This window comes from Methyloceanibacter sp. (genome assembly GCF_050726195.1).
GTDB lineage: Bacteria > Pseudomonadota > Alphaproteobacteria > Rhizobiales > Methyloligellaceae > Methyloceanibacter.
This window is the reverse complement of the sequence record NZ_JBOHJC010000008.1, coordinates 1-56,077: the sequence shown is the minus strand read 5'-3', so window position 1 is coordinate 56,077 and position 56,077 is coordinate 1. Positions and strand designations below refer to the sequence as shown.

General features: G+C 65.3%; 50 protein-coding genes and 2 pseudogenes (1 of these 52 cut by a window edge). 19 read left to right on the top strand and 33 right to left on the bottom strand.

Annotation, left to right across the window (positions count from 1 at the left end; all coding sequences use genetic code 11):
- From ACRECX_RS07370 to ACRECX_RS07340, 7 genes are all read right to left on the bottom strand, one after another.
- Positions 1-2,582, bottom strand: partial view of an HAD-IC family P-type ATPase gene (locus ACRECX_RS07370; RefSeq protein ID WP_431558180.1) — the 5' portion only. It extends 97 nt beyond the left edge of the window; the window shows 2,582 of its 2,679 coding nt (coding positions 1-2,582); its start codon is at positions 2,580-2,582; its stop codon lies beyond the left edge, outside the window.
- A 152-nt stretch (positions 2,583-2,734) separates the two neighbouring features.
- On the bottom strand, positions 2,735-3,304 hold the full coding sequence (locus ACRECX_RS07365) for a nitroreductase family protein (protein WP_431558179.1): 570 nt from the start codon (positions 3,302-3,304) through the stop codon (positions 2,735-2,737).
- Positions 3,305-3,357: 53 nt separating this feature from the next.
- A complete protein-coding gene (locus tag ACRECX_RS07360; protein WP_431558178.1) occupies positions 3,358-4,572 on the bottom strand; it encodes an ABC-type transport auxiliary lipoprotein family protein in 1,215 nt (404 codons plus the stop codon).
- Between the two features lie 20 nt (positions 4,573-4,592).
- On the bottom strand, positions 4,593-5,369 hold the full coding sequence (locus tag ACRECX_RS07355; protein ID WP_431558177.1) for an ABC transporter ATP-binding protein: 777 nt from the start codon (positions 5,367-5,369) through the stop codon (positions 4,593-4,595).
- 6 nt (positions 5,370-5,375) lie between these two features.
- Complete coding sequence (locus ACRECX_RS07350; RefSeq protein WP_431558176.1) at positions 5,376-6,509, bottom strand: ABC transporter permease; 1,134 nt, start codon at positions 6,507-6,509, stop codon at positions 5,376-5,378.
- Between the two features lie 91 nt (positions 6,510-6,600).
- Positions 6,601-7,089: a hypothetical protein gene (locus ACRECX_RS07345; protein ID WP_431558175.1), complete on the bottom strand. Its 489-nt coding sequence runs from the start codon at positions 7,087-7,089 to the stop codon at positions 6,601-6,603.
- A 96-nt stretch (positions 7,090-7,185) separates the two neighbouring features.
- Positions 7,186-7,554, bottom strand: coding sequence for a hypothetical protein (locus tag ACRECX_RS07340; RefSeq protein ID WP_431558174.1), 369 nt, complete (start codon positions 7,552-7,554; stop codon positions 7,186-7,188).
- 174 nt (positions 7,555-7,728) lie between these two features.
- On the opposite strand from ACRECX_RS07340, the gene ACRECX_RS07335 reads away from it, so the two are divergent.
- The 5 genes and pseudogenes from ACRECX_RS07335 (at position 7,729) to ACRECX_RS07315 (ending at position 10,117) form a co-directional block, all read left to right on the top strand.
- Complete coding sequence (locus ACRECX_RS07335) at positions 7,729-8,025, top strand: SelT/SelW/SelH family protein (protein WP_431558268.1); 297 nt, start codon at positions 7,729-7,731, stop codon at positions 8,023-8,025.
- A gap of 101 nt (positions 8,026-8,126) precedes the next feature.
- Positions 8,127-8,705 carry a hypothetical protein gene (locus tag ACRECX_RS07330; protein WP_431558173.1) on the top strand — a complete coding sequence of 193 codons (579 nt, stop codon included), beginning with the start codon at positions 8,127-8,129 and terminating at the stop codon, positions 8,703-8,705.
- A 122-nt stretch (positions 8,706-8,827) separates the two neighbouring features.
- On the top strand, positions 8,828-9,163 hold the full coding sequence (locus tag ACRECX_RS07325) for a polyhydroxyalkanoic acid system family protein (protein WP_431558172.1): 336 nt from the start codon (positions 8,828-8,830) through the stop codon (positions 9,161-9,163).
- 85 nt (positions 9,164-9,248) lie between these two features.
- Positions 9,249-9,560 (top strand): annotated as a pseudogene (locus ACRECX_RS07320) (NAD(P)H-binding protein); the annotation flags it as partial.
- Between the two features lie 23 nt (positions 9,561-9,583).
- The gene (locus ACRECX_RS07315) at positions 9,584-10,117 is read left to right on the top strand and encodes an NmrA family NAD(P)-binding protein (RefSeq protein WP_431558171.1); all 534 of its coding nucleotides are present in this window, start codon (positions 9,584-9,586) and stop codon (positions 10,115-10,117) included.
- Positions 10,118-10,132: 15 nt separating this feature from the next.
- On the opposite strand, the gene greA is transcribed toward ACRECX_RS07315, so the two are convergent.
- On the bottom strand, positions 10,133-10,597 hold the full coding sequence (greA, locus tag ACRECX_RS07310; RefSeq protein WP_431558170.1) for a transcription elongation factor GreA: 465 nt from the start codon (positions 10,595-10,597) through the stop codon (positions 10,133-10,135).
- A gap of 169 nt (positions 10,598-10,766) precedes the next feature.
- Between greA and ACRECX_RS07305 the strand changes: the two are divergent.
- Positions 10,767-11,983 (top strand): annotated as a pseudogene (locus tag ACRECX_RS07305) (ammonium transporter).
- 15 nt (positions 11,984-11,998) lie between these two features.
- Positions 11,999-12,337: a P-II family nitrogen regulator gene (locus ACRECX_RS07300; RefSeq protein WP_431558169.1), complete on the top strand. Its 339-nt coding sequence runs from the start codon at positions 11,999-12,001 to the stop codon at positions 12,335-12,337.
- Between the two features lie 84 nt (positions 12,338-12,421).
- Here the strand turns inward: ACRECX_RS07300 and malQ are convergent, their stop codons facing one another.
- From malQ to ACRECX_RS07275, 5 genes are all read right to left on the bottom strand, one after another.
- Positions 12,422-14,272 (bottom strand): 4-alpha-glucanotransferase, encoded by a 1,851-nt coding sequence (malQ, locus tag ACRECX_RS07295; protein ID WP_431558168.1) that lies wholly within the window; start codon positions 14,270-14,272, stop codon positions 12,422-12,424.
- 3 nt (positions 14,273-14,275) lie between these two features.
- Positions 14,276-16,081, bottom strand: a complete 1,806-nt coding sequence (treZ, locus tag ACRECX_RS07290) for a malto-oligosyltrehalose trehalohydrolase (protein ID WP_431558167.1) — start codon at positions 16,079-16,081, stop codon at positions 14,276-14,278.
- Positions 16,081-18,150 (bottom strand): glycogen debranching protein GlgX, encoded by a 2,070-nt coding sequence (glgX, locus tag ACRECX_RS07285; RefSeq protein WP_431558166.1) that lies wholly within the window; start codon positions 18,148-18,150, stop codon positions 16,081-16,083. Before glgX ends, treZ begins: the two co-directional genes overlap by 1 nt.
- Positions 18,147-21,461: a maltose alpha-D-glucosyltransferase gene (gene treS / locus ACRECX_RS07280; RefSeq protein ID WP_431558165.1), complete on the bottom strand. Its 3,315-nt coding sequence runs from the start codon at positions 21,459-21,461 to the stop codon at positions 18,147-18,149. Before treS ends, glgX begins: the two co-directional genes overlap by 4 nt.
- A gap of 131 nt (positions 21,462-21,592) precedes the next feature.
- Entirely contained in the window at positions 21,593-23,014 is a 1,422-nt protein-coding gene (locus ACRECX_RS07275; protein ID WP_431558164.1) for an alpha,alpha-trehalose-phosphate synthase (UDP-forming), read from the bottom strand.
- A gap of 295 nt (positions 23,015-23,309) precedes the next feature.
- On the opposite strand from ACRECX_RS07275, the gene otsB reads away from it, so the two are divergent.
- Positions 23,310-24,032 carry a trehalose-phosphatase gene (otsB, locus tag ACRECX_RS07270; protein ID WP_431558163.1) on the top strand — a complete coding sequence of 241 codons (723 nt, stop codon included), beginning with the start codon at positions 23,310-23,312 and terminating at the stop codon, positions 24,030-24,032.
- A gap of 188 nt (positions 24,033-24,220) precedes the next feature.
- On the opposite strand, the gene ACRECX_RS07265 is transcribed toward otsB, so the two are convergent.
- From ACRECX_RS07265 to ACRECX_RS07250, 4 genes are all read right to left on the bottom strand, one after another.
- The gene (locus ACRECX_RS07265) at positions 24,221-25,315 is read right to left on the bottom strand and encodes a calcium-binding protein (protein WP_431558162.1); all 1,095 of its coding nucleotides are present in this window, start codon (positions 25,313-25,315) and stop codon (positions 24,221-24,223) included.
- Positions 25,316-25,457: 142 nt separating this feature from the next.
- Positions 25,458-26,591: a helix-turn-helix transcriptional regulator gene (locus ACRECX_RS07260; protein ID WP_431558161.1), complete on the bottom strand. Its 1,134-nt coding sequence runs from the start codon at positions 26,589-26,591 to the stop codon at positions 25,458-25,460.
- Positions 26,592-26,672: 81 nt separating this feature from the next.
- Positions 26,673-27,323, bottom strand: coding sequence for a UdgX family uracil-DNA binding protein (locus ACRECX_RS07255; protein ID WP_431558160.1), 651 nt, complete (start codon positions 27,321-27,323; stop codon positions 26,673-26,675).
- Positions 27,298-28,158: an SDR family oxidoreductase gene (locus tag ACRECX_RS07250; protein ID WP_431558159.1), complete on the bottom strand. Its 861-nt coding sequence runs from the start codon at positions 28,156-28,158 to the stop codon at positions 27,298-27,300. Before ACRECX_RS07250 ends, ACRECX_RS07255 begins: the two co-directional genes overlap by 26 nt.
- Before the next feature lie 193 nt (positions 28,159-28,351).
- Here ACRECX_RS07250 and ACRECX_RS07245 point away from each other — a divergent pair, with 193 nt between their 5' ends.
- Positions 28,352-29,704, top strand: a complete 1,353-nt coding sequence (locus ACRECX_RS07245) for a hypothetical protein (RefSeq protein ID WP_431558158.1) — start codon at positions 28,352-28,354, stop codon at positions 29,702-29,704.
- 205 nt (positions 29,705-29,909) lie between these two features.
- Positions 29,910-30,482 (top strand): hypothetical protein, encoded by a 573-nt coding sequence (locus tag ACRECX_RS07240; protein ID WP_431558157.1) that lies wholly within the window; start codon positions 29,910-29,912, stop codon positions 30,480-30,482.
- 22 nt (positions 30,483-30,504) lie between these two features.
- On the opposite strand, the gene ACRECX_RS07235 is transcribed toward ACRECX_RS07240, so the two are convergent.
- Genes ACRECX_RS07235 through ACRECX_RS07225 form a run of 3 tightly spaced genes read right to left on the bottom strand, consistent with a single transcriptional unit; the run spans position 30,505 to position 32,147 of the window.
- Positions 30,505-31,416 (bottom strand): metallophosphoesterase family protein, encoded by a 912-nt coding sequence (locus ACRECX_RS07235; RefSeq protein WP_431558156.1) that lies wholly within the window; start codon positions 31,414-31,416, stop codon positions 30,505-30,507.
- Positions 31,417-31,467: 51 nt separating this feature from the next.
- Positions 31,468-31,854, bottom strand: coding sequence for a PIN domain-containing protein (locus tag ACRECX_RS07230; RefSeq protein ID WP_431558155.1), 387 nt, complete (start codon positions 31,852-31,854; stop codon positions 31,468-31,470).
- Positions 31,851-32,147 carry a type II toxin-antitoxin system Phd/YefM family antitoxin gene (locus ACRECX_RS07225; RefSeq protein WP_431558154.1) on the bottom strand — a complete coding sequence of 99 codons (297 nt, stop codon included), beginning with the start codon at positions 32,145-32,147 and terminating at the stop codon, positions 31,851-31,853. Before ACRECX_RS07225 ends, ACRECX_RS07230 begins: the two co-directional genes overlap by 4 nt.
- A 397-nt stretch (positions 32,148-32,544) precedes the next feature.
- Here ACRECX_RS07225 and ACRECX_RS07220 point away from each other — a divergent pair, with 397 nt between their 5' ends.
- The 3 genes from ACRECX_RS07220 (at position 32,545) to ACRECX_RS07210 (ending at position 36,315) form a co-directional block, all read left to right on the top strand.
- Positions 32,545-34,677 carry a YadA family autotransporter adhesin gene (locus ACRECX_RS07220; RefSeq protein WP_431558153.1) on the top strand — a complete coding sequence of 711 codons (2,133 nt, stop codon included), beginning with the start codon at positions 32,545-32,547 and terminating at the stop codon, positions 34,675-34,677.
- Positions 34,678-35,309: 632 nt separating this feature from the next.
- Entirely contained in the window at positions 35,310-35,819 is a 510-nt protein-coding gene (locus ACRECX_RS07215; protein WP_431558152.1) for a hypothetical protein, read from the top strand.
- A gap of 61 nt (positions 35,820-35,880) precedes the next feature.
- A complete protein-coding gene (locus tag ACRECX_RS07210) occupies positions 35,881-36,315 on the top strand; it encodes an NUDIX domain-containing protein (RefSeq protein ID WP_431558151.1) in 435 nt (144 codons plus the stop codon).
- A gap of 6 nt (positions 36,316-36,321) precedes the next feature.
- Here ACRECX_RS07210 and wrbA read toward each other — a convergent pair whose 3' ends face one another.
- Entirely contained in the window at positions 36,322-36,939 is a 618-nt protein-coding gene (wrbA, locus tag ACRECX_RS07205; RefSeq protein WP_431558267.1) for an NAD(P)H:quinone oxidoreductase, read from the bottom strand.
- A gap of 357 nt (positions 36,940-37,296) precedes the next feature.
- On the opposite strand from wrbA, the gene ACRECX_RS07200 reads away from it, so the two are divergent.
- Positions 37,297-37,797, top strand: a complete 501-nt coding sequence (locus tag ACRECX_RS07200; protein ID WP_431558150.1) for a GNAT family N-acetyltransferase — start codon at positions 37,297-37,299, stop codon at positions 37,795-37,797.
- 2 nt (positions 37,798-37,799) lie between these two features.
- On the opposite strand, the gene ACRECX_RS07195 is transcribed toward ACRECX_RS07200, so the two are convergent.
- From ACRECX_RS07195 to ACRECX_RS07180, 4 genes are read right to left on the bottom strand one after another with little or no spacing between them, the layout of a single operon-like run.
- Positions 37,800-39,881 carry a hypothetical protein gene (locus ACRECX_RS07195; protein WP_431558149.1) on the bottom strand — a complete coding sequence of 694 codons (2,082 nt, stop codon included), beginning with the start codon at positions 39,879-39,881 and terminating at the stop codon, positions 37,800-37,802.
- 2 nt (positions 39,882-39,883) lie between these two features.
- On the bottom strand, positions 39,884-42,742 hold the full coding sequence (locus tag ACRECX_RS07190; protein WP_431558148.1) for a DUF4159 domain-containing protein: 2,859 nt from the start codon (positions 42,740-42,742) through the stop codon (positions 39,884-39,886).
- The gene (locus ACRECX_RS07185; protein WP_431558147.1) at positions 42,742-43,689 is read right to left on the bottom strand and encodes a DUF58 domain-containing protein; all 948 of its coding nucleotides are present in this window, start codon (positions 43,687-43,689) and stop codon (positions 42,742-42,744) included. Before ACRECX_RS07185 ends, ACRECX_RS07190 begins: the two co-directional genes overlap by 1 nt.
- Positions 43,690-43,696: 7 nt before the next feature.
- Positions 43,697-44,695 carry an AAA family ATPase gene (locus ACRECX_RS07180; RefSeq protein ID WP_431558146.1) on the bottom strand — a complete coding sequence of 333 codons (999 nt, stop codon included), beginning with the start codon at positions 44,693-44,695 and terminating at the stop codon, positions 43,697-43,699.
- A gap of 193 nt (positions 44,696-44,888) precedes the next feature.
- On the opposite strand from ACRECX_RS07180, the gene ACRECX_RS07175 reads away from it, so the two are divergent.
- The 3 genes from ACRECX_RS07175 to ACRECX_RS07165 all read left to right on the top strand — a co-directional run bounded on the left by ACRECX_RS07175 (position 44,889) and on the right by ACRECX_RS07165 (position 47,028).
- Positions 44,889-45,410, top strand: coding sequence for a DUF1285 domain-containing protein (locus tag ACRECX_RS07175; protein ID WP_431558145.1), 522 nt, complete (start codon positions 44,889-44,891; stop codon positions 45,408-45,410).
- A gap of 70 nt (positions 45,411-45,480) precedes the next feature.
- The gene (locus tag ACRECX_RS07170; protein WP_431558144.1) at positions 45,481-45,741 is read left to right on the top strand and encodes a DUF6111 family protein; all 261 of its coding nucleotides are present in this window, start codon (positions 45,481-45,483) and stop codon (positions 45,739-45,741) included.
- Positions 45,742-45,753: 12 nt separating this feature from the next.
- Positions 45,754-47,028, top strand: coding sequence for a CCA tRNA nucleotidyltransferase (locus ACRECX_RS07165; protein WP_431558143.1), 1,275 nt, complete (start codon positions 45,754-45,756; stop codon positions 47,026-47,028).
- Here the strand turns inward: ACRECX_RS07165 and ACRECX_RS07160 are convergent.
- From ACRECX_RS07160 to ACRECX_RS07140, 5 genes are all read right to left on the bottom strand, one after another.
- Positions 46,997-47,443 (bottom strand): hypothetical protein, encoded by a 447-nt coding sequence (locus tag ACRECX_RS07160; protein ID WP_431558142.1) that lies wholly within the window; start codon positions 47,441-47,443, stop codon positions 46,997-46,999. The two genes, ACRECX_RS07165 and ACRECX_RS07160, sit on opposite strands and share 32 nt — an antisense overlap.
- 107 nt (positions 47,444-47,550) lie before the next feature.
- Positions 47,551-48,369: a DUF72 domain-containing protein gene (locus tag ACRECX_RS07155; RefSeq protein ID WP_431558141.1), complete on the bottom strand. Its 819-nt coding sequence runs from the start codon at positions 48,367-48,369 to the stop codon at positions 47,551-47,553.
- Between the two features lie 19 nt (positions 48,370-48,388).
- Complete coding sequence (locus tag ACRECX_RS07150; protein WP_431558140.1) at positions 48,389-48,682, bottom strand: GYD domain-containing protein; 294 nt, start codon at positions 48,680-48,682, stop codon at positions 48,389-48,391.
- A gap of 179 nt (positions 48,683-48,861) precedes the next feature.
- Positions 48,862-50,502, bottom strand: coding sequence for a chaperonin GroEL (gene groL / locus ACRECX_RS07145; RefSeq protein WP_431558139.1), 1,641 nt, complete (start codon positions 50,500-50,502; stop codon positions 48,862-48,864).
- Positions 50,503-50,531: 29 nt separating this feature from the next.
- Positions 50,532-50,846: a co-chaperone GroES gene (locus ACRECX_RS07140; protein WP_431558138.1), complete on the bottom strand. Its 315-nt coding sequence runs from the start codon at positions 50,844-50,846 to the stop codon at positions 50,532-50,534.
- 227 nt (positions 50,847-51,073) lie between these two features.
- Between ACRECX_RS07140 and ACRECX_RS07135 the strand changes: the two genes are divergently transcribed.
- Complete coding sequence (locus ACRECX_RS07135; RefSeq protein ID WP_431558137.1) at positions 51,074-51,340, top strand: usg protein; 267 nt, start codon at positions 51,074-51,076, stop codon at positions 51,338-51,340.
- Positions 51,341-51,395: 55 nt separating this feature from the next.
- On the opposite strand, the gene ACRECX_RS07130 is transcribed toward ACRECX_RS07135, so the two are convergent.
- Complete coding sequence (locus ACRECX_RS07130; RefSeq protein WP_431558136.1) at positions 51,396-53,411, bottom strand: molybdopterin-containing oxidoreductase family protein; 2,016 nt, start codon at positions 53,409-53,411, stop codon at positions 51,396-51,398.
- A 128-nt stretch (positions 53,412-53,539) separates the two neighbouring features.
- On the opposite strand from ACRECX_RS07130, the gene ACRECX_RS07125 reads away from it, so the two are divergent.
- Positions 53,540-54,031, top strand: coding sequence for a DM13 domain-containing protein (locus ACRECX_RS07125; protein ID WP_431558135.1), 492 nt, complete (start codon positions 53,540-53,542; stop codon positions 54,029-54,031).
- Here ACRECX_RS07125 and ACRECX_RS07120 read toward each other — a convergent pair.
- Positions 54,009-54,986, bottom strand: a complete 978-nt coding sequence (locus tag ACRECX_RS07120; protein WP_431558134.1) for a fatty acid desaturase — start codon at positions 54,984-54,986, stop codon at positions 54,009-54,011. The two genes, ACRECX_RS07125 and ACRECX_RS07120, sit on opposite strands and share 23 nt — an antisense overlap.
- 310 nt (positions 54,987-55,296) lie before the next feature.
- Positions 55,297-55,725, bottom strand: coding sequence for a BA14K family protein (locus ACRECX_RS07115; protein WP_431558133.1), 429 nt, complete (start codon positions 55,723-55,725; stop codon positions 55,297-55,299).
- Positions 55,726-56,077 lie beyond the last annotated feature (352 nt).

The window sequence follows — 56,077 nt, the reverse complement described above, 5'->3', positions numbered from 1 at the left end:
ACGCCGTCGTGCGGCGCAACGGGCGCCGTATCGAAAACGTCCTGCATGACCGGCAGGTAGGTGAAGGCGAGTTGCGCCACAATAACGATGGCGACGCCGATCAGCACGGCCGGCGTTCCGAGCACGCCGCGCCAGGAGATCGACGTGCCATGCACATAGCGCACGCTGAACAGATAGAACACTTCCATGACGACGATGGTGTTGACGACCATGGTCCGCGCCGTTTCCAGCGATAGGCCACGGTTGAGGGCATAGTAGAACACGCCGAACGCACCGATCACGAACAGCAGCGACACGAGGGCGATTCTCCACAACAGGAGCCCTGATAGCAGCGATTCCGACGCCTTGCGCGGCGGCCGCTGCATGGTACCGGGCTCGGTCGGCTCGAAAGCGAGCGTGAGCCCGAGGGCCACGGCGGTCACCATGTTGATCCAAAGGATCTGGATGGGGGTCATCGGCAGCATCAGCCCGAAGGCGATGGCGCCGATGATGGCCGCCGCTTCGCCGCCATTGGTCGGCAACGTCCAGGCGATGACTTTGCGCAGATTGTCGTAGACGGTGCGCCCTTCGCGCACCGCGGCGACGATCGAGGCGAAATTGTCGTCGGCGAGCACGATCTCGGCTGCCTCCTTGGCGGCCTCCGTGCCCTTGCCGCCCATGGCCACGCCGACATCGGCGCGTTTCAACGCCGGCGCATCGTTGACCCCGTCGCCGGTCATCGCCGTCACCTCGCCGTCGGCCTGCAAGGCCGTCACGAGGCGGAGCTTGTGCGCAGGGCTGGTCCGGGCGAACACCGACACGTCGCGCACCACATCCTTGAGGCTTTGGTCGTCGAGCCCGTCCAGTTCCCGGCCGGTGATGGTCTTGGGTTCGGGCGCGAGCTTCAGCTCGCGGGCGATGGCCTCGGCGGTCGCGGCGTGGTCGCCGGTGATCATCTTCACGCTTATGCCGGCGTTACGGCATTCGCGGATCGCCGCCACAGCCTCTTCGCGCGGCGGATCGATGAGACCGAGCAGGCCGAGCATGGTGGCGCCGCGCTCGACGTCCGAGAAATTGAGATCGCGGTGGCCCGTTGGAAGCTTCTTGACGGCGACGGCGAGCACGCGCTGGCCCTGCCGGGCGATGGCATCTGTCCGGCGCCGCCAGAACGCTTCGTCGAGCGGTGCGTCCCCGGCGCTCGCGCGCTGCTTCCCGCACATGGTGAGGAGGCGCTCCGGCGCCCCTTTGATGAACGCGAAGGTCGTGCCGTCTTCGTGGCTATGGTGCAGGGTCGCCATGAATTGATGCTCGGTGTCGAAGGGGATCTCGTCGGTGCGGGGCAGCTGCTTGCGCAGGAGATCGGCGTCATAGCCGGCCTTGACGCCAAGGCTGACCAGGGCGCCTTCCATGGGATCGCCTTGCACCTCCCACTTGCCCCCGGTTTGGCGGACATCAGCGTCGTTGCAGAGAATGGCCGCCTTGGCCGCCTCCATCAGGATCGGAAAGGCATTGGCATCGATCGACTTTTCCTCCAATTCGAAATCCCCCTCCGGCCGGTAACCAACACCGGAAACCTCGAACTCCCCCTCCGCCGTCAACACTGTGCGGACGGTCATCTCGTTCCTGGTCAAGGTGCCGGTCTTGTCGGAGCAGATCACCGAGACCGAGCCCAAGGTCTCGACCGCGGGAAGGCGGCGGATGATGGCGTTGCGGGCCGCCATGCGCTGCACGCCGATAGCAAGCGCGATGGTCATCACCGCCGGCAGGCCCTCGGGGATCGCGGCGACGGCGAGCCCGATCATGATCATGAAGGCTTCCGCCCAGTGATAGCCGCGGACCAAGACGGCGAAGGCGAAGACTGCGGCGCTGACGGCGAGGATCAGCACGGTCAAGGTGCGGGCGAACCGGCTCATCTGCCGGAGCAGCGGCGTGGTCAGCGTCTGGACAGTGCCGACCAACGTGCTGATGCGCCCGAGTTCGCTCGCCGGCCCGGTCGCCACGGCGACGCCGGTGCCGGTGCCGCTCGCCACGAACGTGCCTGAGAAGGCCATCGAACTCCGCTCGGCGAGCGGCGCTTCGGCGGCCGCTGGCCTAGGCGTCTTGTCGACGGGAACCGATTCGCCGGTCAATGCCGCTTCGTCGATGCGCAGGTTACGCGCCTTGATCAGGCGCAAGTCGGCGGGAACGCGATCGCCCGGATCGACCAGCACGAGGTCGCCGGGGACGATGTCCTCGGCCGCGATCACGAAACGACGCCCGTCGCGAATGACCGAGGCGTGCGGGTCGATCATGCTGCGGATGGCTTCCAGGGCGCGCTCGGCGCGGCCTTCCTGAATGAACCCGATGACGGCATTGATGATGACGACCGCGAGGACGACGGTCGCGTCGACCATATGGCCGATCGCGGCGAGCACGCCAGCGCCAAGCAGCACGTAGATCAAGAGATTGTGGAACTGTAGCAGGAAGCGCCAGACCGCGCTCTGCCTCGGTGGCTCGGCGAGCCGGTTTGGCCCGAAACGCCTTTTACGCGCCTCAGCCTCCTCGGCGCTGAGGCCGCCCTCACTCGTCTTCAGCTCCGCCATGACGTCGGCCGCCGGCAGCATGTGCCAAGTCGGCGAAGCGTCCGGGGAAGCGCCGGCCAACGTGCCGAAACGCGGTGCGGAAGTTGTCGTTGCCGTCACGGTGCGCAAAGCGGATCAGTTATCAGAGGCATGACACGGTTGATGGCCCGCGCCAAGACCATGCGCGCCGAACATCACGCCGCGGGTCCGGCCTGATTGATCCAGCGAATTTCGGGCGTCTTGCGGGGGACGGGCGGCGGCTCCCGGCGCGGGTGGCCGACGACGATCGGGGCGATCGGGGCATAGGTTGCCAGCAGGCCGAGCGCCGCCTTGCCGTCGGCGGTGGCGAGCCAATGCTGCGCGAAGCCGATCCAGCATGTGCCGAGCCCCTTGGCATAGGCGGCAAGCATCAGGTTCTCGGCGGCGAGCGCGCAGTCCTCGACCGCCCAGTCGGTCGGCTCCGCCGCGGCGATCACCACCAAGACCGGTGCGTGATAGAAAATGTGGAACGCGGGGTCGTTCAGCATGTCGCGATGGGCCGGCGCGCCGAGGGAAGCCTTGAGGAAGTAAGCCTTGGCCTGGTCGGACATGCTGGCGAGCCGGGCCTTATCCTTGATGACGATGAAGCTCCACGGCTGCTGATTGATGGCGCTCGGTGCCTTGACCGCCGCCTCGATCAGCTCGCGCAGCACCTCATCGTCGACCGGCGCGTCGGTGTATTCGCGCACGGACCGCCGTCCGTCGATGGCTCGCAGTAGCTCCATGGCCAACAATCCCGCGCCGTGGGGCCCCAGTCGTTGAGCCAGATCAATGGCGGTTAAGGCGTCGGCGGGGGAGGCGCAGGCAGATCGTCGAGATCGGACGGCATCTCCCCGGGATCGGGCGGCTCGACCGTGACGGGCGGTACGGGCGCCGAATCGAGCTTGGTCGTGGTCCAGTCGAGAAGCTCCGCCTCCATCTTGTCGAATGCGGCGCTGAGCGCATCCACATAGGCGCGGGCATCGCTCCCCGGGGCGGGGGCGGAGGTCTCGAACAGGCGGGCGTCGAGAACTTCGCCGTTCGGGTCCATGAGCTTGACCCAGAGGGCAATCTCGGCCTTGGCCTCGCCCTCGGTCACGACGTGGAATTGGCGGATATCGATCGTGAGCTGGAAGCTGCCGGGGAAGTCGCCGATCGTGCGGCTGACGGACTGCGCGTAGCCTGCATTCTCGAAGGTTTGCAGGAGCTTTGCCTGGACGAGAATCGGCAGGCTGTCGCTCCAGCGTGCGTTGTCAAGCGGCAGGCTCTCGTCCGGCGCGGGCTGCGTCAGGATCTTGTCGGTGTTGAAGGCGAGCAAGGTGGTGGGCTCGGGGATGATGAGCTTCCACTCAGGCGCCTGCTCGGGCGGCGGGGGAAGATCGGACGCTGGCTTAAGCGAGTAGAGCGTGCCGCTAGCCTTGCCGCCGCCGGTCATGCGCTCGATGCCGGCCAGGATGCCGTCGACCCTGTCGGCGTTCCGGGCAAGCGCGTCGGTGAAGACCTCGATGTTCTTTATCGCCTCGTTCAGGGGCTCGGAGTTCTCCTGAAGGATGGTATCGACTTGCTGAAAGGCATCGCGCGCGGCTTGCGTCCAGTCCTGGCCGACGCCTTGTGGGGCGATAAGCGTCGGCGCGCCGCCGTCGACTGCTAGCGGCGTCGTCGATATGCCGCCCGTGAGGGTGACGGCGACGCCGCCGGTCAGGCCTTGCTGCTCGATACTGACCTGCGTGTCCTCGCGGATCGGTGTGTTCTGCGTCACGGCGATGGTCGCGATCACTTGCTGAGGCGCATCGGTGTTCAGCGCGAGGCCCGTGACCTCGCCGACGCGAATGCCGTTGAACAGCACGGCGGAGCCGACGAGGAGGCCCGAGACGGGACTCTCGAACTGGATGCGATAGGTCTCGCGCTCGCCGAAGCCGCCCTTGTTCTCCAGCCAGTAGACGAAGGCGAAGCTTGCCAGGATCACGGCGAGCATGAACAGTCCGATCAAGGCATAGCGGGCACGGGTTTCCATCGGTCACGTCCCTTAAGGGTTCAAGCGCTCATCTGGCGTTCGGCCAACATGCCACCGCGCTTCCCCTGGAAATATGTCTTCACCCAAGGGTGCTCGGATTCAAGCATGGTGGCAATCGGCCCTTCGGCCACAACTTTGCCGTCGGCCAAGACGGCAATCCGGTCGCACGCGGTGTACAGGCTTTCCAAATCGTGGGTCACCATGAACACGGTGATCTCGAGGGTTTGCTGCAAGGTGCGGATCAACTCGTCGAAGTCGCCGGCGGAAATCGGATCGAGACCCGAAGTCGGCTCGTCGAGGAACACGATCTCCGGGTCGAGGGCGAGTGCGCGGGCGAGCGCGACGCGCTTGGTCATACCGCCGGAGAGTTCCGACGGCAGCTTCTCGCCGTCCTGGGACGTGAGCCCGACCATCTCGAGCTTGGCCAAGGCCATCTCGTCCATCAGCCGCTGCGAGATGCTCAGGTTCTCGCGCATGGGGAACTGGATGTTCTGGCGGACGGTCAGCGAGGAGAACAGCGCGCCTTGCTGGAACAGGACGCCCCAGCGGCGCTCCAGCGCGCGGCGCTCCGCCTCGTTGGCCTTGGCGAGGTCGACGCCGAGCACCTCGATGGTGCCGTGACGCCGCGGCAAGAGGCCGATGATGGTGCGGAGCAGAACCGATTTGCCGGCGCCGGAGGCGCCGACCACGCCGAGGATCTCGCTTCCTCGCACGTCGAGCGAGAGGTGATCGAGCACCGTCTCGCCACCGAAGCCGACGACGAGATCGCGAACTTTGATCACGGCATTCTCAGGCATAGGCGATCACATCCCGATCGAAGCGAAGAACATGGCGAACAGGCCGTCGAGCACGATCACCAGGAAGATCGATTCGACCACCGAGTTCGTGGTCTGGAGACCGAGCGATTCGGCGCTGCCTTTGACTCGCAGGCCCTCGGCGCAGGCGACGATGCCGATGACGAGGCCCATGAACGGCGCCTTGATCATGCCGACCTGGAAATGGGTGAGCGAGATCGCCTCGGTCAGGCGCGCAATGTAAATGTCCGGGCTGATGCCGCCATAGAGCCAGGCCACGAGGCCGCCGCCATAGAGCGCCGCCATGCTGCCGAGGAAGGTCAGGACGGGCATGGCGACGATGAGCACGAGAATGCGCGGCAGGATGAGCACCTCGACGGGATCGAAGCCCATGGTGCGCAGCGCGTCGATCTCCTCGCGCATCTTCATGGAACCAAGCTCGGCGGTATACGAGCTGCCCGACCGGCCGGCGACCATGATGGCAACGATGAGCACGCCGATCTCGCGCAGCACGAGGATGCCGACGAGGTCGACCGAGTAAAGCTCGGCGCCGAACTTGCGGAAGTGGAAGATGCCCTGTTGCGAGATGATGGCGCCGATGAGGAACGTGATCAGCAAGATGATGGGCACCGCCTGCCAGGCGACCCGGTCGAACTGATTCACGGTGGAGGTGAGGCGGTACTCGCGCGGGCGAACGATGACGCGCAAGGCGGCGACGCCCACGGCACCGAGCATCTCGGCGAAGACGATGAGGATGCGGCCGAACTCGGCGCCGCCGCGGCCAAGCGCGGCAAGGCTATTGACGATCGGATTTCCGCGCTCGCGCTGCGGCGCGGGCTTGCGATTGACCGCGTGCATCTCCTCGAGCAGGCCGAGATCGTGCTCGGGCAAGCCGACGATGACCGCCTCCCGCCCCGCGGCGCTCCACTGGCGGGTCAGGCGCTCGAGCAGCCAGGCGCCGAACGTGTCGAACTCGCGCACGCCGGCCATGTCGATGGAGACGTTCTTGGCCTTGGGCGTCTCGCTGGTCAGGCGATCGATCAGCGCTTCAAGTTCGCCGGCGTGGTTCGCCGTCCACGAGCCGCCCGCGGCAAGCTCGAGCCGCTCCCCCACCAATTTGTGCGTCAGCAGAACCTCGCCCATGGCACGTCGCTCCCTGGCAACCTGAATTGGCCGGCCGGAAGGGGCGCCCCAACGAGGCCGGTTAAAAGTCGGGCCCGAGAGTAGCGGGGAATTAGCTGCGGGTCAGGTTGATCGACACCTTCTGCAGTGGGCTTCCCGAGGTTGAGATCGATACGGATTGGCTGGATTTGCTGAAGTTGACGATCATGCTGCCGCGGACTGTGCCCGAGACGCTGATGCTGATCCTGCCGGGGCTGGCGGTTCCGCTCGCGGTGCCTGCGGCGTTGTAGGTGCGCTCTTCCCAGTTGCCGGTGATTTTGTTGCCGCTCAGGCTGAGCTTGCTCCGAATCTCGACCTTCGATTGGCCGGACGTGCAGCGGATGGCCATGCCGAGCTGAGAGCCGCCACCGGTGTAATAGGCGTTGCAGCTTAAACGCTCCGGACCAGTATTGAGCTGGACCTGACCGCTTCCCCGCCAGGAGCCCAGCAGCGTATCGAACGGGCTCGCCTCAACCTTCTGCGAGGGCGTGGTGATGAACAGCCCCACCAAGGCGGCAGTGGCCAGGAGAAACGGCGCAGCTTTGCGAATCATTCGTTTCATAGTCTCTCTCTTCCCGCAGTTTTCCGTCTCGAACAAGGGAGGATTGCTGTTACGAGGTGATGACCGCGAGGCCTGGTTACAAGTCCTGTGGAAATATCATGGGCTCACGAGAGGGCCATCAGTGGCGGGGGCCAAACCATTGGAAGCTCTCGCCCTTGGCCGGGCAAACCCGGCGCCTATGGGGGCGATTTCCGAGACGCCGAGCGAAAAAAGGGTTCCGGCAAGCCTCGCCCATTCCTCGCCATAATCCTTCCTTGCATCCTTGAACCAGGCCAAGTGACAGTCGCAAATCGTCTTGGGATCGGTGCAATGGCCGAGCGCACGCAGATATTCGAGGTCCGCGCGCATCCGCTTGGCGATGAACGCCGCCCCCTCCACCTGGAGAGCCTGCCAGTACTTCAGCTGGGCCTCCGTCGTCGCGACGGCGACGTCAAGAAGGGGATTGGCGAGGGGGCTTTTTTGCATCGGAATCTGCGCAGGTTAGAGCGGCGGACGGGGATGGTTCAAGCCCCACTGTCGTCTTTGGGCGATGTGCCGCGCCTTGATCGGGCTCAACCGGAATTGGGCTGGAAGAGGCGGACTTGTGAGGGCTAATGTTGTGGAACCCTGAAGAGTTCGCCCCAAAAGAGGTTCAGCGCCATCGTCCCGTCACCCAACATCTCGATTCGATATTGTCGGCTCTGCAACTGGCTGCTCCGGGCCGCGTGGATGGGCCAGGAACTCCTGTCCACATTTGGCGAGGAACTCGGCTCGGTCACGCTGATTCCCGACGATACGGGCGGTGTGTTCGAGGTGCGGGTCGATGGTCAATTGATTTGGTCGCGCGGCGAGCAGGGACGCTTCCCGGAGGTCAAGGAACTCAAGCAATTGGTCCGGGACAGGGTGGCCCCGGGCCGCGACCTCGGCCACGTGGATCACAAGGAGCCGAAATCCTAGCCGCCTTTGTGAGGGGGGTCACAAAGACGCGCGCCAGGCCATGTCATGTGAGCCGCTGGCCTTCCGGATTAGATCCGCGTCGCGAAAGTGAGAAAATCCTGATGAATATCAAAATGTTGCCCTTCAGCGTGGGCTGCTTCGCTCTGGCGCTTGGGGCAGGCTTTGCCGTCCCGTCGAACGCCGCGCCCGGCCCACACGAGGCCGCGTCGAAGGCCTGCGCGATTGCCGGCGGCGCTCCGGCGACCCCAGTGGCAGCCGTGGATGACGGGAGAGGCGGGAGCCTTGTGTGGCTGAGCGACGTGGACGCCAATCTCTGGCTGTGCAGCGCTGACGGACAGGGCCACGTCTATGCCTACGCCATGATTTTCCACGATCTCCTGGAGGGGGCTGGGACGGCCCTGGTCGAGCCCGTCTATCTCGACGACGACGGCAAACCCATTCCGTCGCAGGACCCGCTCGAAATGGCGGAGCTTGCCTGCAAGGCCTATTTCAGCGGCGAAGGCGGCAAAGTAGTCGGTCGGGGCGAGGACGGCCTCAACGCCGACTGGCTCCCCGGCTATTTCGTGTTCATCGAGACCAAAGCGGGCGAGACTTTTCTGTGCGACGCCACGCCTAACGCCCAGGTGTGGGCATTCGCCAAGATCGGCAAGCCGATCAATCTCGGCAATCCCGTCGGCTAGGGGCGGGTAGGTCGTCCTTTCGTTTCAAGGTTTTATATCTCGCGCGGGCTGGTAGCGGGGCGCGCTCCTCCCCACATGGAGGGTCGCGCAACAGCTGTAAGAGGCGTCCGGTCCCGAAAATAATGCCCAGACCCGTCGTCGTGACCATTCCCCACAGGCTCGGCAAAGCGGAGGCGAAGCGCCGCCTTCAGGCTGGCTTCGGCAATGTGCGCGCCAATGTCAGCGAGAGCTTCGTGGTGCTCAAGGACGCCTGGGCGGGGGATCACCTCGATTTCGAGGCGAGGATGCTCGGCCAGACCACAACGGGCATGGTCGATGTGGCCGAGGACCATGTGCGGCTCGAAGTGCAGCTGCCCTGGGTGCTGGCGATGCTCGCCGAGAAGGCCAAAGTGCTGGTGGAGCGGCAAGGCCGGCTGATGCTGGAAAAGCCCACCAAGCCCAGCGGTTCCAACCCCTGACCCGGCATGAGGCCGGAGCGTGACGGCGGCAGGATCATCGTTCCTCCATACTAGGCTGGCATGCTTGATCGCAGAGGAGTGACACATGATCTGCGTTACAGGCGCGAGCGGGACTGTCGGCGGCGAGGTCCTCAAGCAGCTCCAGGAGGAGAGGGCGCCGCTTCGCGCCGCTTTTCACTCCGAGGATCGGGCAAAAGCCGCGAGGGCCAAAGCGATAGATGCGGTCCTCATTGACTATGACCGTCCCGAGACGCTCCACGCGGCATTTCAAGGGTGCGAGCGGCTGTTCCTCCTTGGTCCAAACCTGCCGAATCAAACCCGGCTCGAGATCAATGCCGTAGAAGCCGCCACGGGCGCCGGGGTGCGCCACATTGTTAAGTTGTCGGTCCTGGGGGCCGATGACGCGTACAGCCTGGCAAGGTGCATCGGCCCGCCGAGAAGGCGATCGAGGCGAGCGGCTTGGCCTGGACGTTTCTCCGTCCGAACGGATTTATGCAGAATTTCGTCACGTTCATGGGCCCATCAATCAAGGCCGAAGGCACGTTCTACAGCTCAACCGGTCGGGCGAAGATGAGCCACGTGGATGTCCGCGACATCGCAGCGGTAGCGGTGAAGGCGCTGACTGCGCCGGGTCATGAAGGAAAGATATACACGCTGACAGGTCCTGAGGCGCTGACCTACGATGAGATGGCAGACGAACTGTCACAGGTGCTCGGTCGGGAAATCAGGCACATCGACCTTCCCCCGGCGGATTTGAAGGCCGCGATGGTGGCGGGAGGCATGTCCGAAGAAATTGCCGATCTCCTCCTCGACTTGGAGCGCTATTATCGCGAGGGCCGGCCGAGCCGCGTCACCGATGATGTCAAGCGGGTAACGGGTCGGGATCCGCGCCCGTTTACTGCATACGTACGGGAGACGGCGGAGACGGGTGCCTGGAACGCTGAAGCGGCGTGACCGGGACGAATTGGTTCAGGAAATCTCGACGATCGTGGCGTCGCTGGCGCCGGCCTGCACCGTCTCGCCCACCGGCTTGCCCATCATCGCCTGCGCCACGGGCGACGCATAGGACAGCGTGCCTTGGGCCGGGTCGGCCTCGTCCTCGCCGACGATGCGGTAGGTCTGGCGGCGGCCGTCCTCACGCTCGATGGTCACCGTCGAGCCGAATCGCACCTCGGATGTGTCCGTCGGCGGCTCGACCACCTGGGCGGTCGCGCGGCGCGAGGTCCAGTAGCGCAAGTCGCGGTTGATCTTGGCAAGGAGCGGCCGGTCGTCGGCGTCGTGAGCCGCGGCATGCTCCTCGTGCAGGCGCGCGAGCTCGGCCTCGATCATCTCGAGACCGCGCGGGGTCACGAGGTTGTGTGGCGAAATCGGCCGATCGGGGAGGTCGTCGTAAACGTCCCCGCCTTCGGCCTCCTTGGTGAAGGCCTTGCTCATTGAAAAACTATACCACGCATTGTGGCAGATGGTGGCCCCACGGACTTTTCCGTTCTTTCTTTGAGCATTGGCACGGTTTTGGGCAGTGGCCTTGCCCAGAGCCCGCCCCGCCATGCTAGATATTTGGGCAATGGCCTCGTTCTAGGCAGGCCTTCGGGGGAGGGAAATCATGATCGACGCGGGCAATACCGCCTGGCTCATCACGGCCACGGCGCTGGTTCTGTTCATGACGTTGCCGGGGCTCGCCCTGTTCTATGGCGGCCTGGTGCGCGCCGAGAACTTGCTTTCGGTGCTCATGCAGTGCGTGACCATCGCGAGCCTCGTCACCGTATTGTGGCTGGTGGCGGCCTATAGCCTCTCGTTCGCCGGGGGCGGCGCCTGGATCGGGGACTTGAGCAAGGCCATGCTCGACGGCGTCGCGCGGGACGCCGCGGCCGCCAACACCACGATCCCCGAGTCCGTGTTCTTCATGTTCAGATGACCTTGGCCATCATCACCCCGGCGCTGATCGTCGGCGCGTTTGTCGAGCGCATGCGCTTCACCGCCGTGGTGCTGTTCACCGCGCTCTGGCTGTTCCTTGTCTATGCGCCGGTGACGCACTGGATCTGGGGCGGCGGCTGGCTTGCGGAGCGTGGCGTGCTCGATTTCGCCGGCGGCCTCGTGGTGCATCTGACCGCGGGTGTCTCGGCCCTGCTGCTTGCCGTCGTGCTCGGGCCGCGTCTCGGCTTTCCTAGCGACGTCAAGCCGCCGCATGCGCCGTGGATGACCATGGCCGGCGCCTGCATGCTGTGGGTCGGGTGGTTCGGCTTCAACGCGGGTAGCGCGCTCTCGGCCGGCGCCGACGCCGGCATGGCGATGACGGTCACGCATATCTCCGCCGCCACGGCGACCTTGGTGTGGATCGTCATCGAGAGCGTCAAGTTCGGCAAGCCGAGCATGGTCGGCGCCGTGACCGGGTCGATTGCCGGGCTCGCCTCGATCACGCCGGCCTCCGGCTATGTCGGCCCGCTCGGCGGCCTTTTGATCGGACTGGTGGGCGGCGCGCTGTGCTACCTCATGGTGATGGTCGTCAAGCACCGGCTGAAGATCGACGATTCCCTCGACGTGTTCGCCGTGCACGGGATCGGCGGCGCGACCGGCGTGCTACTCACCGCGGTGTTCGCCGACGCGGCGTTCGGCGGCATCGGATTTGCCGAGGGGCGCACCATGGGCGGTCAAGCGCTCATTCAGCTCACCGGGCTCGTCGCAGTTCTGATATGGTCAGTGGTGGTCAGTTTCGTCATCATCAAGATCGTGCAGGCAATCGTGGGCTTGCGGGTGAGCGCCGAGGTCGAAGAGCAGGGCCTTGACCTCAGCACGCACGGCGAACGCGGCTACAATATGTGAGCGGGGACGCGCACCATGAAATATATCATCGCAGTCATTCAGCCCCACCGGCTCGACGCCGTGCGCGAGGCCCTTGCCGGCATCGGCGTGCAAGGCATGACGGTCACCGAGGTGCGCGGCTTCGGCCGGCAGAAGGGTCAGACCGAGATCTACCGCGGCGCCGAATACAAGATGCAGTACGTGCCCAAGGTCAAGATCGAGCTCGCCGTCGGGGCGTCGCTGGCAGAGGCCGTGGTCGAGGCGATCGGCGAGGCGGCCCGGACCGGGCGGATCGGCGACGGCAAGGTGTTCGTGCTGCCGCTCGAAGGGGCGATGCGGGTGCGCACCGGCGAGATGGGGGCCGACGCGCTGTGACCAGGGGACAGAAATCAGAAATCAGAAATCAGAACGTTTCTGATCACTGATCACTGATCACTGATCACTGACATCTGACACTTGTTATCTTGGCCGTTCGGCGGCGACGGCGCGGACTACGGCGCGGAACAGGGGATGATCGCCCAAGGCCTCGATGGTGACGGCCGTCTTGCGTCGCCAATTGGGATGCTCGTCGATGGTGCCCGGCAGGTTCGCCTGCTCGACCACCCCGAGCGCGTCGTCGAGTTGCACGGAGAGCAGCCGGCACGGCGTCAGGGCGAGGAAGCGGTGCACGGCCACGAGCACCTCATCTGACATCTCCTTGTCACCGGCTTGCGCCGCATCGGGCTCGATGGCCTGTGCTTTGACGAGGGCATTAAGGAGCAGCTCGCGGTCGTGCAGGCGATCATGCCGCTGCTTCGCCGCCTCGGTCTCCGTGGCGCGGCCGGTCTTCACCCGCCAGTCGATGTCCTTGCCGAGCCACCAGCCCTTCAGGGTCGGCAGGTCGTGGGTCGACGCGCAAACCAGCGCCTCGCGCCGATAGACATGCGGCGACATCCAGGCGCCGTTGCGCTCTGAGAAGTACAAGACCTGATAGCTCAGAAGTCCGGTGCGCACGATGATGTCGCTGAAACCTGGCGGCACCGTGCCGAGATCTTCGCCGATAACGATGGTGCGGCTGATCCAGGACTCCTCCGCCACGCCTTCCAACAGCTCGCGGAAGGGATAGGCCACGTAGGCGCCGTCCTTGGCGGTGTTGTCCTCCGGGATCCAATAGAGCCGCTGCAGGCCCATGGCGTGGTCGATGCGGAGCGCGCCGGCGTGTTGCATGTTGGCGCGCAGCACGGCGCGGAACGGCTCGAAGCGTTCCTCGGTGAGCCCCACGGGGGAGAACGGGACGAGGCCCCAATCCTGGCCGCTGGCGCTGAACGGGTCCGGCGGACAGCCGATGCGCGCGTGGTGGGCAATAGCCGGCCCGTCAAGCCAGCTGCGCGATCCGTCCGGCGAGATGCCGACGGCGAGATCGAGATAAAGCCCGATGCGCATGCCGGCGGCGCTGGCGCGCTGCTGCGCCTCGGCAAGCTGTGCGTCGGCGATCCATTGCAGCCAAGCATGGAACACGATTCTGTGCTTGGCGGCGCGGGCGAAGTCGCGCACGGCGAGATTGTCGGGGTGCCGGAACTCTTCGGGCCAGCTCGTCCAAGCGACGCTCCTGCCTTCGGCCATGAAGCGTTCGCTAAGCGCCTCATAGAGCGCGTGGCACTCGAGCGCGCTGCCCTGCTCGCGGCAATAGGTCTCGAAGGCTTCCTTGGCGGAAGGCTCCGCGTTCTTCACGAAGTGCGCGAACAGCGCTTCGAACGCGCGGAGTTTGACGCGATGAACGCCCGGGTAATGGATCAGCGCGCTATCCCGTAGGGCGCCAAGCTCCGCTTCCAAGGAGGCTCGCTCGGGCAGATCGGCGTAGCCCGGCACGATGTCCGGTGCGATGAGCAGCGGATTGAGGTAGTCGCGGGTCGAAGGGCTGTAGGGGCTGATGCGCGATGGATCGGCGAAGAACAGCGCGTGCAGCGGGCTCACGCCGATAAATTCGGCGCCGAGGCCGGCGGCGAACTCGGCAAGGCGGGCGAGGTCCTCGAAATCGCCGATGCCCCAGTTGCGGGCCGAGCGCAGCGCGTAGAGCTGCACCGAGAGGCCCCAGGAGCGCTGATCGACGAGGAACGGTGGCCAGAAGGCGCTCGCCGCAAGTGACGCCACATCGTCGGACGGGGGAGGCGGCGGGAGGTGCTCGGCTTGTGCTTCACCGACGGGAACGCCCATCGCCTCGAGCACCTTGGCCTTGGTCTCCGGAGGCGTCGTGACCCAGTCGCCGGCTTCGCTGATATAGCCGCGGGCGATGCCGAAGCGTTCGGCGAGCTCGTCGATCCGATCCGGCATGAGCTACTCCTGACCCGACAACGAAGCGACGGCCGACCACGGCGGCAGGTCGCCGCGCGCAAGCGCGCTGCCCGCGCCGTCTGGATAGGCGAAGAACGGCGCGCCCAGCGCGAGCGGCAGCGCGGCGGGGCTGCCGCCCAGATTTGCGGCGAGCGCGAGGGCGTCACCATCGCCGAGCCGCCAGCTCACGGCAAAGGCGGGGCCGTCGATCGCCTCCACCTTGCCGGCATGGCCGCCGATGCCGGCGAGTCGCGGCACCACATAGGCGAAGCGCGCCGCGATGAGGCGCTTCAGGAAATCGGTGCGCGCGGACGTCCTCGGCGCGAGTGTCGACGCGGCGAAGGTCTCGGCTGCGTTGGGATCGGGCACGCGATTCTGCGTGAAGGCCTCGGTGAACATCTTGTTGTTGCGGAACTCCTGATTGCGGCCCTGGCGTACCGCCTCGGCCAGTGTGCCGGTGAAGTCGGTGAAGAACAGGAACGGACGCTCCTCTGCATACTCGTCGCCCATGAAGAGAAGAGGAATGTGCGGGGATAACATGAGCAAGGTCAGGGCCGCCTCCACCGCCTGAGGCGCCACCAGGGTCGTGATGCGATCTCCGTGGGCGCGGTTGCCTACCTGATCGTGGTTCTGGAGAAAGTCGATGAATGCCGTCGGCGGTAGATGGGCGGAAGGGTCGCCGCGCTTGCGCCCACCGCGAAACGGCGACGGCTCGCCCTGATAGCCGAAACCTAGCGCCATGGTGTCGGCGAGGCGCTTCGCCGGTGCGTCGGCGTAGTCCTGGTAGTAGCCGGCATCCTCGCCGGTGAGGAGCGCATGCATGGCGTGATGCCAGTCGTCGTTCCACTCGGCGGTGAAGAGGCGCGGGCGGTTGTCCGCATCGAAATCGAGGAGCCGCGTCGAGTTGTCGTCGTCCTCGACGGTGAGATGGATGTGGCGGTCCGGGAAGCGCGCGCGGACCTCGCGGGCCATTTCGGCGAGGATCGGCTCTTCGCTGTCATCCCGGATATAATCGATGGCGTCGAAACGGAGACCGTCGAAGCGAAACTCCTCGAGCCAATAGAGCGCGTTGTGGATGAAAAAGTCGCGCACCGGCTTGCGATCGAAGGCGATGGCGCCGCCCCAGGGCGTGTGGCGCTCCGGATGAAAGAAGTCCGGCGCGTAGAGCGGGAGATAATTCCCGTCCGGACCGAAATGGTTGTAGACCACGTCGAGCAGGATCATGAGGCCCCGCTCGTGCGCGGCATCCACCAGGCGCTTCAATCCCTCCGGCCCGCCATAGGCGACATGGGGAGCGTAGAGCAGTACGCCGTCATAGCCCCAGCCGCGATTCCCTGAGAACTGCGCCACGGGTAGAAGCTCGATGGCGGTAATGCCGATCTCGGCGAGGCGGTCGAGGTCGCCGGCGACGCCGTCGAACGTGCCGTCATCTGAGAAGGCGCCGGTGTGCAGCTCGTAGAGAACGGCCTCCTCCCAAAGGCGGCCGGTCCAGTCGGGGTGGCGCCAGTCATAGGCGCGGGGGTCGGTCAGGCGGCTGAAGCCGTGCACGTCGCCCATCTGCGCCCGCGCCGCGGGGTCCGGCACGAAACGACCGTCTGCCAAGTCGAAGCCGTAGCCGCGCCCAACGTCGACGGCGTCGGTGGTGAGCTCGAACCAGCCGCCGCCCGCCGCCTGCATGGGGATTGCCTGGTCGGTATCGGCGACCACGAGCGAGACGTTGGCCTGCGCGGGCGCCCACAGCCTGAAGCGCGCGCCGCCGTCGACCAGCTCCGCGCCCCACGGCAGTTCATGCGCAAAATGCGCCCCCATTAGTCGGTCCTCTCGAACAACAGGAGCCCGTGTCCCGGAATCGTCACCTTGCCGGTGGCGATGGGCGCCGGGTCCGGCCGGATCAGGCCGCGCGCCGAATCGCACAACAGCCGCCAGCGCAGATGGCGCTTGCCGAAATACGGGAAGATGAAATCGATGGGCTCGGCGTCGCTGTTGAACAGGAGCAGCAGGATCTGCTTGTCGCCGGCGAACGCCGCGCCAATGCATTTGGCGATCGGGTCCTCCCAATGCTCGGCCTGCTTCTCCTCGCCGTCCGGCTTGAACCAGGCGATGCTCTTGATGAGCGGGGCCACCGGCTCGCCGTGCAGGAACTTGCGGCTGCGCAGCAGCGGAAGTTGCTCCCTTAAGCTGACGACGCCGCGCACGAATTCGAGGAAGGCCACGTCGCGTTCGCCGAGATTGCTCCAGTTCACCCACGACGTCTCGTTGTCCTGGCAAAAGGCGTTGTTGTTGCCGCCTTGCGTGCGGCCGAGCTCGTCGCCCATTTGCAGCATGGGCGTGCCGTGACTGAACAGAAGGCTTGCCACAAAAGCGCGCCGCAGACGGTCGCGGAGATCGAGAATGGCGGAATCGTCGGTCGGGCCTTCGACGCCCCAGTTCCAGCTACGATTGTCGGAGTGGCCGTCCCGGTTCCCCTCCTGGTTCGCCTCGTTGTGCTTATGGTTGTAGGAGACAAGGTCGGTCAGGGTGAAGCCGTCATGGGCCGTGACGTAAGTGATGCTCGCCCAGGGCTTGCGGCCGCGCCGGTCGTAGATCTCGGCTGAGCCTGAGATGCGGCGCCCAAGCGCCGGCAGCATTCCCATGTCGCCCTTCCAATAGGATCTCAACCCGTCGCGCCACAGATCGTTCCACTCGGCCCAGCCTGGCGGAAACGCGCCGACCTGGTAGCCGTTGTCGCCGAGGTCCCACGGCTCGGCGATCAGCTTCACTTGGCTTAGGACCGGATCCTGGCCGACGGCATCGAGGAACGACGCGCTCGGGTCGAACTCCGTGTTGTCGCGGGCGAGCGCGGTGGCGAGGTCGAAACGGAAGCCGTCCACGCCGCACGCCGTGACCCAATAGCGCAACGAATCCATGACAAGCTGGAGCACGCGCGGGTGGCCGATATCGAGCGTGTTGCCGCAGCCGGTCGTGTCGCAATATTGGCGCGGATCGTCGGCGAGCTTGTAGTAGGACGCGTTGTCGATGCCGCGGAACGATAGTGTGGGGCCGAGGTCGTTGCCCTCCGCCGTGTGGTTATAGACCACGTCGAGGATGACCTCGATGCCGGCGCTGTGCAGCCGGTCCACCATGGCGCGGAATTCCTCAACGCCGGCGCCCGGAGAGAGAAAGCGCGTGGCCGGCGCGAAATAGCCGATACTGTTGTAGCCCCAATAGTTGCTGAGACCGTGATCGACGAGGTGGCGGTCGTCGACGGAAGCGTGCACCGGCAGAAGCTCGATGGCGGTGACGCCGAGCTTGACGAGATGATCGATAACGGCCGGGTCGGTGAGCCCAGCAAACGTCCCGCGCAAATGTTCCGGCACGGCGGGATGACTCGCGGTCATGCCCTTGACGTGCGCCTCGTAGATCACCGTCTCGGCCCACGGGCGGTTGGGACGCGCGTGCGACGGCGGCTCGCCGTCGGCGACCACCACGCATTTCGGCAGAAAGGGCGCGCTGTCGCTCTTGCTCATGACGAGGTCGGCGCGCTTGGCGCCGATTTGGTAGCCGAACAAGGCGTCGTCCCACACGAGAGGGCCGACGTGCAGGCGGGCGTAAGGGTCAAGCAACAGCTTGTTGGGATTGAAGCGGTGCCCGGCGCGCGGTTCGTAAGGGCCATGCACGCGGTAGCCGTAGAGTTGTCCGGGGGCGAGCCCAGGCACATAGCCGTGCCACACCTCGTCGGTGTATTCGGGCAGGGTGATGCGCGCCGTCTCGCCGGCGGCGTCGAACAGGCAAAGCTCGACGCGGGTGGCGTTGGCGGAGAACAGGGCGAAGTTCACGCCGCGGCCATCGAAGGTCGCGCCGAGCTGATGCGGCGACCCAGGCTCGAGTTTCAGCTTCATGGGCTCGTCGGTGCCGTCTCCTCGCCAGCCGGCTCGTGCATGGGCTCGACAAGCTCAAGCGCGGCGCGCAAGGGAATCGACAGCAGCACGGGCCGGTTGGCGCCTTCGTACACGATCTCGTGGAATAGCTTGTCGGCCAAGAACAGCGGCAGCAGCTCGCCGCCAGCGAGATGCGAGCCGCTCACGGAATCGTCCCGAGCCATGCCGTAGGCCTTGAGGAATCTGCGCTCGGCGTCGGAGCGCCAGCGAAGCGCGAGGGCCTCGATCTCGGCGAGTTGGCTCGCGCCACGCTGCTTCTGCCGGTCGACAGCGGTCCGCGCGGCATAGTCGAACGAGCGCAGCATGGTGGCGATGTCGCGTGACGGCGGCGCCTTTTGGCGGCGCTCCGCCACCGGCTGGTCCGGCTCGCCTTCAAAGTCGACAATATAGACGTCGTTCTCGGCGACGAGCACCTTGGCGAGGTGGTAGTCGTTGTGCAGGCGGAGCTTGTTGCCCCGCGCGATCTTGGGAACCAGGGTCTCGATACGCTTGAGGACCGCTTCGCGGAGGCCAAGCAGCTTGACGGCGGCCGCGCGGACCTCGTCATCTGCCGTCTCCGGCAATTGCTCGAGATAGGCGAAGGCCTGCTCGGCGCGGGCCATGGTGCGCGCGGTCCACTCTTCGAGATCGGCTTTGGTGACCGGCTCTGGTGCAAAGTCCGGGTCACCGGCGCCGGCTTCGGCGAAGACGCGATGCAGCTCGCCGGTGCGCCGGCCGATGGTCTCGATCAGCGACAGTGAATAAGGGATGCCTTGCACGGCGCCATCGAGGGGAGGGCCGGCAAGGCTCGCTTCCTCGAGCTCGCGGTCAAGGGCGTTGACCACCACCGTCCAGCCGTCCCCCTGATTGCGGACGTGCTCAAAGGCCACGGCGAGCGCCGTCGGCGTGCCGCTGCCGTCAACATGCTCGAGCGAGCCGAGATAGCGGGGGCTGTTGGTGAAGCCGGTCTTGGCGAGGTAACGGCCCATCTCGATGCCGGGGTCCATGCCGGCGCGCAGCCGACGCGCGATCTTGAGCTTCACGCGGTCGCCGAGGGTCATTGACGTGTGTGCCTGCTCGCCGGTCGTGGCGCGCTGCACGGTGGTCTCTTCGCCGAGGTCGAGCGCACGGAGTGCCTCGCTCGCCTCGAGGCGCAACTCGCCTTCGAACGCCGGCAGTGTCGTATGCTCCACCATGGCCTTCAGCAAGGCCCTCGGGAAGGTTTCGCCGGCTGCGGCATCGAACACGATGCCGGCCCGCGGCCCACGCCTGATTTTGGCGAGGAGATAGGGCAGCAGGGGGCTGTCGTGCCGCAAGTCCTGCTCGCCCCAGGAGAGCGCAAGCGGCAGGAAGTAGCGCTGTTTGGCGCCATCTTGCAGGGCGACGTCGGCGGCCAGTAGCAAGAAACTCTCGCGGGCGGACTGGGGCAGTTCGCCAAGGCGCTGCGGCATTGCCGACACGATCGCGATGTCCTTGGGCCCGAGCCAGCGCTGCCGGGCAAGGTAGTTTGGCAGCAGGTCGTAGACGAAGCGGTCGATGCGCTCGCGATCGCCGCGCTGGCTCTCGACAATGTTCCATCCTTCGCCCAACACGTATGTTTCAAGTTCGGGCAGGGACTCCGGTGCAAGCTCCGGCGTCGATGGCAGGCGCGAGGCGTCGGCGAGGGTGAACCAGTAGAAGCCGTAGGCCGGCAAGGTGAGCAGGTAAGGCAGCGTGCCGATCGGCGGAAAGGTAGAGGCGCCGGTCAGCTCGATAGGCACCTTGCCCTTCTGCGCGCCGAGGTCGAGCTCGACGGCTTGCGCCGAGCGCGACAGGTTGAACACGCAGAGCAGCACGTCGCCGTCATGCTCGCGCAAATAGGCGAGTACCTTGCGGTTGCGCGGCCGCAGGAACGTCATCTTGCCGTGGCCGAAGGCCTTGTGCGACTGGCGCACGGCGATCATGCGCTTGTTCCAGTTGAGCAGCGAGTTGGCATGCTTTTGCTGCGCCTCGACGTTGACCGTCTCGTAGCCATAGATCGGGTCCATGATGGGCGGCAAATAGAGGCGCTGCGGGTCGGCGCGCGAGAAGCCGCCATTGCGGTCGGCGGACCATTGCATGGGCGTGCGTACGCCGTCGCGGTCGCCGAGATAGAAATTGTCGCCCATGCCGAGCTCGTCGCCGTAATAGAGGACAGGCGCGCCGGGCATGGACAGGAGCAGGCCGGTCAAGAGCTCGATCTTGCGGCGGTCGTTGTCGAGGAGCGGCGCGAGGCGCCGTCTGATGCCTAGATTGAGCCGGGCCCGCTGATCGGTGGCGTAGGTCTCCCACAGATAGTCGCGCTCGGAGTCGGTGACCATTTCCAGAGTCAGCTCGTCGTGGTTACGCAGGAAGATCGCCCACTGACAGAGGTCGGGAATGGTAGGCGTCTGGCTGATGATGTCGGTGACGGGGTAGCGATCCTCGCGCGCCAGACTCATGAAGATGCGCGGCATCAGCGGGAAGTGGAACGCCATGTGGCACTCGTCGCCGTCGCCGAAATAGGGAGCCGTGTCCTCGGGCCATTGATTGGCCTCGGCGAGCAACATGCGGTCGGGGTAGCGCTGGTCGAGTTCGGCGCGGAACCGCTTCAGGATCTCATGCGTCGCCGGCAGGTTCTCGTTGATAGTGCCCTCGCGCTCGACGAGATAGGGCACGGCGTCGAGCCGGAGCCCGTCGACGCCCATGTCGAGCCAGAAACGCAGGACGCGCAGAATCTCGGCGAGGACCCGTGGATTGTCGTAATTGAGGTCCGGCTGATGCGAATAGAAGCGGTGCCAAAAATAGGCCTGGGCGACGGGGTCCCAGGTCCAGTTCGAGGTCTCGGTGTCGAGGAAGATGATGCGCGTGCCGGGGTATTTCTGGTCGGTGTCGCTCCACACATAATAATCGCGCCACACGGAGCCGGGCTTTGCGTTCCGCGCCCGCTGGAACCACGGGTGCTGATCGGAGGTGTGGTTGACCACGAGCTCAGTGATGACCCTGATGCCCCGGGCGTGCGCCGCCGCCACGAACTGGCGAAAGTCGCGCATGGCGCCGTAAGTGGGGTGGATCGCGCTGTAGTCGGCGATGTCGTAGCCGTCGTCACGGAACGGCGAAGGATAGAACGGCAGTAGCCACACGGCGGTGACGCCGAGCTCCTGCAGATAGTCGAGCTTCTGCACGAGGCCGGCGAAGTCGCCGATGCCGTCGTTGTCGGCATCGTAGAACGCCTTGATGTGCAGCTCGTAGATGACGGCGTTCTTGTACCAGAGCCGGTCGTTGCGATCGATCATAGGGGCTCAAACGAGTGGGCGCGCGGGCGATGATGTGTCGAAGGGCGCCTTGATAAGCGCAAGTGCGGAGAAAAGTAAGGGGCTTGGTGGTCCCAGGCGCCGGGGCCGGGCGCCGCCCCTCGGGCCTGGCGTCAGGCGACGCCGAGCTTCTTGGGGAACAAATTGACCGGCTTGGTGTCGGAATCGGCGAAGGTCTGGATGAAGCTGTCCCGCCAATTGGCGAGGTCGTAGGTCTCGATCCGCTGCCATAGCCGGTTGTGGCGGGCCCAGCGTTCCTGGCGCGGCATGGTTAAGGCGCGGTCCAGTGCCCGCGCCATCTCGTTGATGTCGTGCGGGTTGATGAGCAGTGCCTCGCGCAGCTGCTCGGCGGCCCCGGCGAAGCGCGACAGCACGAGCACGCCGGGATTCTGGGGGGCCTGCGCCGCCACATATTCCTTGGCCACCAGGTTCATGCCGTCGCGCAGGGGAGTCACGAGGCCGACCGCACTCTCCCGGTAGAGTCGGGTGAGCGTGTCCTGGGGCAGGCCGCGATGCAGATAGGTGACCGGCGTCCACCGCATGTCGCCGAAGCGGCCGTTGATGCGGCCGACCAGGCGCTCGACCTCCTCGCGGATCTCCTGGTAGACCGGCAGGATCTCGCGGGTGGGCGGGGCGATCTGCACCAGGCGCACCTTGCCGCGATGCTCGGGAAATTCCTCGAGCAGCATCTCGAAGGCGCGGAGCCGCTCTGGCAGGCCCTTGGTGTAGTCGAGCCGGTCGACGCCGATGATGGTCTTCATGTCCTCGCCGAGATCGGGGAGGACAGGGGGTTTCGCGCTCTCGCTGTCGGCAAGTCTGCGAAAGGCGGCGGCATCGATGCCGACGGGGAATACGGACGCGAGCGCGGTCTCGCCTTGCGCCGCGATGCGGTCGCCGCGCAGCTGCTCGCCGTCTAGCGAGGCGGCGACGTAGCGGCGGAAATTGTCGCGGTCGGAGCAGGTCTGAAAGCCGACGACGTCGTACACCATCAGCGCGTTGCCGAGCCGCTTCTGGCCGGGCACGGCGGCGAAGATCTCGGGCGAAGGGAAGGGCGTGTGCAGGAAGAAGCCGATGCGGGAGGTGCAGCCCCGCCCGCGCAGTTCCTCGGCGAGCGGGATCAGATGATAATCATGCACCCAAAGGAGATCGTCGGGCCCGATCAGCGGCATCAGCGCATCGGCGAACCTGGCGCTGACGTTGAAATAGATCTCGTTGTGGGCCTCGTTGCACTGGGCGAGGTCGAGGCGGTAGTGGAGTGCCGGCCACAGGCAGCGGTTGGCGTAGCCGTAGTAATAACCTTCGGCCTCTTCCGGCGTGAGATCGATGGTGGCGACGGTGAGGCCGGAGTTCGTTTCGACCTTGGTGGCGGCGCCGGCGGCGTCCTTGGTGACCTCGCCGCTCCAGCCGAACCACAGGCCTTGCGAGGCCTTCAGCGCATCGCCAAGGGCGACGGCGAGCCCGCCGGTCTGAAACTTGGCGTTGAAGTCGGCGACGCGGTTGGAGACGACGACCAGCCGCCGCGTCTTAGCCGTCATCTTGCGCCTCCCGGAGTTCGCGAGGGGCCTCGGCATGCCAAGATGCATGCTTGAGACGTCCGACATGTCTCATAGCCTCGTTGAATGACGCCCCCATGTCCCACCTCCGATAGAGCGTCATATTTTAAACCGAAAAGGTCACAATGGGTTCCTAACGTGTCCAAATTTGTTCTACTTCCATCAAGCCGAGGTGTTGCCCTGCGCGCCTGGTGCGGCGCGGGCGCAAGATCGCTTAGGGCCTTGGAATCATGACGGGAACGAACACGGACGATTTGTTGCGAACTGACGAGGACTGATGCCAAGGTCTTTGCCGCCCATTCCGGCGAACCCCGCCTTTTTCATCGATTTCGACGGAACGCTGGTGCAGATCGCGGCCCGGCCGGATCTGGTTGATGTGGAGCCAGTGGTGCGCCATGTGCTCGAATCGCTCGACGATCGGTTCGGCGGAGCGGTCGCGGTGGTGACGGGACGGCCGCTCGACGTGGTGGATGGCTTCCTCCCGCCGCTGAAGTTGTCGGTCGCCGCCGAGCACGGTTCGGTGCGGCGGGACGCAAAGGGCCGGGTTCACGTCGATCAGCGCGGCTTGGGGGCCGTGAAAAGGGCGGCGGCGCGGCTCGAGCCGTTGGTGGAGGCCAATCCGGGTCTCTTGCTTGAGCCCAAGCTCACATCGGTGGCGTTGCACTACCGCCAGCGGCCCGAGCTGGCGGAGGCATGCAAGATGGCGGTCGAGGCGGCCGCGACCGGGGTCGCCGGCCTCGCTATTCTTTCCGGCAAGATGATCTACGAGCTGCGCCCGGAAGGCGTCGACAAGGGCACGGCGGTCGCCGCGTTTCTCGCCGAACCGCCGTTCGCGGGCCGCATCCCCGTCTATGCTGGCGACGACGTCACCGACGAGCACGCCTTCGCGGTGGTCAACGATTTGGGAGGCATCACCATCAAGGTCGGCGACGGCGATACGGCGGCGCAATACCGGACAGACCGCAAGGGGCTGTTCGCGTGGCTGGCCGGCGCCGCGTAGAGCGGGTAGCGACGCGCGAGAGATTTGGAATCCCTCCCCGCGAGGGGAGGGCAGTCGCGCCCCGATCTTCGCGAAGCGAAGTCGGCTGGCGCGACGGGTGGGGCGGGGCGCACACCCCACCCGGCTCGTCGCGCTATGCGCGTCTCGCCACCCTCCCCTGAAGGGGAGGGATTCAATGTGTATCCGCCCTAAAGAATGAAATCGCCTTTGGCGAGAGCGCCGACATTGACGAAGATCTCGAAGTCGGCCTTGCCGTCGCCGTTCACATCGCCCTGGACGATCACGGTGGCGCCCTTGTCGATGTAGCGCAGCTCGCCCTTCTCGTCGTGGAACTTGCTCTTGCCGATCCACGTGAACTTCTGATTGCCCCCGCCCGACTCGGCGTCGATGTCCTTGAGGTCGATCTTGTCGCCCTGGCCGCGGTTGAAGTCCATGATCCGGTCGCGGTTCCCGCCCTTGACGCTTTCCTTGGCGGAATTGAAGTCGAAGCGGTCGGCATCGAGGCCGCCGAACAGCGTGTCGCGTCCCGAGCCGCCGGTCAGCACATCGTTGCCGGCGCCGCCGTTCAATGTGTCGTTGCCAAAGCCGCCGTTAAGCGCGTCGTTGCCGGCATCACCGAAGAAGATGTCGTTGTCGATGCCGCCGGTCACGACATCGTTGCCGTCGCCGGCGAGCACGTCTCCGGAAAGGCGCCCTTGTGCGCCGTTATAGGCGTCGTTGCCGGGGCCTAAGAGAATGTCGCCGATCATTTGTCCGGTGTTGGTAACCACGTCTCTCGCGACCGCGCCGGTTCTGGAGTAAGCCGCGCCGTCTCCGGATATCTCGCCGCTGTTCTGAAGTAGAATCGTTTCGGTGGTGCCGTTTGATCCAAAAATAGCGAAGCTGGTTGCGTCGATCGTACCGCTGTTGTCGATCGTCGAGGTCGTCGTTGCGCTTATCCCACCGATGCGGATTCCGGTTCCCGTCGGCGCAGAAATCAGTCCCGCATTCGTGAGGTGAGAATTCGCTTCGAAAAAGACGATCGCTAGGGATGCGACCCCAAACGTATGAACTTGACCGCCCGGGCTTATGGTCACTGTGCCGCCGCCTAGGCGTATCGCAATCGAGGCAGTAGTTGCGACCGTGCCGTAGACGAGAACCTCGTTGCTGCTGCCGGTTCCGAAGATCGTGGTACTTGCCGTCGATGCGATGGTGACGCCGCTCGCGACGAATACGCTGTCGGTCGTTCCAAGATCGGCAACGGTGCCCGCTTGAGTCACGGATTGCGGTATTTGCCATGCCATAGCCGTTCTCCTTTGGGTTGCTGCGGGTCGTTCTCCGCGCCACCTCCGTTCGCTTATCCCTAGCGCAACGAAGGGGCGCCGCGCCTCGACCGATCGGGTGAAATGGGGAAACTAAATTTCGGGTGGCTGCCGAGACGGCGGGCTAACCGGCCAAGGGACTGGCGAAGCCGGCAACGAGCTTGACGAGATCGGTCTGGCCTTTTGTGCCGGTCTTTTCGAACAGATTGTGCAGATGCGTTTTCACCGTGGCGCTTGAGAGCCCGAGCATCCTGGCCGCGGAGGGGCCGCCGCCGCATTCGAGGACGGCGTAAAGCACCCTGATCTCCGCACCTGTCAGCCGGTAGGTCTTGGCCACCAGTTCGATCGGCCCTGGCACATCGAGCTCGGCCTTGCGGAGGAAGACGGCGGCGACCGCCGCGTAAGCGACGCCTGTTTGCCGGCGGGAGCCGGACGTCAGCGGCAGGATGTTGGCGTGATAGCGGTCGCCGTCGCTGGCGATGAGCGGCACGGCGATTCCCTTGACCGCGACCGCCGTGTCCCCTCCTGCGGCGGCGCGGAAAGCAGATCGCATCGCGTCAGCGGCCTCATTGTCGACGGGGCAGAGCGAGTCGCCGGCGCGGCGCACGACTTGGCCCTCCTCAAGCATCGTTTCGGCGCTTCTGTTGGCGAAGACGATGGCGCCATGTTCGTCCACCAGGAGCACAGCGGCTGCAAGGCCGTCGATCGTGTCGCCGAAAGCGGCAGCCTCGACCTTGGCGAGGTCGATCACCTTGCCGATCGCCACGGCCCTCCGAACATGCGGCGCGAGTAGCGTCATGCGATGGATCATCGCGTCATCGACGAGATTTTGGCTCATGTCGCGGCCGACCGAGAGCGTTGCGACGCTGGTCGAAGACTTGTCGAGCGTCGCCGCCACGAAATCCGTGTAGCCTTGGGGTGCGCACCATTCCTGGAAGAATTGCGAGGCGACCAGTTCTTCGTAAGGCATCATTCGCGATGCGACGACGACGTCTCCCGGCGCGGCCATCATGAAATGCGGAGCCAGCGGGTTCAGCCTGATATACCGCTCGAAATATGCCCTGGTGTAGTCCGGGTTGTCTCCCCAGTTGAAATGGAACCTCCCGCTCGCATGGACCACGTCGTGCGAATAGAGCACCGCCGCGCAACCTTCGATGAAGTCGGCCACTCTGCGCAGGACTTCAGGCCAAAGACGCGGGTCGAGGCTTGCGTCGTAGACGACGCCGATCAACTCCGATAGGGCCGCTGGTTTGACCACGCCTGGCGCCTCTACTCGCTGAGCTGAATTGCCTTTTTTGTACCTGAGACGAGCAGCCGCCGGTAGCCTACAAGCTCAGGCCTACTTCGCCGCATCGGCCGCGAGGCGCAAGTCCTTCACCAGAAGATCGAACTCGCGGCGCTTGTCACGTTCTTCGCGGAGGCGAAGCAGATAGGAGGGGTGGACGGTGATGAGCGCCTCGGACTCGCCGGTTAGCGCCAGGAGCCGGCCGCGGTTGGCGCCGATGGTCATCGGCTTGCCCATGACGGCGCGCGCTGCGGTGGCGCCAAGCGCCACGACGATACGCGGGTGCAGCACGTCGAACTCGTTCTCAAGCCACCAATGGCAGGCGTCGATCTCGCTTGTGTCAGGCTTCTTGTGGATGCGGCGCTTGCCGCGCGGCTCGTTCTTGAAGTGCTTGACGGCGTTTGTGACATAGACCTCGTCGCGGTCGATGTTCGCCGCTTCGAGTGCCTTGTCGAGGACTCGGCCCGCCGGCCCGACAAAGGGGCGGCCTTGCACATCCTCCTGATCGCCGGGCTGCTCGCCGACCAGCATCAGCGAAGCATCGGCCGGGCCTTCGCCGAACACGGTCTGCGTTGCGTGCTTGTAAAGGTCGCAACGCGTGCAGCCGCGGGCTTCGCCTGCAAGCAAGCGAAGCGCCGCAACGGGATCGTTGATCCGCCGTTGCTTGAACAGCGGCAGCTCAGCTTCCGACCATCTCGCCGCCATTGGGATGCAACACCTGGCCGGTCATGTAGGAGGAATCCTCGCAGGCGAGGAACAGGTGGCACGGCGCCACCTCGTTGGGCTGGCCGGCACGGCCCAGAGGCACATGTTGCCCGAATTCCGCGACCTTGTCCGCAGCGAAGCTCGCCGGGATGAGCGGCGTCCAGATCGGCCCGGGCGCCACGGCGTTGACCCTGATGCCTTCCTTGGCAAGCTGTTGCGACAGCGAGCGGGTGAACGAGACGACGGCGCCCTTCGTGGCCGAGTAGTCGACGAGCACGGTCTGGCCGCGATAGGCGGTCACCGACGCGGTGTTGATGATGGTGGCGCTGCGCGTCAGATGCGGCAGCGCCGCCTGAGTCATATAGAAATAGCCGTAGACATTTGTCCGGAAGGTGCGGGCGAGTTGCTTCTCGCTGATGTCGCCGACGTCCTCGTCCACGTGCTGCTCCGCGGCGTTGTTGACGAGGACATCGAGGCCGCCGAACTGGGCGACGGTCTGCTTCACGGCATCGGCGCAGAAGCTTGCCGAGCCGATATCGCCTCTGATCAAGAGGCATTCGCCGCCTTCCTCCTCGACCAGACGTTTCGTCTCCTCGGCGTCCTCGTCCTCTTCGAGATAGACGATGGCGACGTCCGCACCCTCGCGGGCGAACAGCACGCTCACCGCGCGGCCGATGCCGCTGTCGCCGCCGGTGATCAGCGCGGTCTTGCCGGCGAGGCGGCCCGCGCTCGGATAGCGGGGCTCGAATTCGGGCTGCGGCACCATCTCGGTTTCGCGGCCCGGCTGGCGGTCCTGCTCCTGGGGCGGCTGTCCATTCGGCTTATGCTTGAGCATGACGTCTGCTCCTCGACTCACGTGCTTGAAGTTAAAACGGGAAAGCCGAGAGGAGGTTCCGCCGCGCCGCCGCTAACCGATTTTGCAACGGGGAGCTTCCCGGCATCCTTACAAGTTGGCAATGTGTGCCTATATGAAGCGCGCACGTGTGCGGGGGATGCTAGAATTTCACCACTCTGAGGTGACAAACGACATGGACGACATGCCACGACAGAACACCGCGCTTACCGTCGCGTCGGGAAGCGACGTTGCCGAGATCATCGACGAGCCTTCCGGCAAGCTGGCCAAGGCGAGAAGCGGCGGCCGCGCCGTCAGGCAGAAGGTGGTCCGCCCAAGCGCGCTCGGTATGCTGCTCCGGCCGATCGGCATCTCGATCGGGCTCGTGCTCATCGCCTACGCAATCCTGTCGCTCGGCACGACGTTCTATCGCAGCTATTACCGGCATCTCGACCACACGGCGTCGGTCCACGCCGACAAGAGCGTGTTCGACATCTTCTTCCCGAGCAAGACACTCCCGCCCGACGCCGTCGACCTCGTGGTTAAGGACGTGGACGGCACCTTGCACAAGGTGATCGCCAGCAAGTCCGAGGCCGACAAGTTCGTCAACGACACGATCCTGATGCTCGACGAGGAGCGCGCGCGCATCAAGCAGGCGGCGCATCAGGACCTCGACCGCAGCTTCGCGCTCGCCTTCCAGGACCGCGAGCAGGCGATCTCGGCCTATGCCGACTGGTTCTTCGCCTGGAAGCGCTCTTATGTGGTGTTGAAGGAGACGGTTTCCTCCGCCGTCTCCCGGTTCCTCGAAACCGGCAAATACGAGTCGGTGACAGAGGCCATCGAGGCCGACGTCCGGGAATATTTTTTGCGCAATTACAAGGAGCAGGTGCTGAAGCCGGAACTTCGCGACGAGACCATCACCAAGGGCGTCGAGCAGGCGGTGCGCCACGCCCATGACAGCTACCGGCGGGTGATCGCCAACGGCGACATGCGGCTCCAGCTGTTCCTCGCCAAGCATACCAGTCACATGGAGGAGGTGCCCCCGTCGGCGTCGATGACCAACGTCAAGCTCGATTGGGACGCGCAGAAATGGAAAGCGCCAACCTACCTCATGGAGGACCGCGCGTTTGACGGCGTGGTCGGTGTCGGCACGGCGGCGGCCGGCGGCACGGTCGGCGCGCTCGCGCTCGGGCCTGCCATCAACGGCATCATCGCACGGAGCTTCGGCGCGCTGTCGGGCCGGGTCGCCGTGTCGGTCGGCACGCGGCTGGCGCCGGCGCTGCAAGGGGCGGCGGTCGGCACCGCGGTCCAGCCCATGGGCGGGCAGGTGGTCGGCGCCGCCATCGGCGTCGTGATCGGCACGGTCATCGACTATCTCGCCAACGAGGCCAACGAAGCGATCAACCGCGAGAGTTTCGTCGCCGCCAACGAGGAGGCGCTCGACGCCACCATTGCCACATGGAAGTCCAGCTTGGAGGCCAATATCGACACCGCCATCGACAAGTGGTTCGACGACGCCAGGGCCTCCGTTGTACTCGCCGCCAAATAAGCTGACAGGATTGCCGTCCGCCCCCGCCCCGCGGCCCTGGGGCGAGGCGCTCCGCGCGACCCGCCCGCCGTGGGTGTCGGAGGCGGGCGAAGGGGCGCCAGAGGCGAAGTTCTGGCAAAAATCCGGGAACGAATTTCGGTCGCATTTCCGCCGTTTGGCGGGCTATGCTGAGCCCAACAAGGAGAATAACAGGGGCGTCACGGGGATGGAGGAAACCGCCAAAGCCATCGCGCGTCCGGCCGCCAGTCGGTCGCTGCGCGAGGCGATCCGCAAAGCGCGTCTCGACGAGGCCGAGCGCCTCGACGTTACCGCCGATCTCCGCGACGGCGAGATGGCGCGGCTCGAGCTGCTGAGGGCGGAGCTCGAGACGATCTTCGCCGAGATTCCGAAACAGGACGACAGGTTCAACCTGGCGCTGGTGCCGAGCCGTCCGGCGCGGCTGTGGATCGATCTCTTCACCTATGTCGCCGTCGACGAGGGCTCCGGCGCCTATCTCTTAGTCCGCAACAGCGAGAACGGGCGGCGGACTTTGTTCAGCGCCAACAACGTCGCCGACATGGCGGAACGCATCACCAAACATGTGGCGCACGAGATCGTGCGCCGCGAGCGGCTCGAAACGGCGCTGGTGGAGTCCGGCCGCAGGGAGAAGCTCGTCGACACCGAGCCGGCAGGTTCCGGCGGAATGGGCGTTGTGGTCGCAGCCTTCGTCGTCGGCGTGATCACCGGCGCGGCCGGCCTGTTCGCCGCCGTTTGGCTCAGCATCTCCCAGTTTGACTGATCGCTCGCCGGGAAAGCGGGCCTCAGCGGTCGCGTAGTATGCGCCGCTCGCATTCCCACACATGCTCGTTGCTTGCCGCCGCGCGGCCGACCATTTCCACACGCCAGCCATCGCCGGACCGCTCGATCATATACTCGTTGTAACGCGCAGCGGGCGACTGCCCTTCCACGGCCTCCGACGCCGACGGCACGCCGACGATCAGCGCTGTTCCGCTCGCGGTATCGAGCTCGTGCACCGTCTGGGCATGATCGTGGCCGTGCAGCACAAGCTCGGCGCCATGCGCCCGCAACACCTCGCGGAGCTTAGTGGCGTCGCGCAAGCCGCGCCGCCAGCCGGCTTGGCCGGGAAGGGGCGGGTGATGGATCAGCACGACGCGGAACAAGCCTTCGCGCCCGAGAGTGTCGAGAGCGCTCGCCAAGTAATCGAGCTGCGGGCGGCCAAGCTTGCCGGCGGCGATGAACGGCATGGTGGGGATGGCCGACGATAGGGCGACGATGGCGATATCGCCGTAGCGGCGCACGAAGGGGAAGCCGGTGTCGGGCGTCCTGAACAGCGCCTCGCCGGCCGCGTTCCCTTCCATGTACGGCTGCCAGTGCCGCGTGCCGCGCTCGGGGTGCAGCCGCACATAGGCATCGTGATTGCCTGGGATGGCGGTGACATGGTCCGGGGGCCCGAGATGATGCAGCCACTCGGCGGCGCGCAGGAACTCCTCGGGCAGGCCGAGATTGACGAGGTCGCCGGTCACAGTGACGTGGTCGGGCTTGCGCTCGATCAGGTCGCGGGTCAGGAGATCGAGATAGTCGCGCCGGTGCACGAATTTCCGCCCGCGATGCCAGTTCACATAGCCGAGCAGGCGCTTCGACAGGAGGTGCCGGCGCTTGGCGCGCGGCATCGGGCTCAGATGAATGTCGGAGAGATGGGCGAGGGTGAACATGCGGCCGACCGCGCTGGATTCGTCAGTTCAGTGGTTACTGGATGCCCTCTTTCACAGGTCCATGATTGCGATGCTGAGCGCTCGCGCCGCGGCGGTGAGCCGCTTATCATAGCTTGCGAGTTCGATGGCCTGCCCCTGCTGACGAAGGAACTCGATTGAAGCTAGGTGCAACGAATCGAGTGTGCGGACCGGCGTTGGGAATGGCTCAAGTGCTCTCTCAAGCACCGCCGGCGATAGCTCGATCAGCGCGATAGTATCGATCAAAGTGCGAGCCTCTTCTCCGTGTGAACGAGCGAGGTGCCGCGCGTTGAGCTTGTTCCAAACCTCGTATTGAAGTAGCCGACTTGCGGTTAGCTCTTCCTGCCACAAGGCGTCAGGCGGAGTGCGATCCTCGGCCAATAGGTGCGCAATCACCACCGAGCTATCGAGGAAGATCATCGATCCTCTCGATCGGCATCCAATTCCTGCATTAGCTCACGAAATGTCGCGACCGGCTTGCGCGGAGGCACTCTGCCGCCTGGAAGCCGGGCCGGTGTAATCAGTCCTTTGCGGACTGCCTCCGCCAACTTGGCATCGGCGACGAGCGGGCTGCGGTCCGGGCGCGGCGGCACGAGTTCGGCGACCACGCGGTCGCGGTCGGTGACGAGCACGGTCTCGCCGCCGGCGGCAAGCCGCACATACTCGCTGAGCTTGTTTTTCAGCACTTTCAGGCCGACGGAGCGCATGAGCATAAAGTAGCTACCGGAAGCTACTTTGGCAAGGTGCTCGCTCGAGCCCTACTGCACGGGGCCTGTAGCCCGGATCAGCGAAGCGCAATCCGGGGGCCCGGACGAAGGCATCTGATCCCGCATTACGGTTCGCTCCGTGCAGGCTACGACTAATCCCTCCCCCTTGCAGGGGGAGGTAAAAAATTCTCCGTTAACTGACGGTTAACCATGGCGCGGCGACAACTAGACCGCGGCGTGCATCTGCTTTCAGCACGCTGCGCTTGCAAATTGCGTAGGCTGCAATCGCCTCGTCCAGTCACCCGCGACGCCCTCGTTCCCCGTTCCTCGCTCCGTCCCGATGTGACGCTTGCGGTCCCTTAGGGGGTCCGCGCGATGCGCGCGGAAGAAGGGGGACTCGGAAATGCGCACCACCACTCTATCGCTGCTGTCCACTGCCGCGCTCGCGGCGATCCTCAGCGTAACGCTTCCACCAGACCGCGCCTTGGCGGTCGTGTGCCAAAATGCGGGCGCCGGGCCGGTCGGAGCGGCAGGCGATGACGGTGGAAGCGGAGACAATACGGCCTGCGGCCAGAACGCAATTGCCAGCGGTACAAACAGCCAAAACAGTGCCTTCGGCAACCAGGCCGATGCGAGCGGCGATACGGCTGCCAACACGGCGGTTGGTGCCAACGCCGACGCCAGCGGCCTGAACGGCAGCGGCAACACCGCTATTGGTGCTTCTGCCACAGCCACCGGCGATACCGATGCCGCAAACGTCGCAATCGGCAACAGCTCGTTCGCCTCCGGCGACGGCGGCTCCAACGTCGCGGTCGGCGTCGGCAGCAATTCTAATGGCGCTGGCAGCTCAAATATCGCCCTCGGCGACGACGCCAACGCCAGCGGCGCCGGCAGCGGCAACGTTGCCACCGGTCCTTTAGCCAATGCCAGCGGCGCTGGCAGCCTCAATACCGCGATGGGCAGCGGCGCCAATGCCGCGGGCGACGGTGGTTCCAACATCGCAACCGGCGATAGCGCCAACGCCAGCGGCGCTGGCAGCCAGAACATAGCCAGCGGTTTCCTGGCCAATGCCAGCAACACCGCCGGCAACAGCAGCAATATCGCGATTGGACGTCAAACTAATGCAACCGGCAACGACAGCTTCAATATCGCGAACGGGTTTGGCGCCGTTGCGAATGGCGATGGCAGCGTCAACAACGCCTATGGCTCGGGCGCCAATGCCACCGGCGACAACAGCCGCAACCTCGCTAGCGGGGAGTCTGCCAATGCCGGCGGCGCCAACAGCCGCAACACCGCGCTTGGCTCAACCGCCAATGCCAGCGGTGCGGACAGCGCCAATATCGCCATCGGCCAAGGTGCGACGGCGACCGGCGATAATGCGACCAACATGGCGCTCGGTTTCGGCGCGTCGGCCAGCAACAACTCGGTCGCCCTCGGCGCAAACTCGGTGGCCAACGTCGCCAACACCGTGTCGGTGGGCTCGCTCGGCAACGAGCGCAACATCGTCAACGTGGCGGCCGGCACCTTGTCGGCGACCAGCACCGACGCGGTGAACGGCAGCCAGCTGTTCGAAACCAATGAGCTGATCGCCTCGATCGCCGGTTCAAGCGTCTATTTCCAGGCGAACTCTGCCGCTCCCGCCGCCGTCGCCTCGGGAACCAACGCCGTCGCCATAGGCCCGAACGCGACCGCTTCGGGCAATTCCTCGCTTGCCATGGGCAATGGCGCCCAGGCGACCGGCCCCGGCGAAATCACGCCGTCCGACAACATCGCGATCGGCACCAATTCACTGGCGAGCGCGGACGGCGCCATCGCCATGGGTCTCAATTCGAGCGCGACAGGCGTGAACGCCATCGCTATCGGGCAGGGCGCGAGCGCAACGGGCTCCGTCGCCATGGGCACTGGTGCCTCCGCCGGGAACGGCGGCGCGGCGTTCGGCGATTTCGCGACGGCGACGGGGACGAACAGCACGGCCATCGGTCCGAATACGACGGTGGTGCATAAAAACGCCGCGGCGTTCGGCAACGGCGCGACGACGACGCGCGACAATCAGCAGGTGTTCGGCACGTCCGCAAACACCTACACCATGGTGGGCCTCACTTCGAGCCGCAGCAAGTCCGCGCAAGGCAAGGCGACGCACATTGTCACGTCCAACGCCGGCGGCGATCTTGCCGCCTACACGCCGTCGCAGCTCGGTCTCGCCACGCAGGGCGACATTGCGGGCTTGCGGTCGGACGTCGCGGGGTTGCAGTCGGACATTGACGCGTTAGGTCGCCGCGACAAGAAGTTGACCGAGGGCCTCGCCGCCGTGGCGTCGCTGGCGCAGCCCATCCTGCTGCCGGGTCAGCATTTCGCCATGCGCGCCGGCTGGGGCGGCTTCGACGACGCCAACGCCTTCGGCTTCACTGCGGCTGGCGTCGTCGCCACCGATCTGCTCGGAGGTGGCCGCGGCACGCTCGTTGCGGACGCAGGCGTCGGTGTCGGCACGAGCGAGGGCGAAGTCGCCGGCCGCGCCGGTCTCAGCTTCGGTTGGTAGGTGTGTGAATTCCTCCCCCTTTCAGGGGGAGGAAGTTCTTTCTGATACCGGCTTCGATACTATATACCGGAAAATATTCCTAGACCTCCGCATCACTCCCTATTACACTGCGCGCACCTCGTCCGCTGAAGGGGCGTTGCTCTAGAGGCGTCTTGAGTGGCGGGACGGGGTGCGGCGCCTGCGGGCCTCGTACGCTGCGAGGCACTCGGGCCGCATCGGGGCTCCCCCCGGGGCCACTACGGGCCCCCGTCAGGAGCTGGCTGACCGCCCGGAGCCCATCGCCGGCCAACGGAAAGCGGGGCCCGATGTCGAGTAAGACGCCGCGAGTGGCGCGCCGGAAGGCGCCCGCGTGTCCTCGCCAAGGACACGACACCATTACGGATTGCGCCTCTCGGCGCGCCACGCCTCGGGTCAAGCCTGAGGGCAAGCCTCATGCCTCGCGGGCTCCTGCCCGGCGAGAAGCCTTGGCATGGCCGCATCCCTCTCATTCGTCATGCCCGGACTTGTTCCGGGCATCTTATAGGGTGGAGCGGCAGGGGGAGAGGCCCAAGTGGATTGCCGGGACAAGCCCGGCCATGACGAACGAGAAGGAGCAAGTGGTGTCGGCCTGGCAGCCATGACAAGATCGGAGCATGGGACAGCGATTCATAATGACCGCAGCGTTCAGCGTTTTGCTGATTCTTGCTGTGCCGAGTTTGGCGCAAGCGCAGCAGCAGGTGGTGATGCCCGACGCCGAGAAGATCGTGCTGCTCGTGCGCAACAGCCTGATCACACTCAACGACGCAATTCAGACCGGCAATTTCACCGTGCTGCGCGACTCCGGCGCGCCGGGCTTTCGCGAGGCGAACACCGCCGCGCGCCTCTCGCAAAGCTTTGCCGACCTGAGCGCGAGGCGGATCGACCTCTCGGCTGTTGCGGTGATGACCCCGCAGCTCAGCGAGCAGCCGCAGCTCGATCAGACGAAAGGCATGTTGCGCCTCAAAGGTTACTTCTCGAGTCGGCCGGTCCAGATCGATTTCGAATTGCTGTATCAGGCGGTCGGCGGACGCTGGCGCCTGTTCGGCATCTCGGTGCAGCCCGGCGATGCGCCGCCACAAACTTCGGGCTCGGCACCGCCGGCCGCCGTCAAGAAGAAGAACTAGCGAGGAGGCAGGTCTGAGCTCGCCACGATCAAACGCCCATGTCTCGCGGCTCATCACGGCGATGCTGCGGCCCATCTGGCGCTTGCGGCGGGGCATGACGCTCGGCGCGCAGGGCGTGGTCGTGGGCGAGGACGGCCGCGTGCTCCTGGTCCGCCATAGCTACCGGCCTGGCTGGTTCTTCCCCGGCGGCGGCGTCGAATGGGGCGAGACGCTCGAAGACGCGCTTGCCCGCGAGCTCAAGGAGGAGGTGGGGGTCGCGCTGACCGGCCCGGCCGCCTTGCACGGCGTGTTCTCCAACGGCTCGAACTTTCCCGGCGACCATATCGCCGTGTTCGTCATCCGCGATTGGACGCGGCGCGAGAACTATCGCCGCAAGGGGGAGATCGCCGAGGCGGAGATGTTCGCGCCGGACGGCGTGCCGTCGGCGACCGAGCAGGGCACGCGCAATCGCCTCGCCGAGATCTTCGGCAAGGCGCCCGTGAGCCCGCGGTGGTGAGGTTGGCTAGTCCTCGCCGCCGGCGAGCCGCTTGGTGATCTTGGCGACGTGGTGGCCCTGGAAGCTCGCGAGGTTCAGCTCCTTCTGCGACGGCGCGCGCGAGCCGTCCGGCGCAGAGATCGTGCCGGCGCCGTAGGGCGAGCCGCCCTTCACCTCGCTGATGTCGGGAAGGTCGGGCGCGGAGTAGGGCAGACCGACCACGACCATGCCGTGATGCAGCATGGTCCAATGCACGGAGACAATGGTGGTCTCGTTGCCGCCGCCGGTCGAGGTCGAGGTGAACACGCTGCCGACCTTGCCGATCAGCGCGCCGGAGACCCACAGCGGGCCGGTCTGGTCGAGGAAGTTCCGCATCTGCGAGGTCATGTTGCCGAAGCGGGTCGGCGTGCCGATGATGATGCCGTCATAGTCGGCGAGCTCTTGCGGGTCGGCGACAGGAGCGGGTTGGTCCACCTTCATGCCGGCGGCGCGCATGACCTCCTCGGGCATCAGCTCGGGCACGCGCTTGACGGCCACCTGCACGCCGTCGACCGCGCGAACGCCATGGGCCACGGCATAGGCCAGAGTCTCAACGTGGCCGTAGGACGAGTGATAAAGAACCAGCAGTCGCGCCGTGTCCGCCATAGAGATGCCCCCGCTTGCCTCCAGGGGGCGTGGCTGCACGACCCCTCCGCGATAACCTTTAGCCTAGCAGATTCAACAGTGTGCCGAGAGGCGATAACACATACTGAACTTGAGCGGGTTCGTAAACTTGCCGCATGGGCGAGGCTTTCGGGCCCAAGAGCGCTGGACCGGGGGGCGCCGTCCATGATATGGCAGCGCCCGTCATGTGGCCGAGGATCACCATTTCCCGACGACGAGCGCGCGCCCGCCTTGCGCGGAGCGCTTGAAGCCTCGTCGCCGCATCCTCGTCTATTCCAGAACAGCGTTGGTGCCGCCGGCGGGGATGCCCCCTCGATCAGCCATTCCGGTACAAACGCCATGACCAAATTCGATATCCGCCTTGAGGCCGCCGCCGACGCGGCGGCGCTGTCGCAACTCTCCGCCGAAGCCTTCGGCCCCGGCCGCTTCGCACGTACCGCCTACCGGGTGCGCGAGGGGGTGCCGCCGGTGCCCTCCCTCTGCCTCACTGGCTGGCTCGACGGCCGGCTGGTCGGCGGCGTCCGCTTCACCGCGGTTCGGATCGGCGAGGCGGAAGGGGGCACGCTATTGGGGCCGCTGGTGGTCGCCCCGGCGGTAAAGGGTCAAGGCTACGGCAAGGCGCTGGTGGGCGAGGGCCTGAAGCGGGCGCGCGGCGAGGGCTTCCGCCTCGTTCTGCTCGTGGGCGACATGCCGTATTACGGCCGCTTCGGCTTCGCATCGGTGCCGCCAGGGCAGATCGCGCTGCCGGGGCCGGTGGATCCGGCGAGGCTGCTTGCGCTCGAACTGGTCCCCGGCGCGCTAAGTGGCACCGCCGGGCAAGTGAGGGCCCACGCGCCTTGAGCCTAGTGGCCCTCGCGGAACCAGGTGGCGGCGAGGAGGCCGAGCAGGAGTGCGAGCGCCAAGAAACCAGTGAACAGCGGGAACAGGCGCACGCCCTTGACGTGATAGGCCTCGCGCTTGTGCAGGCCGAGCCAGTCGCTGCCATGCATCACATGGCCGCTCCGGATCATGACGAGACGGGGCACGCCGGCCGCCTCGTCCTCGGTGCGGCCGAGCCAGAAGGCGCCGCCGCCGCTCTCCTCCAGGATGGGCCCGAGCGGCCCGTCGGTCGCAGTCACCCCGGCGAGCTCCCTTGTATTGGCCTTGCCAACGGTGACGATGCTGGCGAGCGGGCCCGAGGCCACGCGGTATACGCCCTGCTCGTCGACGGTCATGGCCTTGCGCCACAGCCCGCGCTCGCCCTTGTCGAGGGTGACGGTCTCCTCCTTGCCCGAGGGCGTGGTAACGGTGACCGGATCGACTTTGTCCTTGATCGAGCGACGCTCGATGATGAGCGTCTGGCCCCGGCTCGTCGCCCGCAAGGTCTCCTCTTCGAGATCAGGCTCCTTCATCAGCCAGTGGGCGATACGGCGCAGCAGGTCGGTGTAAGGACCGCCGCCGTCATAGCCGCGCGCCCAGAGCCACGCGTGGTCGGACAGAAGCAGGGCGACGCGCCCCTTGCCGCGCTCGCCGATGACGAGCAACGGCTTGTCGCCGGCGCCCTTCATGAGCACTTCGGCCTCTTCCGGTTTGACGTCGACGACGCGGAACCAGCGGCCCCACGACGGCGCGTCGATGGACGCGCCCGGCAGGTCGCTGGTGACGGGATGCTTGGCGCCGAGCTCGGTCAGCGACGGCTTGAACGGTTCCTCGATCACGCGGCCGGACGGAACGGCCGGCAAGACCTGCCCAAGCGGGGTGCGGTAGAGGCTGAGGGCGGAGGCATAGTCGGCGCCGGCCGAGACAAGCACGGCGCCGCCCCGCTCCACGTAGCGGGCGACGTTTTCCAGATAGAGCAAAGGCAGCACGCCGCGCCGCTGATAGCGGTCGAAGATGATGAGATCGAACTGATCAAGCTTCTCCTGGAACAGCTCGCGCGTGGGGAAGGCGATCAGCGACAGCTGATTGATGGGCGTGCCGTCCTGCTTCTCGGGCGGCCGCAGAATTGTGAAATGCACGAGATCGACGGATGCATCGGACTTCAACATGTTGCGCCAGGTGCGCTCGCCCGCGTGCGGCTCGCCCGAGACGAGGAGCACGCGCAGATTCTCGCGCACGCCCTCCACCGTGAGCACGGCGCGGTTGTTGATGGCGGTGAGCTCGCCGGGCGCCACTTCCGCCTCGATCTCGACGATGTTGGGGCCGGCGTGTGCAATCTCGACCGGGATATCGACCTTCTCGCCGATGCGGACGGCCTTCGTAGTTGGTTCTTGGCCTTGATGGGTAATGGTGAGCGTGACGGCGCCGGATTCGCTTGGCGCTGTCTCGCTGATCTTGACCTCGACCTTCTGGAGGCTGCCGACGATGCCGAAGCGGGGGGCGCTCAACACCTGGAGCCTGCGATCGAACTCGCCTTGCTTGCCTGTGAGCAGCGCATGGACCGGCGCGTCGAAGCCGAGCGCCGATACGGAGCCCGGCACGTCGTGCACCTCGCCTTCGGTGATCATGATCACGCCGGCCAAGCGGTCAGGCGGCACATCGGCGAGGGCCTGACCGAGATCGGTGAACAACATGGTGCCGTCGCGCTCGTTGTCGGCGGAGGTCGAGGCGGAGCGTACGAAGCGCACGTCGAGATTGGGGATTTCCTCGAGACTCTCTTCCAGCTCTTTGCGGACCGCCTCGGTGCGGTCGGTGCGGCCGGCGATCGTCTGGCTCTGGCTGTCGTCGACCACGACGGTGACGATGTCGTCGAGGGGCTCGCGGTCCTCCTGCTTCAGATGCGGATTCGCCATGGCGAGAAGCAGCATGACAAACGCGAGCAGACGCAGCACGGCGCCGCGGCGCGCGCGCCAGAACAGGAGCACGAGCAGCAGCGCGCCGATGCCGGCAATGGTCCACAGAACCGGCCAGGGCACGAAGGGCATGAATTCGACGGACCAACTCATGGCTATTGTCCCAGCCGTTCGAGCAGGGCAGGCACGTGCACCTGGTCGGCCTTGTAGTTGCCGGTCAGCGCGTACATCACGAGGTTGACGCCGGCGCGGAACGCCATCTCCCGCTGCACCTCGCCGCCGGGCACGACCGGAAAGATCGGCCGGTTTGCTTCGTCGAGCGCCCAGGCGGAGGCGAAGTCGTTGGACGTGATGACGATGGAGCTCACGCCGTCGGTGCGGCGCGACCGCTCGCTGCGCTCGGCCTCGTCAACGGGCTCGGCCTCGACCCATAGCGAGCCGCCATCCCACCGGCCAGGGAAGCTCCGCATGAGATAGAACGACTTGGTGAGAACGTGGTTCTCCGGCACCGGCTCGAGCGGCGGAATGTCGAGCTGGCCGATCAGCCTTGTGAGCGCCTGTCCCTGAGCACCGCCGTAGGAAACGCTCTCCTGATCGCGTGTGTCGAAGATGATCAGGCCGCCCTGCTTCATGTAGGCATCGATCTTGGCCAAGGTCGCATCGGACAGCGGCTCGGCGTCTTCGTGCACGGGCCAATAGAGGACTGGAAAGAAAGACAGCTCGTCCTTGTCTATGTCGACGCCCATGGGTTCAGCGGGCTCGAGCGCCGTGCGCGCGCGCAAGACTTTGCTCAGTCCCCACAAGCCTTCCTCGCTGGTGCGGTCGATGTCGGCGTCTCCGGTCAAAACGTAGGCCAGGCGAGTGTCGAGAGAGGCTTTGAGGGCAAAATCGTCCGCGGGGTCGCCGGTCGACGGCGGCTCCCGGTCGGCTTCCGCAGCGAAGGTCGGAGGCGAAGCGGCGAAGGCAATGAGCGCCGGCAAAAACGCGAGCGCAAGCAATGCCGCCGCGACGGCGCGGCGCCGCAAGCGGAGGCCCGCGCTCAGGGCGAGCACCGCAAGTATGTCGATGGCGAAGAGTCCGAGCGCGGCGACGTAGAGCCAGGGCTCGAGCGCGAGGGGCTTCTTCAATGTGTAGCCGCCCATGGCGCTCGCACCTTCGATCTGGCCGAGCGGCACGAGCATGGTCTTGGGCGTCACGATGTTGAGCGCGCGGGCAGCGCCCGAGGGGCCGTAATAGCCCGGCGGGTGCTCGGGACCGGGAACGGTGTCATCGAACTGATCGGGCGCGATTGGCGCGGCGCGGAGCGGTGGCGGCGTCAATTGACCGAAACCGTCAAGTGTCTGAATGGGTGGGAGCGCCGTGGCGGACGACGTCGCGCTCGCCGCTTCGAACGTCGCGCCCTCTTCGCTGCCAGGTGTGCCCACTTGGCTTGGGCCAAGAGTGATGGCGCGGCGAAGCATCTCCACGAACAAACCGGAGAGGGGAAGATTCGACCAGTCAGAGTTGGCGGTGACGTGGAACAGCACGATCCAGCCTTCGCCCTGCTTGGCGGCCGTGACGAGCGGCGTGCCGTCGGCAAGCGTGGCCCACACCTCCGGGTCCATGGCGACGGTCGGATCGGCCAGGACCTGCCGGTTGACGCGCACCTCCTCCGGCACGGCGAGCCCCTTGAACGGACTCTTCTCCTCGAATGGCGCCAAAGGTTGCGGAGTGCTCCAAGACAGCGAACCGCCAAGCGAGCGGCCACCACGGCGCAAGGCGACCGGCAACAACTCATCGCCGCCCTGCTCAAGCCGGGGACCGGCGAAACGGATCAGCACGCCGCCTTGCGTGAGCCAGCCTTCCAGCTCTTCCTGCGTGCCGGAGACCAGCTTGCCGATATCGGCCAGGACGATGGTCGAAACTTTCTGCTTGTCGATCAGGTCATGCACCGCCGTGGCGACATTGCGCTCGTTGGGCGTGATGACGTCGGCATAGGGCGAGAGCGCGCGCTCCACATAGTAGAGCGGTGAGAGCAGCGGTTGCGCCGCCTCGCGGGACTCGCCCGAGACGATGCCGACCCGGTGCCACTGCGAGCGGGCATCGAGGAGATGAACGGCGCCGGCCGAGCGCTCGTCCTTGATCTCGATGCGCGCCACCTGATTGCGGATCTCGAGCGGCAGGTCGAAGCTCGCGATTGCCTCGCGCTCATCGGGCTTGATGGTGTAGGCGGCTTCGCCGAGCGGCTCGCCGCGCCCGGTCAGCGCCCGGACCACGCCCGAGCGTGGCCCCTCGACGCCACTCAAGATCCGTCCAGCGAGCACCCCCCCTTCGCCGGACGACTGGCCTACGGCGAGCGTCGCCTCGCCGGCCTCGGGCTTGAGCACATTGAGGCTGCCGCCGTCGGCGGCGAATTTGGCGAGCGCCGCAGCGAAAGCTGAACCTTCGCCGTAGTCGAGACCATCGGAAAGCCACACCACGCTGTATCCGGCCTTGACCTCAAGCTGCTTCTCCAGGGCGTCAGCTAGCGCCGGGCGGTCAGGCGCATAGGGCTCGGGGTTGAGGCCGGGGATGCGCTCGCGCGCCGCGTCGGCGGAAAGTGGTCCGCTAATAGGCTGGCCGGATGCGGTTGGTGCGAGAATGACGGTCCTACCGTCGCGGCCGGCGCGATCGATCGCCGCGCTGATGGCCTCGCGGCGCTCGGCCCAATGCGCAGCCGAGGCCCAGCCATTGTCGATGACGAGAAGGAGCGGGCCTTCGCCTGAGAATGTTTCCCGGTCGGGATTGAGCACGGGCCTAGCCAGCGCCAAGATCAAGAGCGCCGCAAGCAGCATGCGGAGCGCCGTCAGCCACCATGGGCTCTGCGCCGGCGTCTCCTCCGTCGGTTTCAGGTCCTTCAGCAGCCTGGTCGGCGGGAAGACCACGGTGTGCGGGCTTGGCGGCGTGAAGCGCAATAGCCACCAAATGGCGGGAAGCGCGAGCAGCACCGTGAGAATCCAGGGCTGCAGAAAGCCTATGGCGCCGATCGTCATCATCACGGGTCCACCGGCGTTGCGGTTTCCGCCGCCGGTCGCGCGGCGCGGTAGCGATAGTCCCGATCGAGGCCGGCAAGATGGCTATGAACTGAGAGCACGACCTCTTCAGCGGGACGGTCGGTGTGGTGGACGACGAACGACCAGCCCAGCCGCCGCGCCGCGTTGGCCAGATCGAGGCGGTGGCGGCTCATCCGTTCCTGATAGCTCTCGCGCAGGCTCTCGGCCCGGCCGGCAATAATCCTGTCGCCGCCTTCGCTGGCGGTGAACTCGGTGCGACCGGCGTAGGGCAAGGTTTCCTCGGCGGGGTCGAGCACCTGGATGAGGTGGCCGCGCACGCCCTGCGCCGCGATTTCCTGGAACCGTTCGGCGGACTCGTTCACAGGCTCGAGAAAGTCCGAGAACAGGAGGCACTCGGAGAATCGGCTCAACCGCGCCGGGGGCGGTAGGCTTGCATCCGCGGTCTCACGTAGCAGCACTTCGGCGACCTTGCGGCCGGCGTGCCGGCCGGAGAAGGGGAGGCTGCCGAGCAAACCGACGCGCTCGCCCGCCCGGGCCAAGAGCTCGGCAAGGGCTAGCGCCAGCACGACAGCGCGGCTCTCCTTTGTCGTCTTCGACAGCGACGAACGGAAGCGCATCGACGCCGAGAGATCCACCCAGAGCCAAGCCGTGTGGGCCGCTTCCCACTCGCGCTCGCGCACGAACAAATGGTCCGAGCTCGCCGAGCGCCGCCAGTCGATGCCGGAAACCGAGTCATTCAGATCGTAATGGCGAAACTGCCAAAACGTCTCGCCTGGACCGGCGCGGCGGCGGCCGTGGGTGCCATGCGTTACGGTGTGGGCGACGCGCTGCGCCTCGATGAGGAGCGCGGGCATGCGCGCTGCCAGGCCGTGGGCCTCGGCTTCCTCGGCCGGAAACGGCTGAAGGGATTTCGCTTCCGCCTTCGCCAAGCCTCGACTACCTCAGCGGTTCGATGAGCCTTACCATCATGTCGCTCATGTCGATTCCTTCCGCACGCGCGGCGAACGTGAGCGCCATGCGGTGCTTGAGCACCGGCTCGGCAAGATCGACGACATCGTCGATGGAGGGCGCAAGCCGCCCCTCCATCATCGCCTTGGCGCGGACGGCGAGCATCAGCGCCTGGCTCGCGCGGGGGCCGGGGCCCCAGGCGATCATGTCGTCCAATTCTTGGTCGATGCCCGTACCCGGCCGCGCGGAGCGGACCAGATTGAGGATCGCGTCGACAACCTGGTCGCCGACGGGCAGCTGCCGTACGAGGCGCTGCGCCATCATGAGCTCGTCGCCGGAAAGAATGGTCTTCAGATTGCGCTCCTCGACGCCGGTGGTGGCGAACAGCATACGGCGCTCGGCGTCGGCGTCGGGATAGGAGACATCGATCTGCAACAGGAAGCGGTCAAGCTGAGCCTCGGGGAGGGGATAGGTGCCCTCCTGCTCCAGCGGGTTCTGCGTCGCAAGCACGTGGAAGGGCCGCGGCACGTCGTGGCGGACGCCAGCCACGGTGACGTGGTGTTCCTGCATTGCTTGCAGGAGCGCCGACTGAGTCTTGGGGCTTGCCCGGTTGATCTCGTCGGCCATGAGAAGCTGGGTGAAGATCGGGCCTTTGACGAAGCGGAAGCTGCGGCGGCCGCCGGCTTCCTCCTCCAGCACCTCCGATCCCACGATGTCCGACGGCATGAGGTCCGGCGTGAACTGGATGCGCTTGTTCTCGAGGCCGAGCACGGCGCCGAGCGTCTCGACGAGGCTCGTCTTGGCAAGCCCGGGCACGCCGATCAGGAGCGCATGGCCGCCTGAGAGGAGCGTGATCAACGCGAGGTCGATGACGCGGTCCTGACCGAAAATGACGTTGGCGGTCGCGTCCCGCACGTCCTGGATCTTGGCGCCGATTTCGTCCAGGCGATCCACGAGTTGGCTCTCGGATTGGGCAAGGGTTGTCATGGTCTCAGCTTCGCTCGCTCCTGATGATGGAGAAATATAGGGCCAAAGGCCGGGGAAAGCGGAACACTTTGAACGGCAATTGGGTCACAATAGCGTTGACGGCGGCGCTTCGCGCCGGGCTCCGCAATCGGCGCTGAAAACGAGTTCAGAAGCGGTCTATATGGCGATGCGCGACCAAGACAAAAGAGCTGGTTTGGTAGCATCTGACAAGGTCGGCGGCAAACCGCTCAAGTCAAGATTGCCAAACCTTAATATTTGCGGGGATATCGGCCTCAAGATCGCCAGCGACGGGACCTGGTATTACCAGGGCGGGCCGATCAGCCGGAAGCCTCTGGTCAAGCTCTTCGCCTCGGTGCTGCGCCGCGAGGGGGACGAATTTTACCTGGTCACCCCCGTAGAGAAGGTGCCCATCGCCGTCGCGGCGGAGCCTTTCGTCGCCGTCGAACTGAGACGTGAGGGTGGCGGGAAGGAGCAGCGCTTGGTGTTCCGCACCAATGTAGACGATGTGGTCACCGCCGGTCCGGAGCATCGAATCGGCTTCCGCACGGACCCTTCGGGCGGTCATACCCCTTTTGTCGTCGTCCGCGATGGCTTGTGCGCCCGCCTTGCCCGTCCCGTTTATTACGAGCTGACCGGCTTGGCGGTCGAAGCGGAGGGGGGCACAGGCGTGTGGAGCTGCGGCGTGTTCTTTCCGTTTCCCATGAGCGAGGGCTGATGCGCCCTCGCTTTGTCGGGCGCGCGAAGCTAAGGTTCCCGACAAAACTGCTCAGGGAGCCGCCCGCGCGATGTTGCGCATCGCCCTCATCGACATTCTATTGTTCGCCCTGCCGTTCCTGCTCTACGGGGCCTATATGGTCTGGGTCAAAGGCGTGGCGCCCGCCGACCTGTGGCAGACGGCGCCGATCTTCTGGCTGCTCGCGGCAGGTTTCGGTCTCCTCTTCGTCACCATGGCGACCTTGGTTCAGTTCACCGGCGGCGACCGCGGCGGGACTTATCATCCGCCGGTCATCGAGGATGGCGTGATCAAGCCCGGCGGCATCGATTGACGGCGGGCAGGGATGGCCGAGCAAGACCTTCCTCGCGTGGGCGCGCCACCATCACTCAAGGACGCCACATGGCTCAAGCGGCCGGAGACGGCGCGGGTATTCGCCGCCTTGTCGGGCGAGGGCATCGAGACCCGGGCCGTCGGCGGCGCCGTGCGCAACACGCTGCTCGGCCTCGAGGTCGCCGAAGTCGACCTCGCCACGACGGCGCTGCCGGACAAGGTGATGGCGCTGGCGCGGAAAGTCGGCCTCAAGGCGATTCCGACCGGGATCGAGCACGGCACGGTGACCGTGGTCGCCGACGGCGTGCCGTTCGAGGTGACGACGCTCCGGCGCGACGTGGAGACCTTCGGCCGCCATGCCACGGTCGCCTTCACCGAAGACTGGGCGGAAGACGCGCGGCGCCGCGATTTCACATTGAACGCGCTCTACGCTGGTAGCGACGGGACCCTGTTCGATCCGCTCGGCGGATACGACGATCTCGCTTCGGGGCGCGTGCGCTTCATCGGCGACCCAGGAGCCCGCATCGAAGAAGACTATTTGCGCATCCTCCGCTTCTTCCGCTTCAACGCCCATTACGGCCGGGGCCCGCTCGACGAGACGGGACTTGCCGCCTGCGTGCGGCTGCGGGACGGACTCGGGCAGCTCTCGGCTGAGCGCATCGCGGCGGAGCTCAAGCGCGTTCTGATCGCGCCGCGGGCGATCGAGGCGATCGAGGCATTGTTCGTCTACGGGCTCCTGACCTTGGTGCTCGGCGGCGTGCCGCGGCTTGCACGGTTCACGCGGCTGACCGCCATCGAGACGGCGCTCGCGGCCGTACCGAATGCGCCGCTCAGGCTGGCGGCGCTCGCGGTCTTCGTGGCCGAGGACGCGCCGCGTCTCGCGGCGCGGTTCAGACTCTCCAATGCCGAGCAGGCGGTGCTTGCGCTCGGCGCGGACGACCTGTTGGACACCGCGCTGCCGAACGAAGCCGCTGCCAAGAGGCTGCTCTATCGAGGTGGGCCTAGCGCTTACGTCTCGCAGGTGTTGTTGGCCTGGGCCACGGATGGCGCTGCGGCCGACGACGCCGATTGGCAAGCCGCTCTGACTTTACCGGAGCGCTGGCAGGCGCCGGCCTTCCCTTTGCGCGGAACCGACCTTGCCGGTCTCGGTCTCGAAGGACCGGCGCTCGGCGAGATGCTTCGCCGGCTCGAGCAGCATTGGGTCGACAGCGGCTTCGACACTCCGCGCGAGACGCTGCTCGCGATGGCCGGCGAGATCAGCCGAAGATCACCCACGCAAGACCGATAAGCGTCGCTGCGAAAGCGAGCGCGATTGGTATCAGTGCGATTTCGATCAGCACGTCGCGGCCGCGCATCTTGCCGCTGCCGATGCCGACGTCGCTGACAAGAAATTCGCGAAAATTTGTTTCGCGGACGTCCCAGCGCGGGTCTCCCACGGTGTAGGACGCCGTGAACAGAAACAGCACGAGGAAGAACGCGAAGAACAGCGTCACGATGACGAGGAGATAGTCCGTCTCGCCGCCCCAGGCGAAGCTCAGCCAGGTAACGAGAAGGAACCACACCGAGGCGCCAATGGCGATCTTCGGAACGATCGGGTGAATGCCGGTCTCGCTCTCTTGCATGCGCCTGGCGCTATCCGTCTCCGGATCGCCGGGGGAAACTTGGCCTTCCTCATGGAGGAGGCCGGTCGCTCGGTCTGACATCGCTGCCTCCAGACCGGCGTGCCGCCCGCATCGAGCCTAAGCTTCCAATAGATGCGGGGGAGGAAGGTTCCAGGGGAGAGACGGATATTTCGACGCAGGTCTGGGGCCTAGCGAAGCCGCTCGATCAGCGCCATGGCGGCGGCAGGCGCGCGCAGTTTTCCCTCATGTATGAAGTAAATGAACACGTCGTGCGGCTTGGCATCCGAAACGTGCGCGGCGTCGAGCACGGGCAAATCATCCGGCGCGCCGCCTGCAGCCCAGGTGCGCGCACGTTCGGCCCATCGGTCGAGCTCTCCCGGCGGGTAGGCTGTGTCGATTGCGTCGTCACCCCGTTGCAGGCGGGCGTAGACGACGTCGCCGGTGAGGTCGGCGATGGACGGATAATCCTCGCTATCGACAAACACCGAGGCCACGCCGAAGTCGCGTAACAGGGAGATGAACTTCTGCGTCTGAAAGCTTGCGTGGCGCACCTCGGCCACATGGTGCAGCGGGGCGCCATCAATTTCGCGCGGCAAATGCTCGAGGAACCTCGCGAAGTCATTCTCATCGAATTTCTTGAACGGCGCGAACTGCCACAGGATGGGCCCGAGCTTGTCGCCGAGCTCGGCCAGGCCGGAGCCGAAGAACCGTTTGATGAAGGAGCCCGTCTCGGCCAGCACCTTTTGCTGCGTGACGAGGCGCGGGCCTTTCACCGAGAAGACGAAGCCGTCAGGCGCCGCGGCGCCCCATTTGCGGAAGCTCGCCGGGCTTTGCAGCCGGTAATGCGTGGCGTTGATCTCGATCGAGGAGAGGCGGCTCGCGGCGTAAGCAAGCTCGTCCGCCTGCTTGAGGCCCTTCGGATAAAACACGCCGCGCCACGGCGCATAGAGCCAGCCGCCGACACCGACGCGGATTTGGCCTGGGGTTTGCCCCTTTGTCTTGGTCATCGAGCGCAGTCGTGGAAGACTATACGACCCGTTTCAGAATCTGGTCGATCTCGGTTTGCGAGAAGGCCCGCAACGTCTCGGTACGAACATTGCCAAGCTTGGCGACGCCTAGTGCAAGTGCCGCGACGGTCTCGTCGTCCGGCGCCTCGACGAGCGAAACAGTGTCGTACCGGCCCATGGTCCAAAAATTGTCGATAAACTTCACACCGAGCTTCTTCGCCAGCTCCTTCGTGGCGTCGGAGCGCTTGATTGTATCCTGAACGTTGTGGATACCCTGGCCGGTGAACTGGGAAAGAATGATGTAGGTTGCCATGTGCCCCTCCTTAGACTGGTTGGCAGTCAAGATGCCACCGCTTAGCCGGCAAGGCTAGGTAGCTAACTTCTCAAAAGAAAGAGCCGCGCCCGAAGGGGCGCGGCTCAATACGCAGGGGGACAGTTACGCAGGGACGCAAAACAACGCTACGCACACATACGCAACAGAACGCGACGCGACTAGAAATCCATGCCGCCCATGCCGCCCATGCCGCCAGGAGGCATCGCCGGCCCCGACTTCTTGGGCAGCTCCGCCACCATGGCTTCGGTCGTGATCAGGAGGCCGGCGATGGAGGCGGCATCCTGCAGCGCGGTACGCACCACCTTGGCGGGATCGACCACGCCCTGCTTGACGAGATTGCCGTACTCGCCGGTCGCGGCGTTGTAGCCGAAAGCGTAGTCATCCTTGTCGAGGATCTTGCCGACCACGACGGCGCCGTCCTCGCCGGCATTCTCGGCGATCTGACGCGCAGGCGCCTGGATCGCTCGGCGAACGATGCCGATGCCGACCTTCTGGTCCTCGTTAGCGGCGTTCAGTCCGCCCAACGCCTTCTGCGCGCGGATCAGGGCCACACCGCCGCCCGGCAGGATGCCCTCCTCGACGGCCGCGCGGGTCGCGTTCAAAGCGTCGTCCACACGGTCCTTCCTCTCCTTCACCTCGATCTCGGTGGCGCCACCGACCTTGATGACCGCCACGCCGCCGGCAAGCTTTGCGAGCCGCTCTTGCAGCTTCTCGCGGTCGTAGTCGGAGGTGGTGTCCTCGATCTGCTGCTTGATCTGGGCGACGCGGGCCTCGATGTCGGCCTTCTTACCTGCGCCGTTGACGATGGTGGTGTCATCCTTGGTAATGACCACCTTTTTGGCCTTACCCAGCATGTCGAGGGTCACGTTCTCGAGCTTGATGCCGAGATCCTCGGAGATGACCTGACCGCCGGTCAGCACGGCGATGTCCTGCAGCATGGCCTTGCGGCGATCGCCGAAACCCGGCGCCTTCACCGCGGCCACCTTCAGCCCGCCGCGCAGTTTGTTGACCACCAGCGTGGCGAGCGCCTCGCCCTCCACGTCCTCGGCGATGACGAGCAAAGGCTTGCCGGATTGAACCACCGCTTCGAGCAGCGGCAGCATGGACTGGAGGTTGGAAAGCTTCTTCTCGTCGATGAGAATGTAGGGGTTCTCGAGCTCGACGCGCATCTTGTCGGCATCGGTGATGAAGTAGGGCGAGATGTAGCCGCGGTCGAACTGCATGCCCTCGACCACTTCGAGCTCGGTCTCGAGCGCCTTGGCTTCCTCGACGGTGATGACACCGTCGTTGCCCACCTTCTGCATGGCCTTGGCGATGAACTGGCCGATTTCACTGTCGCCGTTGGCGGAGATGGTCCCCACCTGCGCGATCTCCTCGTTGGAGGTGACCTTCTTGGCCTTCGCCTTCAGCTCATTGACCACGGCATTGACGGCAAGATCGACGCCGCGCTTCAGGTCCATGGGATTGGCGCCGGCAGCAACCGACTTCGCGCCTTCCCTGACGATGGCCTGGGCGAGCAGGGTCGCCGTGGTGGTGCCGTCGCCGGCCGTGTCGGACGTCTTCGACGCCACCTCGCGCACCATCTGCGCGCCCATGTTTTCGAACTTGTCCTCGAGCTCGATTTCCTTGGCGACTGTCACGCCGTCCTTGGTGATGCGGGGTGCGCCGAAGGATTTCTCGAGCACGACATTGCGGCCTTTGGGGCCGAGCGTCACCCTGACCGCATTGGCCAGGATGTCGACGCCGCGCAGCATGCGCTCGCGGGCGTCTTGGGAGAATTTCACTTCCTTGGCAGCCATTGTTTTAGCTCCGTTTCCTCTGAAGTACGCTACGCGGCCTTCTTCTTCACGGCGACGCCTTCGAGCACGCCGAGAATGTCGCTTTCCTTCATGATGAGGACGTCGTCACCGTCGATCTTGACCTCTGTGCCGGACCATTTGCCGAACAGCACACGGTCGCCGGGCTTCACGCCGAGGGGCTGGATCTGACCTTTTTCGTCGGGGGTGCCGGGACCTACGGCGACGACCTCGCCTTGCTGTGGCTTCTCCTTGGCGGTGTCGGGAATAATGATGCCGCCTCTGGTCCGCTCGTCCTCCTCGATGCGGCGCACGACGACGCGATCATGCAATGGACGAAACTTCATCTCGCGATCTCCTCCAGGCAGATTGTCATGAGACGGGCTCTTGCACCCGGCAGCTATGTAGATTCCGCCTTTAGCACTTTCAAGACAAGAGTGCCAGAACGGCGTTAGCAGTCAAGGTGCTCTGCTGCCAACACACTGATTCGATTTGGTAATTTGCCTGGACGCAACCCGATCCTGCTGTTTAGAATTGATAAAACAGAGAAGACTGACCAGCAGGGGACTGAACCATGGATCAAGGGTTCCTTCGCCAGATCGAGGGGTTCTCCCTCACCACCGCAGAAATCCTCTACCGCCTGCCGGACCATCCCAGGCTGCTGCAGAGCTATCTCTGGCAGGACTACGACGTCGCCCCGCGCTTTCCCAAACTCGTCGACTTCTTGGACTTCTGGGACACGCATCTCGACGGGCCGCTTTACCGTGTGCGCGTGGCTCACCGCACGCTAATCTCGCCGACGGAGTTCAGCTTCATTGAGGGTGAGTTGCGTCTGCACTAGGGCGCGACGCTATACGCAACGTGCAATATGCGTATAACAGGCCAATCCTCCGGCTTTAGGCCGGGGCGACCGAGACGTTGATGCTGTGGACGGCGCAACTCTCGGCGAGGTCCGCCTTCCGGCCCGGATTGAGGGCATTGACGTTGCTGCCAACGCCGTTTGCCGCCCACCGGCTCTTGTAGGTCAGAAGAACCCCTCTCGGAACATCGGCAGAAACCGACAGCCGTACCGTGATCGCGCCGGTCGAGTTACCGACACGTACGCGTGCGCCTTCTGCAATCCCTCGCGCCTGCGCTTCATCGGGGTGCACGAACGCTGCATCCTCTCCAAGCTGCTTCAGGACCTTGGGGTCGTTGCCAAAGCTGCTGTTCATGAGCCATTTCGAGGCCGGGGATAGAAGGCGCAGCTCCCCGTTCGCAGGCCGCGCCTCGGCCGAGGCGAAGGGGGCGCGCGGCAGTCCCGCATCGACGAAGGCGCTGCCGCTCAACGTGATCCTGCCCGACGGCGTTCGATAGTCGTGGCGCTCGAATTGCACGACCGGTTCGGCCGGATAGGGGATCGTGCCGGCCCTGGCGAGCGTGTCGAAGATCAGGCCCGGCTTGGCCTGGTCGAGGAGAGTGGCGATCATCTCGGCGTCCGTCTCGAAGAGCTCCGGATCGGTCAATCCCATGGCCGCAGCGAGCCGCCTGAAGATTTCCTGGTTAGGCAAGGCCTCGCCAATGGCCGGCACAGCCTTCACTTGCGCAGAGATGCTCGCGTTGAAATAGGACATGACCACGTCGTCGAACTCGAGGAAGCTCGCCGCCGGGAGCACGTAGTCGGCATAGTTCGCGGTATCGGTCTGGAACAAATCGAGCGTGACCTGCAAAAGGTCTTCGCGCTCAAGGGCACGGCGCAGGCGCTGCTGCTCAGGGCTGGAGACGGCGATGTTGTTATTCCACGTGAGGATCGCCTTGGTCTCGGGCGACTCGAGTCGGTGGGCAAGGTCCATATGGCTGATCGAGCGCGCGGACGCCGGCTTGAGGTGGGCGGCCGTCAGATAGTCCGCATCGATCCCCCGCGTATCCCAGCCATTGAGATAGAGGAAACCGGCCCCATACTTGCCGATATTTCCGGTGGCCGCGGGCAACAGCCCGACCGCGCGCATGGCATTGCCGCCAAGCGTCTGACGCTGGAAACCCTGTCCCATCCACAGCAGGGAGGGGCCCGTTGCGTATAGCAGCGCCGCGCGTTCAATAAGCTGCGCCGACACGCCGGTTATCGCTTCGCCCCACGCCGGGGTGCACGCAGGCAACTGGCATTCGATCTCGTCCCAGCCTTGCGCATGTGCACCGAGGAAGGTCCGGTCGATCAGACCGGCCGCAGCGATAACGTGCAACATCGCGAAAGCGAGCGCGCCGTCGGTGCCCGGGTAGAGCTGCAAATGTATGTCGGCGGCCGCCGCGGTCTCATGACGAATGGGGTCGGCGACGATTTTCGGTGCGCGCGACTCGCCGAGCCAGTATTGGTGCACATGTGGGGCCGACACCGATGGATTGGCGCCCCAAATCATGACGCAGTTTGAGCCGTCAATGGTGCGCGGGTCGAAGCCGCGCGTCGATTCTCCGTACATCAGCTGCAGCGCGACGTGCCCTGCCTTGTTGCACACCGTGTCCGGATCGACCTCGGTGGCGCCGATGCGATTGAAGAAGCGCAAGGGAAACGTGCCGGCGATCAGCGAGCATGTTCCCGTATAGTGGGTCTGCAAGATCGCCGCGGCGCCGTCGCGCTTGCGGATCGCGTTGAGGCGATCGGCGATATCGCCGAGCGCCTGCTCCCAGCTGACCGGCGCGAAACTGCCCGCGCCTTTGGCTCCAGTCCGCTTCAAGGGGCGCGTCAGTCGGACATTCGAGTCGCGCCAGACGCCGTTGTATCCGATGGAGCATTTGCCGCACAACGCGCCCCGGCTGACGTCGTGCTCAGGATCGCCGACCACATTGATCGTGCCGTCCGTCGACGTCTTCACCACGATGCCGCATGCATCGTAGCAATCGCGAGGACAAGTCGTGCGGATCGTCGCGGCATTCCTCATCGCCGGTCTCCTCGAGACAGTGTACAAAGTCGGCGGGGTTGCACCAGTCCTATGTTCCGTTACTCGGTATGCAGGCCCACATTGGTCACGGCAACGATGAATTCGGTGACGATCTGAGGAGGCACAGTATGTGGCGATGGTTCCGCGGATTCCTGGTCGGCGCCCTGCTCGGGACGATCTTCGGCTTTGCGCTTGGTATCTTCCTGTTTCCATATTGGTTCCCGCCGCCAGAGGCGATGGAGACGCTTGATGCGGCGCAAGCCGGCAAGCTGGTCGCCAAAGGCAACTTCATCCAGCCCAATCCCAACGATCCGGTCCACTACGGCAAGGGCGGCGTCAGCGTGTACGAGCAGACGGTGTTTCTCGGCGAGGACTTCGAGGTCGGTCCCGGCCCCGACTTCCACGTTTATCTCGTGCCCAAGTCGGACATCCGCTCATCGAGCGATCTCGGCGATGCGATGTTCATCGATCTCGGGCGCTTGCGCGCGTTCAAGGGAAGTCAGTCTTACCCCATCCCCGCCGGTGTCGATCTCACCAAATATCCGAGCGTGCTGATCTGGTGCCAGCAGTTCTCGGTGCTGATCTCGCCGGCCGACCTCAAGTTCGAGCAGGGGAGCTGACTGCCGGCGCTTCGTGCCCGAACTCGTAGATGTGCGCCTTCTCGCGATCGAGCACCGGCTTCAGCGAGCGGAACGCCTTCGGATAGAGATAGAAGGGCACGCGCGGGAAGAGGTGATGGATCAGGTGGAAGTTCTGGAACATGTAGAGCCAGTTGACGATCGGCTCCCTGATCTTGCCCTTTACCCAGAACACGTTGGTGTCGCGATAGCGCTCATGCACCTCGTGCGGCTTGTGGGTGAGATAGGCGAAGAAATAGATGATCAGCGCCGAGGCGAGGATGTGGGGGACGATCCACAGCATGAGCACTTCGCGCCAATAGCCCATCACCGACAAGCCGATCGCCAAGCCGAAATAGAGCGCGTGCATGGCGACGATGTGCAGGGTAAGCGGCCGCATGCCTGGTATGTGGGCGTGGAACGCGATGTGCTTCCAGAAATACTGGTGATACCAGAACACGATGGTTAGGCAGCGGAACAGCACGAGGAACGGGTTCTCGACCGCCACCCAATGATCCGGATCGATGTCGGGATTGTTGGTGTCCCGGTGATGGGCGAGATGCATGTAGCGGAAGGCTTTGTACTCGTGCAGTAGGATCGTGCCGCAGGCGTAGCCGACGGCGTGGTTGAGCCACAGCCAGCGCGAGTCCTTGCCCGCGATGTTGCCGTGGCAGGCCTCGTGCAGCGGCGTCTGGTCGGCGTAGAGGATCAGCGTGTTGAGGATGAGCCCGAGCCACAGCGGAATGATGCCGATGGCGCCCAAGGTGGTGACGAGGGCGAAGGCGGCGATGATGCCGAGGGCGAGCAATACGGTCGGCCAGGCCACCATGCCCTGATACGGCCTGATGAGCGCGAGCGCTTGCCGGTCGGCGGGCACGTTAGGCTGGTCGCGGGCGTTGTCGACTTCCGGGCCAATCGCGGCAGCAGGAATATGCATGGTCCAAGAGTCCTTCTTCATCCCCCAAGCTTGTTTCGTCCGGCCGCGTTCGAGGCGGCGCAAGCGCGTCCTTGGACTCATCTCGGAACAGAATAAGTTTGCGACGCGGCGTTGCCACATTCAAGGCACAAAGCCGCCATGCCTGTGGCCGAGTTGCCGCAGGGGTAAACATCTGGTCAAAACAATAGGTTAAGGCGAGGGATGGGAGGCGCCGGGGCGGCGGGGGGGCCGAAGTTCAAACGCGCGCCGCGCGCCGATTCGCCGGATGCAAAGGCCTGCCGGGGGCTGGTCCAGCCGCCCGGCAGGCTTGCTTCTCAATTAGCGCGTCAGCCTAGCGACAGAAGCGCACGATGCCGTCGAAGCCGACGAAGGTGCCGGTGTTCGGATTGAAGCTCCGGTAGCGCGAATAACAATAGCTGTACCAGTCCGGCGACCACGGCTCCGGCGCGTAGCCGACATTATAGACCGGATAGGCCGGCGGGGGCGGCGGGGCTACATAGACCTCGCGCGGGGTGAGCGCGCTGCCGACGATGGCGCCGACGCCAAAGCCGATCAGGCCGGCGGCGACTGTGTTGCCGCCACCGCCATGGTGGTGGTGGCCGCGATAGCCGCGATTGTAATAGTTGTTCTGAACGTAGCGTCCGCCGCCGCCATAGCCGCCGCGATAGCCCTTGCCGGCTTCCGCCGGGACCGCGAGGGTCAAGCTGGTCGCGGCGACGAAGGCCGCGGCGATCAGCGCTGAGAGAGTGATCTTGCCCATGTTTTCGAGTTCCTTAGCCGAAAGCCCGCGAAATCCTTAAGCGGGTGGAGTGCCCCAGGGATTTAGAGAGAGCGTTTTGCCCCCGCTTTTAGGCAAAATAGAGCCGTCAAGATGAACCTCGGCTTAACGAATTTGGGCCGTTCCGGGGCACGCCCGGTTCGACAGAACATGACTCTTCGTTGCCGCGGCGCAGGTGCGTCCGGCTTATGCTCCTTTCTCCCCCTCTAGACATGAGGGGGGTGGCGCGCCGAACGGCGCAGTCCGTAATGGTGTCGTGTCCTTGGCGAGGACACGCGGGCGCCTTCCGGCGCGCCACATGCGCAATCCGCACAAACGGCACGGGCCGCGCATG

Bases quoted from the DNA above. Each gene is read 5' to 3' on its own strand.
- ACRECX_RS07365 (WP_431558179.1), bottom strand. From the start codon at position 3,304: ATGGAGCTACTGCGAGCCATCGACGGACGGCGGTCCGTGCGCGAATAC.
- ACRECX_RS07360 (WP_431558178.1), bottom strand. From the start codon at position 4,572: ATGGAAACCCGTGCCCGCTATGCCTTGATCGGACTGTTCATGCTCGCC.
- ACRECX_RS07355 (WP_431558177.1), bottom strand. From the start codon at position 5,369: ATGCCTGAGAATGCCGTGATCAAAGTTCGCGATCTCGTCGTCGGCTTC.
- ACRECX_RS07350 (WP_431558176.1), bottom strand. From the start codon at position 6,509: ATGGGCGAGGTTCTGCTGACGCACAAATTGGTGGGGGAGCGGCTCGAG.
- ACRECX_RS07345 (WP_431558175.1), bottom strand. From the start codon at position 7,089: ATGAAACGAATGATTCGCAAAGCTGCGCCGTTTCTCCTGGCCACTGCC.
- ACRECX_RS07340 (WP_431558174.1), bottom strand. From the start codon at position 7,554: ATGCAAAAAAGCCCCCTCGCCAATCCCCTTCTTGACGTCGCCGTCGCG.
- ACRECX_RS07330 (WP_431558173.1), top strand. From the start codon at position 8,127: ATGAATATCAAAATGTTGCCCTTCAGCGTGGGCTGCTTCGCTCTGGCG.
- ACRECX_RS07325 (WP_431558172.1), top strand. From the start codon at position 8,828: ATGCCCAGACCCGTCGTCGTGACCATTCCCCACAGGCTCGGCAAAGCG.
- greA (WP_431558170.1), bottom strand. From the start codon at position 10,597: ATGAGCAAGGCCTTCACCAAGGAGGCCGAAGGCGGGGACGTTTACGAC.
- ACRECX_RS07300 (WP_431558169.1), top strand. From the start codon at position 11,999: ATGAAATATATCATCGCAGTCATTCAGCCCCACCGGCTCGACGCCGTG.
- malQ (WP_431558168.1), bottom strand. From the start codon at position 14,272: ATGCCGGATCGGATCGACGAGCTCGCCGAACGCTTCGGCATCGCCCGC.
- treZ (WP_431558167.1), bottom strand. From the start codon at position 16,081: ATGGGGGCGCATTTTGCGCATGAACTGCCGTGGGGCGCGGAGCTGGTC.
- glgX (WP_431558166.1), bottom strand. From the start codon at position 18,150: ATGAAGCTGAAACTCGAGCCTGGGTCGCCGCATCAGCTCGGCGCGACC.
- treS (WP_431558165.1), bottom strand. From the start codon at position 21,461: ATGATCGATCGCAACGACCGGCTCTGGTACAAGAACGCCGTCATCTAC.
- ACRECX_RS07275 (WP_431558164.1), bottom strand. From the start codon at position 23,014: ATGACGGCTAAGACGCGGCGGCTGGTCGTCGTCTCCAACCGCGTCGCC.
- otsB (WP_431558163.1), top strand. From the start codon at position 23,310: ATGCCAAGGTCTTTGCCGCCCATTCCGGCGAACCCCGCCTTTTTCATC.
- ACRECX_RS07265 (WP_431558162.1), bottom strand. From the start codon at position 25,315: ATGGCATGGCAAATACCGCAATCCGTGACTCAAGCGGGCACCGTTGCC.
- ACRECX_RS07255 (WP_431558160.1), bottom strand. From the start codon at position 27,323: ATGGCGGCGAGATGGTCGGAAGCTGAGCTGCCGCTGTTCAAGCAACGG.
- ACRECX_RS07250 (WP_431558159.1), bottom strand. From the start codon at position 28,158: ATGCTCAAGCATAAGCCGAATGGACAGCCGCCCCAGGAGCAGGACCGC.
- ACRECX_RS07245 (WP_431558158.1), top strand. From the start codon at position 28,352: ATGGACGACATGCCACGACAGAACACCGCGCTTACCGTCGCGTCGGGA.
- ACRECX_RS07240 (WP_431558157.1), top strand. From the start codon at position 29,910: ATGGAGGAAACCGCCAAAGCCATCGCGCGTCCGGCCGCCAGTCGGTCG.
- ACRECX_RS07235 (WP_431558156.1), bottom strand. From the start codon at position 31,416: ATGTTCACCCTCGCCCATCTCTCCGACATTCATCTGAGCCCGATGCCG.
- ACRECX_RS07230 (WP_431558155.1), bottom strand. From the start codon at position 31,854: ATGATCTTCCTCGATAGCTCGGTGGTGATTGCGCACCTATTGGCCGAG.
- ACRECX_RS07225 (WP_431558154.1), bottom strand. From the start codon at position 32,147: ATGCTCATGCGCTCCGTCGGCCTGAAAGTGCTGAAAAACAAGCTCAGC.
- ACRECX_RS07220 (WP_431558153.1), top strand. From the start codon at position 32,545: ATGCGCACCACCACTCTATCGCTGCTGTCCACTGCCGCGCTCGCGGCG.
- ACRECX_RS07215 (WP_431558152.1), top strand. From the start codon at position 35,310: ATGGGACAGCGATTCATAATGACCGCAGCGTTCAGCGTTTTGCTGATT.
- ACRECX_RS07210 (WP_431558151.1), top strand. From the start codon at position 35,881: ATGCTGCGGCCCATCTGGCGCTTGCGGCGGGGCATGACGCTCGGCGCG.
- wrbA (WP_431558267.1), bottom strand. From the start codon at position 36,939: ATGGCGGACACGGCGCGACTGCTGGTTCTTTATCACTCGTCCTACGGC.
- ACRECX_RS07200 (WP_431558150.1), top strand. From the start codon at position 37,297: ATGACCAAATTCGATATCCGCCTTGAGGCCGCCGCCGACGCGGCGGCG.
- ACRECX_RS07195 (WP_431558149.1), bottom strand. From the start codon at position 39,881: ATGAGTTGGTCCGTCGAATTCATGCCCTTCGTGCCCTGGCCGGTTCTG.
- ACRECX_RS07190 (WP_431558148.1), bottom strand. From the start codon at position 42,742: ATGATGACGATCGGCGCCATAGGCTTTCTGCAGCCCTGGATTCTCACG.
- ACRECX_RS07180 (WP_431558146.1), bottom strand. From the start codon at position 44,695: ATGACAACCCTTGCCCAATCCGAGAGCCAACTCGTGGATCGCCTGGAC.
- ACRECX_RS07170 (WP_431558144.1), top strand. From the start codon at position 45,481: ATGTTGCGCATCGCCCTCATCGACATTCTATTGTTCGCCCTGCCGTTC.
- ACRECX_RS07165 (WP_431558143.1), top strand. From the start codon at position 45,754: ATGGCCGAGCAAGACCTTCCTCGCGTGGGCGCGCCACCATCACTCAAG.
- ACRECX_RS07160 (WP_431558142.1), bottom strand. From the start codon at position 47,443: ATGTCAGACCGAGCGACCGGCCTCCTCCATGAGGAAGGCCAAGTTTCC.
- ACRECX_RS07155 (WP_431558141.1), bottom strand. From the start codon at position 48,369: ATGACCAAGACAAAGGGGCAAACCCCAGGCCAAATCCGCGTCGGTGTC.
- ACRECX_RS07150 (WP_431558140.1), bottom strand. From the start codon at position 48,682: ATGGCAACCTACATCATTCTTTCCCAGTTCACCGGCCAGGGTATCCAC.
- groL (WP_431558139.1), bottom strand. From the start codon at position 50,502: ATGGCTGCCAAGGAAGTGAAATTCTCCCAAGACGCCCGCGAGCGCATG.
- ACRECX_RS07140 (WP_431558138.1), bottom strand. From the start codon at position 50,846: ATGAAGTTTCGTCCATTGCATGATCGCGTCGTCGTGCGCCGCATCGAG.
- ACRECX_RS07135 (WP_431558137.1), top strand. From the start codon at position 51,074: ATGGATCAAGGGTTCCTTCGCCAGATCGAGGGGTTCTCCCTCACCACC.
- ACRECX_RS07130 (WP_431558136.1), bottom strand. From the start codon at position 53,411: ATGAGGAATGCCGCGACGATCCGCACGACTTGTCCTCGCGATTGCTAC.
- ACRECX_RS07125 (WP_431558135.1), top strand. From the start codon at position 53,540: ATGTGGCGATGGTTCCGCGGATTCCTGGTCGGCGCCCTGCTCGGGACG.
- ACRECX_RS07120 (WP_431558134.1), bottom strand. From the start codon at position 54,986: ATGAAGAAGGACTCTTGGACCATGCATATTCCTGCTGCCGCGATTGGC.
- ACRECX_RS07115 (WP_431558133.1), bottom strand. From the start codon at position 55,725: ATGGGCAAGATCACTCTCTCAGCGCTGATCGCCGCGGCCTTCGTCGCC.